34 protein-coding genes and 1 pseudogene (1 of these 35 only partly in view) are annotated in these 43,514 nt (G+C 63.3%); 20 read left to right on the top strand and 15 right to left on the bottom strand.

All coding sequences use genetic code 11. The annotated features are described in order from the left end of the window. The 6 genes from ACZY1I_RS28100 to ACZY1I_RS28125 all read left to right on the top strand — a co-directional run. Positions 1-140 carry the end of a sensor histidine kinase gene (locus tag ACZY1I_RS28100; protein ID WP_463760400.1) on the top strand. 1,510 nt of this gene lie to the left of the window's left edge, so the window shows 140 of its 1,650 coding nt (coding positions 1,511-1,650); the start codon falls outside the window, past its left edge; it ends in the stop codon at positions 138-140. A 236-nt stretch (positions 141-376) separates the two neighbouring features. Beyond that, positions 377-1,255 (top strand): universal stress protein, encoded by an 879-nt coding sequence (locus ACZY1I_RS28105; RefSeq protein WP_463760286.1) that lies wholly within the window; start codon positions 377-379, stop codon positions 1,253-1,255. A gap of 56 nt (positions 1,256-1,311) precedes the next feature. Beyond that, entirely contained in the window at positions 1,312-3,708 is a 2,397-nt protein-coding gene (locus ACZY1I_RS28110; RefSeq protein WP_463760289.1) for a heavy metal translocating P-type ATPase, read from the top strand. A gap of 154 nt (positions 3,709-3,862) precedes the next feature. After that, a complete protein-coding gene (locus tag ACZY1I_RS28115) occupies positions 3,863-4,774 on the top strand; it encodes a universal stress protein (protein ID WP_463760292.1) in 912 nt (303 codons plus the stop codon). Positions 4,775-4,784: 10 nt separating this feature from the next. Continuing rightward, complete coding sequence (locus ACZY1I_RS28120; protein WP_463760294.1) at positions 4,785-6,302, top strand: bifunctional aminoglycoside phosphotransferase/ATP-binding protein; 1,518 nt, start codon at positions 4,785-4,787, stop codon at positions 6,300-6,302. Positions 6,303-6,630: 328 nt separating this feature from the next. Beyond that, positions 6,631-8,106 (top strand): WS/DGAT/MGAT family O-acyltransferase, encoded by a 1,476-nt coding sequence (locus ACZY1I_RS28125; protein ID WP_463760296.1) that lies wholly within the window; start codon positions 6,631-6,633, stop codon positions 8,104-8,106. On the opposite strand, the gene ACZY1I_RS28130 is transcribed toward ACZY1I_RS28125, so the two are convergent. After that, entirely contained in the window at positions 8,096-9,415 is a 1,320-nt protein-coding gene (locus tag ACZY1I_RS28130) for an acyltransferase family protein (RefSeq protein WP_463760298.1), read from the bottom strand. The genes ACZY1I_RS28125 and ACZY1I_RS28130 overlap by 11 nt on opposite strands. 339 nt (positions 9,416-9,754) lie before the next feature. On the opposite strand from ACZY1I_RS28130, the gene ACZY1I_RS28135 reads away from it, so the two are divergent. Continuing rightward, complete coding sequence (locus tag ACZY1I_RS28135; protein ID WP_463760300.1) at positions 9,755-10,639, top strand: universal stress protein; 885 nt, start codon at positions 9,755-9,757, stop codon at positions 10,637-10,639. Between the two features lie 1,666 nt (positions 10,640-12,305). On the opposite strand, the pseudogene ACZY1I_RS28140 reads toward ACZY1I_RS28135, so the two are convergent. The 5 genes and pseudogenes from ACZY1I_RS28140 to ACZY1I_RS28160 form a co-directional block, all read right to left on the bottom strand. Next, positions 12,306-13,577, bottom strand: a pseudogene (locus ACZY1I_RS28140) (PE family protein); the annotation flags it as partial. A gap of 416 nt (positions 13,578-13,993) precedes the next feature. After that, a complete protein-coding gene (locus ACZY1I_RS28145) occupies positions 13,994-14,254 on the bottom strand; it encodes a hypothetical protein (protein ID WP_463760302.1) in 261 nt (86 codons plus the stop codon). Positions 14,255-14,384: 130 nt separating this feature from the next. Further along, the gene (locus tag ACZY1I_RS28150) at positions 14,385-15,152 is read right to left on the bottom strand and encodes an SDR family oxidoreductase (protein WP_463760305.1); all 768 of its coding nucleotides are present in this window, start codon (positions 15,150-15,152) and stop codon (positions 14,385-14,387) included. Positions 15,153-15,160: 8 nt separating this feature from the next. Beyond that, entirely contained in the window at positions 15,161-16,129 is a 969-nt protein-coding gene (locus ACZY1I_RS28155; RefSeq protein ID WP_463760308.1) for an aldo/keto reductase, read from the bottom strand. Positions 16,130-16,140: 11 nt separating this feature from the next. Next, positions 16,141-16,473 (bottom strand): EthD family reductase, encoded by a 333-nt coding sequence (locus tag ACZY1I_RS28160; protein WP_463760311.1) that lies wholly within the window; start codon positions 16,471-16,473, stop codon positions 16,141-16,143. A 249-nt stretch (positions 16,474-16,722) separates the two neighbouring features. On the opposite strand from ACZY1I_RS28160, the gene ACZY1I_RS28165 reads away from it, so the two are divergent. Together ACZY1I_RS28165 and ACZY1I_RS28170 are read left to right on the top strand one after the other, a co-directional pair. Beyond that, positions 16,723-17,256, top strand: a complete 534-nt coding sequence (locus tag ACZY1I_RS28165) for a TetR/AcrR family transcriptional regulator (protein WP_463760313.1) — start codon at positions 16,723-16,725, stop codon at positions 17,254-17,256. Between the two features lie 239 nt (positions 17,257-17,495). Then, positions 17,496-18,658, top strand: a protein-coding gene (locus ACZY1I_RS28170; protein WP_463760316.1) for an IS3 family transposase whose coding sequence is annotated in 2 segments (ribosomal slippage) — positions 17,496-17,780 and positions 17,783-18,658 — 1,161 coding nt in all. Because the reading frame shifts where the segments join, the coding sequence is not laid out codon by codon here. A 358-nt stretch (positions 18,659-19,016) separates the two neighbouring features. On the opposite strand, the gene ACZY1I_RS28175 is transcribed toward ACZY1I_RS28170, so the two are convergent. Then, positions 19,017-19,643, bottom strand: coding sequence for a hypothetical protein (locus ACZY1I_RS28175; protein ID WP_463760318.1), 627 nt, complete (start codon positions 19,641-19,643; stop codon positions 19,017-19,019). Between the two features lie 414 nt (positions 19,644-20,057). Between ACZY1I_RS28175 and ACZY1I_RS28180 the strand changes: the two genes are divergently transcribed. Further along, positions 20,058-20,852, top strand: coding sequence for a hypothetical protein (locus tag ACZY1I_RS28180; protein ID WP_463760320.1), 795 nt, complete (start codon positions 20,058-20,060; stop codon positions 20,850-20,852). Positions 20,853-21,109: 257 nt separating this feature from the next. Here the strand turns inward: ACZY1I_RS28180 and ACZY1I_RS28185 are convergent, their stop codons facing one another. Then, complete coding sequence (locus ACZY1I_RS28185) at positions 21,110-22,426, bottom strand: YhgE/Pip domain-containing protein (RefSeq protein ID WP_463760323.1); 1,317 nt, start codon at positions 22,424-22,426, stop codon at positions 21,110-21,112. A 343-nt stretch (positions 22,427-22,769) separates the two neighbouring features. On the opposite strand from ACZY1I_RS28185, the gene ACZY1I_RS28190 reads away from it, so the two are divergent. From ACZY1I_RS28190 to ACZY1I_RS28200, 3 genes are all read left to right on the top strand, one after another. After that, positions 22,770-23,492, top strand: a complete 723-nt coding sequence (locus tag ACZY1I_RS28190) for a SanA/YdcF family protein (RefSeq protein WP_463760327.1) — start codon at positions 22,770-22,772, stop codon at positions 23,490-23,492. A gap of 511 nt (positions 23,493-24,003) precedes the next feature. Continuing rightward, positions 24,004-24,840: a lysophospholipid acyltransferase family protein gene (locus tag ACZY1I_RS28195; RefSeq protein ID WP_463760331.1), complete on the top strand. Its 837-nt coding sequence runs from the start codon at positions 24,004-24,006 to the stop codon at positions 24,838-24,840. 622 nt (positions 24,841-25,462) lie between these two features. Then, a complete protein-coding gene (locus tag ACZY1I_RS28200) occupies positions 25,463-25,867 on the top strand; it encodes a hypothetical protein (protein ID WP_463760334.1) in 405 nt (134 codons plus the stop codon). 199 nt (positions 25,868-26,066) lie between these two features. Here the strand turns inward: ACZY1I_RS28200 and ACZY1I_RS28205 are convergent, their stop codons facing one another. Next, the gene (locus ACZY1I_RS28205; RefSeq protein WP_463760403.1) at positions 26,067-27,386 is read right to left on the bottom strand and encodes an FAD-binding oxidoreductase; all 1,320 of its coding nucleotides are present in this window, start codon (positions 27,384-27,386) and stop codon (positions 26,067-26,069) included. Positions 27,387-27,448: 62 nt separating this feature from the next. After that, positions 27,449-28,696: a multidrug efflux MFS transporter Tap gene (gene tap, locus ACZY1I_RS28210; protein ID WP_463760338.1), complete on the bottom strand. Its 1,248-nt coding sequence runs from the start codon at positions 28,694-28,696 to the stop codon at positions 27,449-27,451. A gap of 74 nt (positions 28,697-28,770) precedes the next feature. Here tap and ACZY1I_RS28215 point away from each other — a divergent pair, with 74 nt between their 5' ends. The 3 genes from ACZY1I_RS28215 (at position 28,771) to ACZY1I_RS28225 (ending at position 31,802) form a co-directional block, all read left to right on the top strand. Beyond that, entirely contained in the window at positions 28,771-29,583 is an 813-nt protein-coding gene (locus tag ACZY1I_RS28215; RefSeq protein ID WP_463760341.1) for a uracil-DNA glycosylase, read from the top strand. Then, entirely contained in the window at positions 29,583-30,704 is a 1,122-nt protein-coding gene (locus ACZY1I_RS28220; protein WP_463760343.1) for an FAD-binding protein, read from the top strand. Before ACZY1I_RS28215 ends, ACZY1I_RS28220 begins: the two co-directional genes overlap by 1 nt. Positions 30,705-30,770: 66 nt before the next feature. Continuing rightward, positions 30,771-31,802, top strand: a complete 1,032-nt coding sequence (locus tag ACZY1I_RS28225; RefSeq protein WP_463760345.1) for an LLM class flavin-dependent oxidoreductase — start codon at positions 30,771-30,773, stop codon at positions 31,800-31,802. Positions 31,803-31,822: 20 nt separating this feature from the next. On the opposite strand, the gene ACZY1I_RS28230 is transcribed toward ACZY1I_RS28225, so the two are convergent. Further along, complete coding sequence (locus tag ACZY1I_RS28230; protein WP_463760407.1) at positions 31,823-35,815, bottom strand: diguanylate cyclase domain-containing protein; 3,993 nt, start codon at positions 35,813-35,815, stop codon at positions 31,823-31,825. Positions 35,816-36,024: 209 nt separating this feature from the next. Then, positions 36,025-36,453 carry an HIT family protein gene (locus ACZY1I_RS28235; protein ID WP_463760348.1) on the bottom strand — a complete coding sequence of 143 codons (429 nt, stop codon included), beginning with the start codon at positions 36,451-36,453 and terminating at the stop codon, positions 36,025-36,027. 70 nt (positions 36,454-36,523) lie between these two features. Between ACZY1I_RS28235 and ACZY1I_RS28240 the strand changes: the two genes are divergently transcribed. Next, the gene (locus ACZY1I_RS28240) at positions 36,524-37,912 is read left to right on the top strand and encodes an amidase (RefSeq protein ID WP_463760352.1); all 1,389 of its coding nucleotides are present in this window, start codon (positions 36,524-36,526) and stop codon (positions 37,910-37,912) included. Here the strand turns inward: ACZY1I_RS28240 and ACZY1I_RS28245 are convergent. Further along, complete coding sequence (locus ACZY1I_RS28245) at positions 37,907-38,410, bottom strand: DNA-deoxyinosine glycosylase (RefSeq protein ID WP_463760354.1); 504 nt, start codon at positions 38,408-38,410, stop codon at positions 37,907-37,909. The two genes, ACZY1I_RS28240 and ACZY1I_RS28245, sit on opposite strands and share 6 nt — an antisense overlap. 39 nt (positions 38,411-38,449) lie before the next feature. On the opposite strand from ACZY1I_RS28245, the gene ACZY1I_RS28250 reads away from it, so the two are divergent. Both ACZY1I_RS28250 and ACZY1I_RS28255 read left to right on the top strand, forming a co-directional pair. Then, entirely contained in the window at positions 38,450-39,568 is a 1,119-nt protein-coding gene (locus tag ACZY1I_RS28250; RefSeq protein ID WP_463760356.1) for an adenylate cyclase regulatory domain-containing protein, read from the top strand. A gap of 248 nt (positions 39,569-39,816) precedes the next feature. Next, positions 39,817-40,389, top strand: coding sequence for a hypothetical protein (locus ACZY1I_RS28255; RefSeq protein WP_463760359.1), 573 nt, complete (start codon positions 39,817-39,819; stop codon positions 40,387-40,389). A gap of 19 nt (positions 40,390-40,408) precedes the next feature. Here ACZY1I_RS28255 and ACZY1I_RS28260 read toward each other — a convergent pair whose 3' ends face one another. Beyond that, on the bottom strand, positions 40,409-42,310 hold the full coding sequence (locus ACZY1I_RS28260; RefSeq protein WP_463760361.1) for a serine/threonine-protein kinase PknH/PknJ: 1,902 nt from the start codon (positions 42,308-42,310) through the stop codon (positions 40,409-40,411). Between the two features lie 220 nt (positions 42,311-42,530). Between ACZY1I_RS28260 and ACZY1I_RS28265 the strand changes: the two genes are divergently transcribed. Then, positions 42,531-42,755, top strand: a complete 225-nt coding sequence (locus tag ACZY1I_RS28265; RefSeq protein WP_463760363.1) for a hypothetical protein — start codon at positions 42,531-42,533, stop codon at positions 42,753-42,755. Between the two features lies 1 nt (position 42,756). Here ACZY1I_RS28265 and ACZY1I_RS28270 read toward each other — a convergent pair. Continuing rightward, positions 42,757-43,514: ABC transporter permease (locus ACZY1I_RS28270; RefSeq protein ID WP_463760366.1), on the bottom strand; the 758-nt coding region annotated here is incomplete at its 5' end.

A 43,514-nucleotide genomic window follows, 5' to 3' on the forward strand; every position in this document is an offset into this window, starting at 1 on the left:
TGCCTGTCGACAACCAAAGGTCCAGCGGTCTGGCGAACATGGCATACCGTGCCGAAAGACTCGGCGGGAGTTGCGAAATCGCAAATTCTGCTGAGGGAGGAGCTCGGGTCTGTTGGACGGTTCCGCTGCCTGACCGCTGAGGTCAAAGGTGGCGAGGAACTGACGGTGTCCACTTCCGGTCATCCGCCGACGTTAGTCACAACCAGTAGCACTGAATGTGTGCTCGAGGTAGACGACGCGCTCACCGAAGTGCATCCTCGCATGCCGCCCCGCTAGCTATGAGAGGCCTGATGGCTGTGTGGGTGAGGACTAAAGACCCACGACCCACGCCTGTTGGCGCAGTAGCGTTTTCGCTGAACAACAGGAGGAGAACGCCATGAACGCGACCTTGAAGCGCCACGGAATCGTCGTGGGAGTCGACGGATCGGCCCCATCAAATGCTGCGGTTTCCTGGGCCGCGCGCGAAGCTCTTATGCGCCATGTGCCCCTGACATTGGTACACGGTCTCAAGACGATCGTCTCGACTTACCCACAGCTGCCACTGCCCGAGGGCATCGCCATGTGGCAAGAGGACGACGGTCGACAAATTCTCGAGCAAGCGGTGAAGATCGCAAACGATGCCACGTCGGCAGCCGGCACGATCACAATCGTCAGCGAAGTAAAGGCTTCGCCGCCGGTGCCCACGATTGTCGACATGTCCGCCGACGCTGACATGGTCGTCGTCGGCAGCACTGGCCGAGGTGCGTTGCAGCGAGTGTTGCTGGGGTCGGTCAGTGCGAGTGTTGCGCGCACCGCCAAGTGCCCCGTCGCCGTCATACGCGACGAGGCCGCATGGAAGCCGCATTCCAATCGCGCTCCCGTGTTGGTGGGTATTGATTGTTCGCCGGCGTCCGAACTTGCACTGGCTTTGGGATTCGACGAAGCATCGCGCCGTGGAGTCGAACTCACGATTCTGCATGCCTGGAGCGACATGGCGGTTTACCAGATTCCGTGGGTGGAGTGGAGGTCTGAAGCAGAGATCAGTCTGGCGGAGTATGTGGCGGGCTGGCGTGAGCGGTACCCCGACGTGATAGTGAACAAGGTTGTTGTTCTTGATCATCCGGCTCGGGCCTTGGTGGAGGAATCGGAGTCCGCGCAGCTTGTCATCGTGGGTAGTCATGGCAGGGGTGGCTTGACGGGGGTCCTCCTTGGCTCCGTTGGCAACGCCGTCCTGCACTCGTCGCACGTCCCGGTAATAGTCGCTCGCCCGTCGTAGCGATACCAAAAGTGTCTGCGCGACAGATCAATTGACATTCGAGGCGGGTTGAGTGCATGTCCACGTCGGAACGGAGAACGCCGGCTGTCCACGAATCGGCGAAGTTACATTCTGGTCGAAATGCACTGCTACGCAGTCTGAGTGAAGCGACTCTCGTCGCAGTCACCGTCGGCGCTTTGGGTGCCGGCGGGATCGCCTGGCTGTTGGGCGAGTACTTAGTCGCTGATCGCTGCTGGATTGCAGGCACAGCTGTTGCCATCGCGCCCGCGGTCATTTGGGGGGCGCTAACGCTACGTCGCGGGCGCGTCGGCGTTGACCTCATCGCGGTTCTGGCCTTGGTCGGCACCCTGATGGTGGGCGAGCACCTGGCGGGCGCGTTGATCGCGGTGATGCTGGCCGGTGGACGCGCACTGGACGCCGCCGCTGAGCGCCGCGCGACACGCGATCTGCGCGTTCTGCTCCGGCACGCTCCACGGTTCGCCCGGCGACGCGAGGGAACACGGTTCAGCTCGATTCCATTGGACCAAGTTGCCGTTGATGACGCTCTCGTCGTCGGCCCCGGTGAGGTGGTTCCGGTGGACGGACGCATCGTTGACACGGTGGCCGTGCTGGATGAGTCAGCGTTGACGGGCGAATCGGTTCAGGTGGAGCGTCCAGTCGGCGGTCCTGTCCGAAGCGGTGTCGTCAACGCCGGCGGTGCGTTTGAGTTATGTGCGACTGCAACTGCCGAGGAGAGCACGTATGCCGGGATTGTGCGGATGGCTCAGCAGGTCAGTGCCGATAGTGCCCCGGTAGTGAGGGTGGCTGACCGATTTGCGGCGTGGTTTTTGCCTGTGGCGTTGCTCTTGGCCGGAGCAGCCTGGCTCGCCAGCGGGTCGGCTGTACGAGCCGTCGCAGTCCTGGTAGTGGCAACGCCGTGCCCCTTGCTGCTGGCTGCACCGGTCGCCATTGTCGCCGGCCTATCTCGTGCATCCCGCGCCGGAGTCGTCATTCGAGGAGGGGGGGCATTGGAAAACCTGGGGCATGCAACAACTTTGGTGATGGACAAAACCGGTACCTTGACCATGGGAAAACCCTCGGTCGTCGACGTGATCGCCGCCCCTGGCGCAAATGCGATGGAGATATTGCGGCAGGCGGCGTCAATCGACCAGTTCTCTCCGCACGTGCTTGCCGAGGCAATCGTGACCGAGGCGCTCAACAGGGGCATGCATCTATCACCGCCTATCGACGTCGCCGAACAACCGGGCCGTGGAGTCGTCGCGACCGTCGACGGACATCGGGCCAGCGTCGGCAAGCTGCCGGCTGACGCCGTGAACGTCCCCTGGGCGCGGGCCGCGGTCAACCGCGCTCGACTAGACAATGCGGCGGTCTCCTGGCTCTGCATCGACGGTAATCCGATGGGGGCAGTGCTATTACGGGATCCGCTGCGTCGTCAAGCGCCCCGCACCATGCGTCGGCTACGTCAGGCCGGACTCAACCGACTGATTCTGCTGACCGGCGACCGCGCCGAACCCACCAGGGAGGTCGCCACTGTCTTGGGGCTTGACGAGGTGTTCACCGACCAGACCCCTGCCGACAAATTCGCTGCCGTTCAAGCGGAAAGCGAGCGGGCGGTGACCGTGATGGTGGGTGACGGCATCAACGATGCGCCGGCACTCGCGGCCGCCACGGTTGGTGTCGCGATGGGAGCCCGAGGCGCCACCGCGTCATCAGAAGCCGCCGACATAGTTCTCACCACCGATCGACTCGATCGACTCGCCGACGCCATGGACATCGCACGCTGGTCACGTCGCATCGCAGTCCAGAGCGCCGTGGCTGGAATGAGTCTGTCGTTGTTCGCCATGGCGATCGCGGCGCTAGGTTGGTTGGCGCCCGCAGGCGGAGCCCTGCTACAGGAAGCTATCGACTTGGCGGTAATCCTCAATGCTCTGCGCGCGCTTGGCGGAAACCGATCCACAGAGTTGGCGCTGACCTCAGACACCACGCGACTGCTGCACCGATTCGATGCCGAACATGATCAGCTCCGCGAGACCATCGAGTCGTTGCGCACCTGTGCGGATCGGCTGGCCGCTGGTCCAGACGCTGGGGCCCTCGACATGTTGACCGCGGCGCACACATTACTGAGCGAACGCATCGTGCCTCACGAACAAGCCGAGGAAGCCGAACTGTACCCGGCGTTGGCACGCCCGCTGCGCAGCGGCGAAGCCACGGCGACGATGAGCCGTACACACGCCGAGATCAAGAAATTGGCCGACCGCATCGCGACCCACCTTGCAGTGGCCCGGGCAGAGGGTTCCATACAGTCCTATCAGGTCAACGACTTGCTTGCCTGTCTTTACGGTCTATACGCCTTGCTGCGCCTGCACTTTGTTCAGGAAGAGGAGAGCTACTTCAGCCTTGCCGAGGATGATGAGTCGGCCCCGCACGAAAAGTTCAGTCCAGCACATATCTGAACGGAGTCAATGCGTCGTGGGGCAGGGGCATTGAGTCAATCCGACTTTGTTTCCACGACAACCGTTCACGTCTAAGTGTTGAGGACTAAAGACTCACGACGGGCGACTGCCAACTTACTAGCGTTTTCAAGATAGTCGTCGGAGGAGACCGAAAGTGTTTACCAGGGTGCAGGGTAACGGGGTCGTTGTCGGTGTTGACGGGTCCGCCGCCTCGAATGCGGCGATCTGCTGGGCGGCGCGCTACGCTGCACCGCGCCGTGCCCACTTGACCTTGGTTCATATGGTGAATTTGACGCCGGCATTCGCAGAGCTGCCAGCCGTCACCGGCCTCTCGAGGTGGCGCGAAGAAGACGGTGCCCAGGTCCTTCGGCATGCGATGAAGATCGCCGAAGATGTCGCAAACATCACCGTTACCAGTGAGCTGATCAGCTCTTCTCCTACGCCCAAACTTATTGAGCTGTCGCGAGACGCGGATATGGTGGTTGTGGGCAGTCGGGGACAAGGAGCGGTGGCCCGCGGTTTGCTCGGCTCGGTCAGTTCGGGGCTGGTGCGACGGGCGAATTGCCCTGTTGCGGTGATTCACGACGATGATCCCACTGAACGTCATTCCGCTCATCTCGAGAACGGTGCCGTCGTCGTGGGGATTGACGGCTCGCCAGCTTCGGAGCTTGCGACGGCCATCGCGTTCGACGAAGCGTCTCGTCGTGGCGTTGATCTGAAAGCGGTTCACGCGTGGAGTGACATTGAGGCATACGAGATTCCGGGCGTGGATTGGTCAGCATTCAGAGACGAAGCCGAGCGGGCCTTAGCGGAACGCCTCGCAGGTTGGCAAGAGCGTTATCCCGATGTGGCAGTGCACCGTATCGTGCTGTGCGATCAGCCTGCGTGGCGACTGGTTAAGGAGGGGCGTACCGCCCAACTCGTCGTCGTGGGTAGTCACGGCCGTGGTGCGTTGACCCGCTTGCTGTTGGGGTCGGTCAGCAACGCGGTCGTGCATTCGGTGCGCACGCCCGTGATTGTCGCTCGCCAACCTGATCTTCCTTCAGGAGAAGTGCTCGCTAGATAGGACTTTATCGATGACTCCCTTGGTCGCCTGCGCGAAGTCCCCTGTTCCGGCGACGATTGACTCGAAACCGTACGTCGAAGTTCGCGAAACGCATACCGGTTTGGTGATGCTGGCCGGCGAGCGAGCGTATAAGGGAAAGAAGCCGGTGCTCACCGACTTCCTTGATTTCCGGAAACCGGAACAACGCGAGCAGGCGTGCCGTCGCGAAGTTGAGTTAAATAGCCGCCTGGCGCCCCAGACCTACATTGGGATTGCGCACCTTGATGATCCGGCCGGAGGGCCGGCCGAACCCTTCGTGGTGATGCGCCGGTATCACGATGACGACCGGCTCTCGGCTTTGGTCACACGGACTAACGCTGGCGACGAGGATGACCTGGCGAGAAATGTACTCGATGCCATCGCCGCGGTGCTGGCTGATTTTCACGAGCGTGCCGAGCGCAGCTCGCTCATCGCGGGTCAGGGTGCGGCTGAAGCCATCGGGCAACGTTGGAATGAGAATCTTCTTGAACTGCACCGCTTCGCCGGACCGGTCTTCTGCGACGAATCAATCGCGCGGATTGAACACCTGGCCTCTGAGTTCATCGCTGGCCGAGGGCATTTGCTCAACCGGCGGGTCACCGAAGATTGCATCGTGGACGGCCATGCCGACCTGCTTTCCGACGACATATTCTGGGTGGATAACCAACCCGCCATCCTCGACTGCCTTGAGTTCGACGACAGACTCCGCTATGTCGACTGCGTCGACGACGCCGCTTTTCTGGCAATGGATCTCGAGTTTCTCGACCGTAAGGACCTCAGTAACCACTTCCAGGCTCGATACAGTGAGTATTCCGCTGCCTCGGCACCACAATCGCTGTGGGACTTCTACATTGCGTATCGTGCAGTGGTACGAGCGAAAGTCGACTGCATCCGACTCTCGCAGGGCAGGGCAATGGCCGCCGCAGATGCTGTCAAACACCTTGCCATAGCCACCCGGCACCTCGAGAGTGGAGCCGTACGACTTGCGTTGGTCGGTGGAAACCCTGGCACCGGCAAGTCCACTCTGGCCCAGGAGATTTCAAAAACCTTTGGCGCTGAGGTTATCTCGACAGACGCCGTCCGCCAGGAGTTGCGGGAGCGGGGCGCAATCAGTGGGCAAAAGGGAGTCTTGGACCACGGACTCTACAACACGGAAAACGTCAACGCAGTCTACCGGGAAGTCTTGCGGCGAGCGCGTGAGCGCCTATCTGATGGGCAATCAGCGATTCTCGACGGCACATGGCGTGATGCCGCGAACCGCAGAGCGGCGCAAGACATTGCGGCTGAAACACATTCGACGCTCTTGGAACTCGAGTGCATCGTCGCCGATAACGCCGCAGCCGACCGGATTAGGAAAAGGCGACCCGGAAACTCCGATGTGACACCGGAGATCGCGTCGGCGCTAGCCGGTCAATACAACGGTTGGAACACTGCGCTCCAGGTGGAAACCTCTGGTCCTCAGCAGGACTCACTAGAGGTAGCCTGCCGCGCTTGGCGGCAGGCTACCTGAAGACAAGTGCACCGCGGCGACGACGTAGAGAACGCGCAGCGTCGTAGACCTGCGCCAGCGATTCGCGATGTCTGGTCAACTTGCGCACCGAAGCTGACTGCCCAGGCATTTACTGCGAACAGGTGGTGGGGTCACTTAGTACGCCGCTGCACTTTACGCTGTGCGCTGAGCGGTCTCCGCTCGCAAGCTGTTCCCTGCGCAGCGCAGACTGATACAAGTCCTTGATGGGGGCATTCAAGCGAATACGAGAACAGAACCGCACCTCGGCCCATGATGCCAAGGACTTCCGACCCTAACCGCACGGTCTCAGAACAGAGAGAGTGAAGGGATGGAACAACTATCTGCGCTCGACGCGGGCTTCTTGAACGTCGAAGACTCCGACCCCCATGTCAGCCTAGCTGTGGGCGGAATTTCAATTATCGAAGGACCTGCTCCGAGCTACGACGAGTTCGTTGCGACTATTGCTGAACGCGTGCAGTCAATTCCCCGCTGTACACAAATCCTGCGAACATATCCACTCGATCTGCGTCCACCGGAGTGGGCGCAGGACCACCACTTCGACATCGCGCACCATCTGCACCGCCTCGCACTACCGGCTGCCGGTGGCGACACCGAACTATTCCAGCTGATAGCCAACGTGATGGAACGGCGACTGGACCGCGAGCGCCCGCTGTGGGAGTGCTTTTTCATCGAAGGCCTTCGCGAAAACCGTTGGGCTGTGCTGACCAAGCTGCATCACTGCATCGCAGATGGAATCGCCACGACACAAATGCTGGGAAAACTCAGCGACAACGGCGGCGGCGATTCTTTCGCTACCGACATCCGCGCCGCGAAGGTGCCGGCAAGCAGCGGGGAAAGTGTCAAAAGCGTTGGCTTGAACCCAATGAGGTGGGTCAGCCGTCTTGGGCAAGGTGCGTTAGGCGCCGTCGCCGCAGCGGAACACGCCGTGGTGGGCGCAGCCGAGCTAACCGGCAGTCTCCTCACCCGCGCGCCGGAATCCTCGTTGAACGGATCGATAACGACAATGCGGCGATATAGTGCGGCGCGAGTGCCGCTGGCCGACATACAAGCGGTGTCGCGCAAACACGGTGTGACACTCAATGACGTTGCACTGGCCGCGATCACCGACAGTTTTCGTGGAATGCTGCTCGATCGCGGAGAAGAACCCAGCCACAACATGCTCCGTACGTTGGTTCCGGTCTCGATGCGCACAAACAGCCACTTCAGCGTGACCGACAACCAAGTCTCGGCGATGCTGCCAATGCTGCCGGTCGATGAGGGCGATCCGATACGTCGCCTGAAGTTGGTACACACACGCCTCTCCCGCGCCAAAGCCAGTGGTCAGCGCGAAGGTGCCAGCGCAGTCTTTGCGGCGACCAAGTTCATCCCTTTCTCGCTCTCTTCCTGGACCATTCGCTTGCTGGCGCGGCTGCCTCAGCGGGCAGTCGTCGCACTGGCCACCAACGTTCCTGGTCCACGGGAGCGCCTTCAACTTATGGGCCGTGACGTGCTGGAAGTCCTACCCGTCCCTCCGATCGCTCTGCAGTTACGTACCGGTATAGCGATGGTTAGCTACGCTGACCAGTTCATCTTTGGTATCACCGCCGACTACGACACCGCTCCGGACATAGAAGTGCTCGCGAAGGGAATCGAGGAGGGAGTGGCGCGGATGGTCAGGGCCAGCCGCACCGGCCGAGGCCCGCGGCGATCAAGTTCCCGCGGTACGACGGTGCCGAACAGCATTGGCGAACAGATTGAATCGAAGAAACGAAGTCGCGGACCTCGGCGGCCCGCTAAAGCATAAGCTCTTTCGATTGCCGATCGACCCTCGTCGGGCGAATCACAATGATCACCAAACCAACGGCAAAGATCAGCGCAATGATCCAAGGAAAACGACCGTCGGGAGCGAAGCCGTACGCGGCAAGAAAGGCCAGACCGTAGATCGTCATCGCCATGCCGGCCAGCAGTCCTGGCACTGTCCAGCGAACGGCGACGTTTATCCCGATGCACGGCGACGGGGCCGCGGAAACACGGCGCAGCGACCACAACACTGACAGCTCGAGTGCGGTGACCAGACTGAGTATGGCGGCCCACTCCAGACGGGCGAACCACCAACTGGCTGTGCCCTCGACCGGTTGAGGTAGGAGTCCCGCTGGGTAGGCGATGAACGCCAGGACGACGGCGGGGACCATATGCCAAAGGTAAAGCGCCATAACGCTGCTATTGGCAGCTTGCAGGACCTTCGGTGTGAAGCCGACGCGCAACACCCGGTTGAGTAGCGGCGTTAGGCCGACCGCAAGTCCGGCCTGCGTTAGAGCGAACGCCAACATGGCAACCGACGGAGGTGTGGTGTTCTGCACCGACTGGCCGGGGACACCGATCATGCTCACCGGATACAGGCCAGACCAAATCAGTAGCGCCAGCGCGACCGCCGAACAAATAGCGACGACTGCCGGTCTGCGACCCGTCAATAGCCCTTGGTACCAAGCGATTCCAAGCTGGTAGAGAAGGCCCCAGCACAACAGGTAGTTGAGCCAGCCGATGTAGGGGATGTGGGCACCGCGCGATACCGCGTCAATTACCACCACTCCCAACCCGAACGCGGCAGGCGCCAGCAGGCCCCAACGCTGTTGTGCCGCAAACGCAATTGGAGTAAGGGATACAACCAGGAGGTAGACTGCGAGAAACCAGAGGTGCATTGCCACGGCCCAGCCTGCGTACTGCAGCACTGAACCCGCCACGCCGCTGAGGTCCAGCGCTAGCACAACTGCAGACACCAGGCCCACGTACATTGCCGTGGGTCCGAGAACTCGCGCTAGTCGATGCCGAAGCCAGGTATCGCGCGACGCAACGTCGCCACCGTAACGACGCGTCCACGACAGGGCGCCGGCATAACCGGCTACTAGAAAGAAGATCGGGACAGCTTGAAAAGGCCACGTCAACCACTGCGTCCAGGGAATATCGACGAGCGGGTTCTGACGACCGAAGTGCCCGTCGTGGTAGGTCACGGATCCTGCCAGCCAATGTCCAAGCACGATGAGGACGACCCCGGATACTCGGTAGAAGTCCACGGCCAGATTGCGGGCCGGAGCTGCCGGCTGTTCTTGTGCCATCACCTCGCAGCGAACTCCAAACTCCCGAAGGTTGCAAGGGCATTTAGTCGCATCGGTCAGGTAGTCGTCGCGATCGAGTAGATGGAGCCCAGGTACTACTCGGGAATCAGGCATCGACACCCTACTTTGCGGCGATAGTGTTGTCTTACAGCGAAATTGGCGCGCTCGGTGGTTGGCTCACCGTTGACGCGCGGTTGCCGTCGCCAACGATGAGTAAGTCCTCGATGGAGCCCAGGCGGAGTAATAGGGTCTCACGACCATTTGGTCAGTGACTAAGGCCTCCTGACCGACCGGCGTCGGGTTCGTACCGTTTTCGGTGATGGATGTTAAGGAGGGCAAATGTCCGGAGCCGCAAAAGGTTTTGGCGTCATCGTCGGAGTCGACGGGTCGCCCGCGTCGAACTTCGCTGTCTGCTGGGCGGCGCGCGACGCCGCTCTACGCGATGTTCCGCTGACCCTGGTCCACATGGCGAGCACGTGCGTCACGACGTTCCCGCAGATCCCGATACGAAACGCAGTTGTGTTAGTGCAGGAGGACGACGGCCGCCGCATTCTCGACGAGGCCGTCAAGATCGCTGAGGACGCCACGCGGATGTCCCGTAAGGACATCTTTAGCGAGTTGAGGGTTTCACCCCCAGTGGCGGCTTTGGTCAAGTTGTCAGAAGAGGCGGAGATTCTCGTTGTCGGCAGCAATGGTCGCGGAGCGATCGCTCGTGCCTTGCTCGGCTCGGTCAGTTCCGATGTAGCGCAACGCGCGAGTTGCCCTGTCGCAGTCATTCATGACGAAGACCCATTGATGCCACACCCTCTGCAAGCGCCCGTGCTGGTTGGAATCGACGGCTCGCGAGCCTCAGAACCTGCGATCGCTGTCGCGTTCGACGAAGCTTCGCGTCGTGGTGTCGGGCTGCGGGCACTTCACGTGTGGAGCGACTTTGAGATCTTCGAACTTCCCGGTTTGCAATGGTCGGCGGTCGAGGCAGAGGCCCAGCGGAATCTGTCCGAAAGCTTGGCGGGCTGGCAAGAGCGGTATCCCGATGTATCCGTACAGCGGCTTGTTGTTCGCGACCGGCCGGCTCGTCAACTCATCGAGCAGTCAGAATCTGCCCAGCTGGTCGTTGTCGGTAGTCACGGCCGAGGTGGCTTGACTGGAATGATGCTGGGTTCGGTTAGTAATGCGGTCCTCAACGCAGTACGCACCCCGCTGATCGTGGCGCGATCGTCCTAGGGGCCGTGAACGCCAGATACTCACTCCAACAAACATTCTGAAGCCACGGCGCCCGCGAATAGCCGCTGGTGCGGCCCGAGTCATCCGGCTGTTCCGCCGGAGCGGTCAGAGCATGAGGGGACTCCAACGGATGTCGATATCGTCGACACCGCCCCTATTCGGGCACGGTGGAGTATCACGTCACTTCTGGGTTTGAGAGCTCCGATATCGTTGAAGACGGCTTTGTATTGGGCTTCTCCTCGGATTGGCATGTGTTCGGTGACCGCGAACGTATTGACGATCGCCGTGAGCACGACCGTCGGTGACGATTCCGCGCACTAGAGCTGCGTCGGCTCACGAGGCAGCCTCCCCGTCGGGGACTTGGCTAACAACTAGCAGGGCACCATCCGCGGGGTTGCGGTATTCGTATGTCGTTGTGGTACGCAATTCCGTTGCGACGCAGCCACTAAAGCGCCGCCGCGACCAGGCACCGACGCCGCAAGAGCCTGCCGATTGGATGATTCATCAGATGAAAACGGCGTCTTTTGACTAACATAATTTTCGTTGGCAGGAATTTGTCGGAGTCACGAAATACGCTGCAGTGCATCGTGATACAGAGACGGTCTGGTCGCTACTGATACTTATTGCGTTGGCCGGGATTGCAGATCGATGAAGTCGGCCGTGAAGTTACATGGCGACCGCGGACATCAGATCCGACTACAGCGAGGCGCGGGTGAGTGCGATGTGGCACGGGCCTTGGCGCGCAGGGTGACCCGTGCGTCGCTGAGCGGGTTCGGTTCGTCCAATTTCGGCTTGGTCGGCGGTGTGACCGGTTGCGGCCTCTGTACGCCTGACACCGACTGTCGGTTCAACTGCCTTGGCTCTAACGGCTGCCCGCACCGGAGTTTGTGGATCGCCGGGTACGGCGCGACGTGTGGCCAGGATGTGGCCCGTTAGACATCCCGACCACTCCTATGATCGCACCGGCAACTGCCATCGGGTCGAGCGGGAGCGTGACCTGTGACCGTCCAATAGAGGATCGAGCTCCACGAGCAGGAAGCTGAGGGCACAACTGCGTTTGTGCCGAAAATAATTGCGGTGCAGCCGGTTTCACACCGGGCGCGTTCGCGATCTACTAACGACTACTGATTGACACGAAAATCGTGTCGGCAAGCCGCAGCCGGCGTTTCCTTAGCGAGTGTCCAGCCGACCACCCAACAAAACCCGGCGGTTGCGCCTGCACGCAGCGAAAATCCGATCGAGGCCGCCTGGTTACAGGATTCGACATCAAGTTGGCAAAAACCTATCCGACATAATGCGTGGCAAGCCCTCAGAACCGCAGGTAGGGGAGCTGGATGATGACACGAAGATTGGCAACCGACAGATGTTGTCGGTTGCCATTTATCGTGTCGTTTTGCCAAAACCAAATGTCGGAAAATGTCGGATGCGACATGAAGTTGGCAATTTAGTGGCGTGGAGGTGCTCGCGGCCGTTGACCGATGGTCGACGTGGTTCATCTGAGATGGGTGACCGCCGTGCCTCACGAACTCGGTCGCCGCGGGCTTCAGCTTCACTTGTCGCGGTTGACGGTGCTGGGCGCTAGCAGTAGTAACTGCTGCTGCCATTCACTGTCCAACCCGGCGACTGTGCACTGCTGATTGGCGGGAGCGAACGTCTGTTGTCGCTAGCCGTGCAATCCTGACTGACCGGTCAGCTTGCCTCCGGTGCCTCCGGTGCCTCCGGTGCCGCCCTTTCCGAGCCGAAACGAATCGCTGCTGCCGCCGCCGGCACCGCCGTCTCCACCGTTGCCGATCAACTGGGCACTGCCGCCGTTGCCGCCCGCACCCCCGTTTGCGCTCCCGGATCCGCTACCAACCACGCCCCCATGGCCGCCGGCACCACCGGAGCCGATGAATCCAGCGGCTCCGCCGACGCCGCCGGCACCGCCGTGGGCGCCTTGGCGTATCCCGGCAACTGCATCTCCACCCTGCCCGCCGGACCCGCCGTGCCCGCCATCGCCGATCAGTGAGTGCCCGCTGCCGCCCGCGCCCCCGGAGCCGCCCGTACCACCGGTGGCGATGGCGGCTCCGGCGGCATTCGCTTTACCGCCAAGTCCACCCGCTCCGCCGTCGCCTCCTGTGCCGAACAGGCCGCCCGCACCTCCGGCGCCGCCAACTCCGCCCCGGCCGCCGTTTTGACTGGCTCCGTTGCTCTGCGAGGCGTCTCCGCCGCTTCCGCCAACGCCGCCGGCACCACCGTTGCCGAACAGACCGCTCGCGCCGCCGGCGCCACCACTTCCGCCCATTCCGCCGAAGGATCCACTGACGCCGGCGGTGCCTCCGGTGCCGCCAGTCCCGCCAGTACCGCCGTTGCCGAATAGCAAACCGCCAGCGCCGCCAACGCCGCCAGCACCGCCGATCCCGCCACCTGAGGCGCCGGGGCCGCCCTTACCACCGGCGCCGAACAGTCCGGCGTCCCCGCCGCGACCGCCGGCTGCTCCGAGGCTTGTGCTGGCACCACCTGAACCGCCACTGCCGAAGAGCAGTCCTCCGGCTTCGCCGGGTTGGCCGATCCCGTTGACCGTGCCTCCGTTGTTACCGTCACCGATAAGCGGCCGTCCCAGCAACAGCCGGGTCGGCGCGTTGATTAAGTCCAGCAGCGGCTGTAAAGGCCCCACGCTGGCGGCTTCGGCCCCGGCGTACGAGAGCGAACCGGCCGCCAAAGCCTGGACGAACTGGTCGTGGAACGCGCTCGCCTGCGCGCTCAGCGCCTGAAAACCCTGACCGTACGACGAGAACAGGGCGGCAACAGCGGCCGAGACCTCGTCGTGGCCGGCGGCCAGCAGGTTCGTGGTCGGGGCCGCAACCGCGCTATTGGCGACGCCCAACATCGACTGAATATCAGCCAGATCAGCTGCAGCAGAGGACATGTACTCGGGCACCGCGATGACGTACGACATTTTCGTGACGCTAGGACCGCCTGGTACGGAAGTAACGAGTAGTCGACTACCCCAAATTTGTTGAGCTGTTGAGCAAAACCAATTGTTTGCACCCGCCCGCCAACGAGAGCCGAGACGTCTGTGTCGTTGATGCGTTGATGCGCACACGCCGTCGTTGGATTGCACACTCCGGCGGTGAGAAACGGCCGGTTCACCGTCATGGCGGACCCTGAATCGGCGCTCGCACCAGTTCAACGAGAACGGCGACCCCGGCGTACTGACACCTCAAGAGCAGGACAACTTTGCTCGCGGCTTGCTTAAGCGTGGCGGCGACTGTGTCGCCGGACAGTCCGGCGGATCTGCCGCGGCGTTGTCTATAACAGTTTGAGGGGTGTGTAAGACGGTTACGGACGTGGTTTGCATCGTGGGGAACAGTGTTATCTGTAACGGTGTAACCGTTGTGTAAGTCTGGACTTGTCAACAGGTGGCGGCCCGAACCGTTTGCGCAGCAACGTCATCACGCCGCCGGCCAGCAGCAGCGCGGCCATGATGAACCCGCACCCGCCAATGACATAGATCGTCGGGTGATACCAGCCGGGCATGGTGTCGCGGTGGGACACGTTGTCGCCGCCCGCCGCGATCAGCACCACAGCAAGTACGAAATTGGCGACGCCACCGAGCAACGCCAAGACAGCCATGGTGATCGCGGTTACCCCGGACGGTGCGATGTTACATTCGAAATGCTCTCGGCGGCAACCGAACTGAGCCTTCCACCAGTGTTCCGCGCTAGCCGAACCAGTGTGCGCCGCAGCAGGCGCGGGCGGCGTATTAAGAATCGCCGTGCGGGTCCGTGGCATTGAGGGTGCGCACGACGGTCTCGTAGTCCCCGCGCACCTCCGCGTAGCGGAGGGACTTCACCCGCTCGACCTGGATCTCTTTCACGTCGGGGTCGTTCTCAAGGATTTGCATAACCTCACCGATAAATTCCCCCAACGGCATAGCGAAAGAGCTTTCACGCTGACCAGGAAGCAAATCCGTAGCCACCGACGGCGGTTCCAACTCCTTCAACGAGACGGAGGTGTCGGCCAGTTGCAGTCGCAGTGACTCGGTGAGCATGTGAATGGCGGCCTTGGACGCGTTGTAGCTGGGGGTGATTCGCAGCGGAGCAAAGGCCAACCCCGAAGAAACAGTGATGATGGTAGCGGCCGACTGCTTCTGCAGGTGTTCGATGAACGCCGCGATAACGCGGATCGGCCCGAGAAGGTTGGTGATGACTACAGCTTCGGCATCGTCAAGGAAGGTAGCCGGCCGGTGCCAGTCTTCTATGCGCATGACGCCGGCCATGATGATGACGACGTTGAGAGCGGGGTGACGTGCCTCGACGGTCCTGGCGGCGGTCAAAATGCTCACTGCGTCAGTCGTGTCGATCTGCACGGTGTCGATGCCGGGGTTCTGGGCGGCAATGTCGTCGAGCAGATCGGTGCGCCGGCCGCCGACAATGACGGTATTGCCCCGCTTGTGCAACGCAATTGCCAATGCGAGTCCGATGCCGCTGGTGGACCCAGGAATGAAAATCGTATTTCCGGTGATCTGCATGGTTGCCCTCAGCGAATGGCCTGATCGGCGTAGCGACCGCCACTCACCAGATCGCTGAGCGGCTGCAGTCTTTCCAGTGCATCGGCATCCAACTCAACGTCGAGTGAGGCGATGTTTTGATCGAGCCGATCCGCATGGCGTGTCCCAGGGATAGGCACCACCGAAATACCCAGACGCGCCGTCTGTGCGTACACCCAGGCCAATGCCACTTGTGCGGGCAGTACGCCAAGTCGCTCAGCGACGGCACGGACCGTGTCGGCGATAACCTGATTTTGTTGGCTGGCGTCACCGGTGAACCTTGGATTGCGGGCACGAAAGTCGTTGCGGTCCAATTTCTCGGTCTGCACCGATCCTGTCAAAAATCCCCGGCCCAAAGGGGCGTACGGGACCAGGCCGATGCCCAACTCCGCCATCACCGGCGTCACCTGCTCGACATCTCTTGTCCACAGGGAGTATTCGCTCTGCACCGCAGCGATCGGATGCACCGCGTGGGCCCGACGCAGTAGCTCGGCGCTGACCTCGCTGAGACCCAGGTGTCGGACTTTGCCCGCCTCCACCAGCTCAGCCATTGCTCCGATCGTCTCCTCGATCTCGGCGTTCTGTGGAGGCCGGTGCAAGTAATACAGGTCGATGTGGTCGACGCCCAGGCGCAGAAGGGAGGACTCACAGGACCGCTTCACATAGGGCGGATCGCCACGATGAACGCGCCTGTCGTCGCCGCTGCTGCGGTCGATGCCAAACTTCGTGGCGATCTGGACGAGGTCTCGCCGACCCGCAATCCCGCGGCCAACCAGAACTTCATTGTGCCCTGCGCCGTACTGATCGGCGGTGTCGAACAGGGTGACCCCCACGTCGATGGAATGACGGATAGTGGCGATACTGGTGTCCCAGTCGGAGGCACCGTAATATTCGCTCATCCCCATGCAGCCCAGACCCTGTGCTGACACTTCGAGACCGCCGAGAGTGGCTCGCTTCATGGTGAATCCTTTCAGTTCGTCGAGCGTTCGACGCCGGCACCGCCTGCGGCAACGATGGTTCTTATTGGCGAAATATCAGTGAAGGTCGCGATGTCCGCCGCGACTGTTGCAGACCCTGGATCCGCCAGCGCCTGCTCCAGGCCCTTCCGGTCGGCGAAGTGGCACAGGCAGATGGCCACGATGTCCGGAGCGCGGCCGGCGTCGATGGCGCAGAACACTTCTGTGCGCTGCAAACCGAACGGGCCCCACGCGCGTTCGACGAGCGGAATGTGGTGGGTGTCGTACCGGTTGCGGTCGAATCGGCTCGAATCATCCCCCACGTAGGTGACCAGCAGAATCGCCATCAGAATCGCCTTCCCCCTCTGATAACTTCCAGACGTAACACCACGGGCATCCGACATCGAGTGCATGCAGAACGCTCCCGGAGCGCTACTCGTTCGCGCGCTGCGACTCTCATCCGACGTGACGAAGCCCAATTATAGGAGTACCAGCTGGTTATGTAAACCATTCGGTACGCATAGTGGAGAGGTTCAACGGTGGAGCCACAGAGGGTCGATGGCAGAACGACTCGCCACCAGCATCGGCGACCCGAATTGCTCGCTGCGGCAACAGAATTCGTCCTAAATCAACGAAGCATCGACTTCTCGTTACGAGACCTGGCGCGCCAGCTGGGGGTAACCCACGCCACCTTATTACGACATTTCGCCTCAAAGGACGATCTGCTTTGGGAAATCGTTGACAACATTCGGCACGGCTACGTCACTTACTTCCAAGCCGTTGATTCATCGCGACCCCCCAGGTCAGCTGCCGAGGTGTTGCGTGCGGCCTGGGCGTACTCTCGTGATCCCCAATTACAGCGACAGTTCAGCTTGCTGTTCGAACTCGCCCGTGGCTCTCGCCACGAGCGGATCGCTGAGATCGCGCGCACAGCTCTCGACGACTGGCTTGAGGTTGTCACCAATCAATTGATCGCCACCGGATGCGATCCGGTAGCGGCGAGGTCCGAAGCGACCGTCCTTATCGCAATTGTTCGCGGACTGCACCTGGACCTGATGATCACCGGCGACGCCACACGCATTGATGGGGCTCTCGCGGACTTCGCCGCTGCACTGCATACGGCCGACTAACCTGTACCCCCAGGTGGTCGATGGTCGCGCGAATACGCCCGTGAGATCTGTTATTCCGGGGTGTGGAAGTACCTGTATCGCCAGGGTCTTCCAGGCACCAAAAGTGCTTGCCAACCTGGTTGAGTCGGCGAAGCACGAGCGTTCCCGTGCAACCTCGGCGTCATGAATTTGGGTCTGCTGCACGGATAGGTGACATCTGAGTTGGCTTGCCCTGACGGGCGGGCTGGAAGGATGTCAGTGTGCCTAGGCCCTACCCCCGTGAGTTCCGTGACGATGTTGTCCGGGTTGCCCGTAACCGCGATGACGGTGTGACGATCGAGCAGATCGCCACCGACTTCGGTGTTCACCCGATGACGTTGACCAAGTGGATTCGCCAGGCTGACGTTGACGAGGGCGCCAAGCCCGGGACCAGTACCACTGAATCCGCTGAGCTGCGTGAAGCGCGGCGCCGGATCAAGTTGCTCGAGCAAGAAAACGAAGTGCTGCGCCGCGCTGCGGCGTATCTGTCGCAGTCCAATTTGCCGGGAAAAGGCTTTACCCGCTCGTGAATGAGCTCGCCGCCGACGGAATCCCCGTCGCGGTGTCGTGCCGGGTACTCAAGCTCGCCCGCCAGCCCTACTATCGCTGGCGGGCCAATCCGGTGACCGTCGCTGAGGTCACCGAGGCTTACCGAGCCAATGCATTGTTCGACGCCCATCGCGATGACCCGGAGTTCTGGTACCGCTTCCTGGTCGAGGAGGCGCGTGAGGCCGGTGAACCGATGGCTGAGCGCACCGGGTGGCGGATCTGCTCGCAGCATCGCCTGTGGAGTGCGTTCGGTAAGAAACGTGGCAAGAACGGCAAAGTGGGTCCGCCGGTGCACGATGATCTTGTTGAGCGCGACTTCACCGCAGAAGGGCCAAACCAGTTGTGGCTCAGCGATATCACCGAGCATCGCACACGTGAAGGCAAGCTGTACCTCTGCGCGATTAAGGACGAGTTCTCCAACCGGATCGTCGGGTACTGCATGGACTCACGGATGAAGTCGCGGCTGGCGACTACCGCGCTGAGCAATGCGGTGGCACGCCGCGGTGAAGTGGCTGGGTGCATTCTGCACACCGATCGCGGATCTCAGTTCAGGTCAAGGAGTTTCGTGCACGCGCTGGGCCGCTACGAGATGGTCGGATCGATGGGCCGAGTCGGTGCGGCCGGCGACAACGCGGCCATGGAGAGTTTCTTTAGCCTGCTGCAGAAAAACGTTCTGGACCGCCGCCGCTGGAAAACCCGGGAGGAACTGCGGATCGCCATCGTCACCTGGATCGAACGGACCTACCACCGCCGACGACGCCAGACAGCACTGGGACGGTTGACCCCAATCGAATTCGAAGCAATCATGACCACACCGGCCAGTCAGGCCGCGTGACTGAACTGTCACCTGATCGTGCGGCAGACCCGATCGCGCCCAGGCGGCTAGGTCGCTCAGTGATGCTGAAACACTCTGCGATGGCGACGCTTTAGACGGTCGCCAGCTAATTTCAGGCTTAATTTCTTGGCGCTCCTCACGACCTTCTTTCGGCCTAAATGCATAGCTATGCCGCTCGCCTGAAACTGCGACGATGACTCTAGACCGTCATCGTCACCAGGAAATACCGGGGACTCGGCACCGCCCCCGGCGAGGCCGAAAGCCTGACTCAAGCATGACGGTTGTGTGAGAGAAGTGGTGGGGCAAGAGGATTCGGCGGCGCCTATTTCCGCAGCGCGTTGGTGTGATGCGGGAACGCTCACTCGTCGCTGCGCAGACGCAGTCGAGGTGGTGGTGACCCAGGTGGACTGCTCTGCCCGTGGGCCCATAGCTGCAACGTGAAAGTGAGAAATACGTCGATATCGTCGTGATGCAGATTGTTTAGTTCCCGTTTTCCGCCATAAAACGCGGGCACAGTCGCGCCAGCGCAGTGGTCGAGAGTAAGCCGGTCGACGCCAGCTTCCAGGAGCCAACTCTCAAACAAGGCGGGATGTAGCTGCTCTTGAATAAGCGGAGCGGCGAGCGCTTTCTCGAATTGGTTGGCGTCGACCCACGGTGTGATCGACATATCGAATGGGTCTAGGACCACGACGGTGCGAGATGCCCCAGCGCGATCAACCGCGCCATCTGACGTGAGCGAACTTGTGATCGCGAATTGTCTTGCGAGCCAGTCATAAGCGAAGACATGTGCCTGCAGCCCTTGACGAGGACGAAACGCCTTCTCGACAAGTTGCTGGCCGATCGGGCCCGATCGTGAGTCGTGGAATCGCAGCATCCCGCCGTTGAGGGACCGTCCGCAAAGTTGTTGGCAAGCGAATCTGTCCCCCACCAGCACCGGTATCCAGGGATCGGCAGATCGTTCCGGCGGATCAAACGAATATTCCACGACGTTCCCGGTATCTGAAACAACGCTGCAATCGCCGCCGAGAGTAGCAGTGTCCTATAACTCGCTCGACTGCGAAGGTCGGGACTTCCCCGAGTTCAGTTGACTCGCGGGTGTGGACTTGGTCTGTTGGAGGGGTCGGTGGCGACGGGGGACTTGGCGTCGCCGGCTCCCACCATCATTGGTCCTGCAACCCCAGGCCCCCTGGCTCTGGAGGACTTGGTTGATCTTGCCGTCTGCTCCGGCAACCCTGATCACGTCGCAGGAGCAGCCGCAGAAGTGCCTTCTGAATCCCCGCTCCCGTAATCTTTGTTCGTTTAGAACAAAATCGTATCGGATTTTCACGCGCGGCAGTCAAGACTTTGCACCTAAAGGTAGCGATTATGGAGTCATGATCGCGGTGGTGCGGAGATGAAAATGCCTGAGGACACTGCTCGTACGGGCAGCGATCTTCCGCAGATCGATTCCGCCAAGGACTGGGGCGCAGCAAGTTGCAGCGCAACGACGCCGGGCGCGGATCGCGCCGCGCTCACCATGCCGCCGGGTGCACTATTCGCCCCCACACTGCGGATCACGTCCACGAGGGACGGTTACTTCGATGCGCTATTGAGCTGGCGCGCTGAACTCGCGATGGCGTATGCCGATCGAGAGGACACACCGGAAGTGCTCGTCGGCTACGTGGATTTTCTCACCATTCGCACCGGTGAGGATGCGATCGCGGGTCTGCTTGATGCGCTTCCGACGGATGTCGCGCATTTCGGGGTGTTGTTTGACGGCAATCACATCAATCCCGTTGTGCAGGAACAATTTCGTAATGCGGCACCGATCAATCAAGTTCTCCTCGTCACGATGGTGGCCACCGCAGAGCCCCTTCGAGGTCACGAACTAGGCGCATGGTTGGTCGCCGAGGTGCTGACCCGGATAGCGACTGCGACCGACACGCTTGTCCTGATGGATCCCTTCGCTGCTCTGGATGACACGGGCGTCGGCGCCGAGCGTCTCGGATTGGTTCGCCTCAACGCTGACCATCAGTTTCTCGGCCAAACAGCAGGACTTATGTCGATGGCTCAAGCACGGCGGGCCCTGAGGGTCATTCTTGAAAGCGGGGGGGTCGCAGTGCCGGCACTGCGGCTCAAGGAACGGGCAGGTTGGCTTGAGCCGCGCTACACCTTGCTTCAAGAACGGGATTCGGCCATCGCGGCCGGATACTGAAGCACGTCCAAGGCGAGATACGCAGAACAACGCTATTCGGCGCCCATCCCGTGGTCAGATGTGTTCTCGGTTCGAAAGTCTTGTTGCAGAACGTTTTCGGCATCGGTGGTTTGTGGGATGGTTCGAGCGCGACCGCAATGGTCGTGCCCGTGTTTTCAGGCGGACCCAGCGAAACTCGCTGTTGTAGAACAGTTCTGCGACGGCGACGGCGACGGCGACGGCGACGGCGACGGTGACTGTGCGTTGCTCGGCGACCCTTAGACGTCGACGCCTCGGCGCAGCGGTTTGGTGGCAGTTTCCTCATGGAGATGGATCCGCTCGACGAGGACGTCGTGGCGCAGATATGCCCGCGCTCTGCGCATTCTGAGTTGCGCCCAGATGATGGTGAAACCCAGCAACGCCCCGGCGCACAAACTGAGCAGGCAGGTCGCCAGCGACTGTGTCAGTGCCGCGTCGGCACGACCGTCGATATTGAGCAGGGACCGAATGCCCATGAACGACTGGCGCATTGGCTCGAAGTTGGCGATCCAGCCCAGTAAGCGTGGCGAGGCTTCCAACGGCATGGCGGCGCCCGTCGCGGGCAGCCCGAGAAAGATGAAAACGATGCCGCTGATCACCGCACCCCACTTGCCTAACCCCGAAATCAGGGAGGTGGACAGGACGCCCACGACGCTCACAACAAGCGCGGCAAATACCCAGGTTGCGACGGGGTAGGGGAGCGATACACCCAGCAGCAATGCAATTCCCAGACACACCAATGCCGTTGGCGGAGCGAGTAGTACCGTCAATGACCATCCGACCAGAAGGCTCTGTCGCCGCGACGCCTGGATCCACGTGAGCCTCCAGAACAGAGGCTTGAATCCCGTTGACAGATAGTTCAATAGCGACGTTTGCGTCTTCGCGACCAGGATAGCGGCCGATACTCCGCCGATCACTAGTAGGAGCGACAGGTAGAACGCTTCGGTGCCGGTGTTGGAGCCGGATGTGTCGGGGCCGGTCTCGATATCGATTGGACTGCCCAGCGCCAGGGCTTCAGCGCCTGGTAGTGGCTTGCCCTGATACTGCTGCTGCGCGAGCTGTGTGGAGAGCATCTTTCCGGCCCTAAAATTGGCTACTGCCAGCGCCTTTCGCAAAGCTTTCTCGGCAATTGCGCCAGCGACTGTACCGGCGTGCGGGCTGGTCGAGAGAATGATGACAGGCTTGGCGGGTGGTTCCGTCTGCAGCATGCCGGCCGGTAACGCGAACAGGCGCTGCGAGAAGTCCGCGGGGATTGACACCTGACCGTAGACCGCGGCCGTATCCAACTGGTGGCGGGCTTGATCCGCCGTCAGCACCCGCACGTCGAACTGTTTCTTGTCCATGTTTTTGGCCAGATCATCGGTGATGAACCTGCCAGCAGACCCGTTGTCCTGGTTGACGATTGCGACGGGGAAATGCCGCAGGCTGCCGCTTGGGTTGATCGTGCTGGCGATGTAAAGCAAACCCAACGCGTACATCAATGCAAAGGAGAGCAGGATCGGGCCCAGCCGGCGCCGGAAGACCTGTCTGTGCTGCTGAGGCTGCGGCGATAACACACGAACTCCTTTGACTCACGGTGCACCGGGGCCAAGCGCTCCCCATCGATTGGCCAGGTGAAGGCCTGAGCCAGGGTAGGACCGCCCACCGCGACCTCCGGGTTACGCCGCCCCGATCGTCACCGGGTTGTTTGCGGACCTGTATCGACTAGTGACCGGGTGAATGAGGTAGTTTCCCGTGGCTTGCCGAGGCGTGTGCACCTGCGTGCCGACCGCGGCGCACATCCTTCGGGCGGTGGTGGCCCGTATTGGGCTGCCAGGTACCCGATCCGTATACCTGAGTGTCGCGCTGGGTGACGCGACGTCAACCCGAGGTCAACTTCAGTTCTGGCAGACTCTGTGCATGCGGTTGCGTGACCGTGCGGCGCGAAGTCCGGGCTGGTTCCGGTCTTGGATTCGGCCGCGCGTGATATTGCGACTGGCGGTATTCGCGGTGGTTGCCGCCTTTGTGGTGGCAGCGGGTTCGATCGCCTGGGTCCGCGTGCAGGCGGGTGACTTTGAATACTCGGTCGAAGCTGTGCCCGCGGCCGACGTTGCGCTTGTTCCCGGTGCTGAGGTCCGTCCCAGCGGCGCACCTTCGGGGTATCTGGCCGCCCGCCTTGATATTGCTGGTCGGCTGCTGGCGTCTGGCAAGGTCAAGGCACTCTTGCTCAGCGGCGACAACAGCGTCTCGACCTACGACGAACCCACGGCGATGCGTCGGTATTTGCTGCGCAACGGTGTGCCCGCCGACAAGATCGCTCTTGACTACGCCGGTTTCAGTACTTACGACACTTGCATCCGCGCCTTTCGGATCTTTGGCGTGCGTAAGGCCATCGTGGTCACCCAGGATTTCAGCCTGCCGCGCACCATCGCCTTGTGTCGAAGCGCGGGTATCGAAGCGAGCGGTATCGCTGATGCCGGCGAGGGGCACGACTTCACCTACTACAAGTGTTGGCTGCGCGATCAACTCGCTGCCACCAAGGCCGTCTTCTACATGCTCACCCGCCCCGATCCAAGGTTCCTGGGCAATCAGGAAACCAGTGTTCGGGACGCGATCAACGCGCCTTCGCAATATCGGCCGTAGCTGCCGGTGGCCCGAGTCGTGGTAGCTGCTCCTAGGCAGTGCTGAGAGGGCCTGAACATTCGTCGGGTCCTTCGAGGTGTCCCGGTTTGCGCTGATGTGGGCGCCAATCCGATTATTTAGGAACGCATTTGGGAGAGCATGTCGAGCTCTATTGGCAATCACCCCGCCAGCGGTTGCACCGTGCTGCGGAAATTGAGCCGCACATTCCAAGTCCGGGCAGCGAGGCTGCAGCGCCTGCGAGGCAACGTTGTGGCGAAGAGAGATGTGAGTGGGTAGCAGGTCAGCGCGATCTTCTGCTTTGGCCAGCTGCGTTCGTGGGTACGTCTAGGCACACTCACCAGCGGCGGTGGCTTGGCGCCAGGCAGATGCTTGACAATGAGCGCTAGCAAATGTCCACTACCGTCCGGTGGATCTGCCGGACTATTTAGGAAGGCTGATATGGCAAAAAGGACAACCGCACCGACTCGGTGCAGGGTTGATCACTGTGCGGACGATACGTACCGACGAACCCATGCCTGATACCACTGATCCGCCCGGGCAGTCGCAGCTGACCGCGCCGAGAGGGCCGAGTGAGCAGCTCATGCGCTACTCGAATCCCATCTGGAATTTCCTCTGCGACAACTACTTTCGACTTGAGATCGACGGTTGGGGCCGGATCCCCGACGAGACTTCGCTACTCATTGGCATCCACTCCGGCGGCTCGCTGACGATGGACGCATGGACACTGGTGCATTCCTGGTATCGCCACTTTGAAGGTCGCCGGATACTGCACGGCACCGCGCACGACGTGCTGATGGCTGCGCCCCTGCTCGGTGACTACTTCAGGGCGGCCGGTGTGATTCCGGCGTCCCGTAAGGGCGTCACCGCGGCGCTGGCGGCGGGTCACGACGTGGTTGTGTGGCCGGGCGGCGAGGAAGACGCGATGCGCAGTTGGCGTCTGCGTGACAGGGCGGTGCTGGCCGGCCGCAAGGGATTCGTCCGTCAGGCGATTCGCTCGGGCGTGCCGATCGTCCCGGTGGCGACCATTGGCGGTCACGATACCGTGTTCGTCCTCTCCGAGGGACGGTTCCTCGCGCGCTGGACCGGACTGGGTAAGCGGCTGCGCGGCGTGACGGCGCCAATAATCGTCGGGTTTCCGTTTCCGCTGGCGATTGAGGTCCTGCCGATGCACCTGCCGCTGCCCGCCAAGATCCGCACCGAGTTTCTAGATCCCATCGAGGTTGACTCCGATCCTGATCGCGTCAACGACGATGTCTACGTCGATGCGATCTATCTCAAGGTCGAGCGGGCCATCCAAGAGGTTATGGATCGACTGGCCAAACGCCGCCGATTCCCACTGCTTGGGTGATTGTCGACGTCGACACCGCGCTGATTCATGCGTCCGAGGTTGATGACGTCCGGCTGGCCCGGAGCTATCCGATCTGGATGGATCCGGGTCTCCGTTGACCCCCTGGCAACGATCCTCAATGCCTAGGCGGTCGTCGGGAGGCGACGATCCGATCGCCGCCATCGGGGGCAGCATGCGAAAGTGTCTTGGTTTTGCAAGGGGCGGGCCGCTGGTTGCAGGATGCGTCATCAGGATGCCAAACCCAGTCGCCAGAATGCGTGGCAATCCCATGGAACCGCAGGTAGTGGAGCTGGACGATGCCATGAAGATTGGCAACCGACGCGACAGGTAGAGGCCGCGGGTGGAGCCAATCCGGATAGTTCGCTGCTGCGCTCCGCTGAAAACTTGCTGCCCGGCAATGCCGGCCGTTGGCGGCAACACGTTGGCTTGTTAGTCACCGACGGTATCCGCATGCGTGACCAGGGATAGGCGATGGATTCAACCGTTGCTGCTCCGCACAGCCGCAACAATATTTGTGTTTCATTGTTGTTTGCCCGGTGAAGCACTTAAGCGTCACAGGAGATGCGCTCGTCGATGAGGCAGCGGCGTCGCCTAGTTCGACCCAGGGGGACGGGGGGCCGAGGTGGCGCGGGCGGCGCCTTCGGTGACGGTGGCGCCGGCGGTACGGGCGGTACGGGCGGTGCGGCGCAGGGCGGCATCGGCGGCACCGGGGGCGCTGGGGGCGCGGCTGGGTTCCTCTACGGCAACGGTGGCGCCGGTGGCGACGGTGGCCAGGCCGGGCAGGGCGGAATTTGGGGGCGTCGGCGGTCAGGCCGCGTTCATCGGTAACGGCGGTGCGGGTGGATCCGGTGGATTCGGCTTTACGGTAGACGGCAGTGGCGGCAACGGCGGCGACGCCCAACTGCTTGGCAACGGCGGCAATGCTGGCAACGGCTTCGCTGTTGGAACCTCCCATCCCCTTGGCAATGGTGGCCGTGGCGGTTTGCTCCTCGGCAACGATGGACCGATCGGTCTAACCTACGGCTAGGACACTCCAAGCAACCAAATTGCGGAGGATGCCTCCCGGCCCAGCCGGTGATTCGCGGCGTGGGGCGCCCTCGGAAATGCCGGAGCAGCCGGGGATAGCGGCCACGACGGCTGAGCAATTCGACCGACAGTGAATCCTACGACGCGACACACCGGCGATGCGTCGGACAGTTCACGCTCGGCCGCGCGAGAAGAATGAGCTAAATCCCCGACCCCGGGTTGAGAATCCCCAACGGATCCAACGCCTGCTTGATCCGCCGGTTCAGGTCCATCACATCGGGGCCGAGGTACCCCTCCAGCCACGGCCGCTTCAACCGGCCGACGCCGTGCTCACCGGTGATCGTGCCGCCCAATCCGACTGCGAGATCCATGATTTCGCCGTAGGCCAACTGGGCGCGTTCGGCCATTGCGGCATCGGCGGGGTCGAAGACCAGCAGGGGATGGGTGTTGCCGTCTCCGGCGTGCGCGATCACCGAGATCATCAGGTCTCGCTCCTCGGCGATCCGCGCGATACCGCTGACCAGCGAACCCAGCTCCGGCAATGGCACCCCGACGTCCTCGAGCAGCAGCGATCCCTTTTCTTCGACCGCCGGAATCGCGAACCGCCGCGCCGCGACGAACGCCTCGCCCTCGTCCGGGTCGTCGGTGGAAAACACTTCTGTCGCACCGTTTTCGGCGAAGACCGCAGCCATCACCTCGGCGTCTTCTGCGCCGCCGCGGCCACGTTCGTCGGAGCCGGCCACCAGCATGGCCGCCGCCCCGCGATCGAGGTCCATCCGCAAGATGTCCTCGACGGCATTGATCGCCACCGCATCCATGAATTCCAGCATCGCGGGCCGCAGCCGCGCGCTGACGCCCAACACGGCATCGACGGCCGCCTCGACGGAGGCGAAGCTGGCGACCACCACGCTCAAAGCGTTCTGAGCCGGCAGCAGTCGCAACGTCACCTCGGTGACGACACCCAAGGTGCCTTCGCTACCCACGAACAGCTTGGTCAGCGACAGCCCGGCTACGTCCTTGAGGCGAGGCCCGCCGAGCCGCACCGCGGTGCCGTCCGCCAACACCACCTGCATGCCCAGCACGTAGTCCGTCGTGACGCCGTATTTCACACAGCACAGCCCGCCGGCATTGGTGGCGATGTTGCCGCCGATGCTGCAGATCTCCCACGACGACGGGTCCGGTGGGTACCACAGGCCGTGTTCGGCGACGGCCTTCTTCACCTCGGCATTGAACAGGCCGGGCTGGCAGACCGCGGTGCGGGTGACCGGGTCGACGGTGATGTCGCGCATCTTCTCCGTCGACAGCACGATCCCGTTGTCCACAGCGGTCGCGCCGCCTGACAGGCCGCTGCCGGCGCCGCGGGTCACCACCGGAACCCGGTGGGCTGCCGCCCACCGCATGACGGTCTGCACCTCTTCGGTGCGCCGCGGCCTGACGACGGCCAATGGCTTGCCGGCCGACGGGTCCAGGGCCCGGTCTTGTCGGTAGCCCTCGGTCACGGCGGGATCGGTGACGACCATCCCATCGGGCAGTTCGGCGATCAGGCCTGCCAGCGCGTCCACCGGGCCGATCCTACGGTGCCTCAAGAAGCGGGCTCGGCAACAAATTCTGGCGCACGGTTAAGTTCCCGCAACGACGGCAGTCGGATGCAGATCAGTCCGGTGACCAGGATCGGTACTGCCAGCGCGAAGAACGTCACGTGCAACCCGGCAACGTCGGTCAACGGGCCGGCCAAGAGCAGGCCCAATGGGCCGGCCGCATAGGCCAGTGACGTCATCACCCCGACCACCCGGCCGCGCATATGATCCGGCGCCCGGGTCTGCACCACATAGGCGTAGATCGGCTGGATGGGCCCGTAGACCAGGCCGATCACCGCGCACAGCACCAGAATCACTGGCAGCGGCGGCAGCAGCGCAATGACGGCAGCGGCCACCCCGAGGGTGAGTACGGCGGTCAGCATGATGGTGCGCCGCGACACCCGTCTGGCCACCGCCACGTAGCCAAGCGCGCCGACCAGACCGCCCAGCGACAGCGCCATCAGCACCGAGCCCAGTTGACCCGGCTGATGCCGGTCGCTGAAGTATTTCGGGAACAGCACGCTTTCCATTGGTAGGTACAGGGCCGTGACGGTCAGGTCGATCAGCGCCAGCGTGCGCAACACCCGCAGGCTCCACACAAAGCGCAGCCCCTCGGAGACTCCTGACACCAGTCCCTCCGGCCGGCTCGAGTGCAGCGGCTTGCCGACGCCCTCGAGCCGTAGCCCCGAGATCGCCAGGATGGACGACGCGAATGCCCCTGCCGTGATCCACATCGTGGTGATGCCGCCGACAGTGGCGATCATCAAGCCGCCGATGCCCGGGCCCACCATGAACGCCAGGTTGAGGATCGCCTCGTACACGCTGTTGACCCGGTCCAGCGACCAACCCGCTTTCGCGGCGGCCTCGGGCAGCATCGATTGACGTGCGGTTATCCCGGCCGGGTCGAATGCGGCCGCGCACGCGCCCAACCCCGCCAGCACCGCAACGTTCACTGCCTCGGCCCCGAACGCCCACGCCACCAGCGGAACGGCGGCCACCGCGGCTCCGGAGAGCGTGTCGGCAACCATCGACACCCGGCGTCGACCGAAGTAGTCGACCGCGGTGCCCGCGACCAGTGTGGAGAACAGCAGCGGCAGCGTCGTGGCGCCGGCGACGATCGATGCCTGTCCGGCGCTGCCGCTGCCCTGCAACACCAGCCAGGGAAACGCGACGATCGAGATGCCGTCGCCCGCGCACGCCATCAACGTGGCGAAAAGGACGAGAAATGCCGGGCCGCGGCTCTGCTTGCTCATGAGATATCGCGGCTGAATTTAATGCGAAATCGGCGGTGGAACCACCGAATTTTCTGACAGGGCAGGATAGTTGTGTGCTGACCCATCCCAACACCGGCCAGGCATTCGCGTCGCCGGTCGAACCCGGCTCCGGGTGGCCGGGCGACTACGCGACGGCGCAGACCCCGGTGGCCGGCACCCCCGCGCAGGTCGGCAAGTTGGCGACGCAGGCACGCTCGGTCATCGAACTCGACGCTGCCGTCAGCGTCTGCCGGGCCTGTCCCCGGCTGGTTGCTTGGCGGGAGGACGTCGCCGTCACAAAGCGACGTTCGTTCGCCAACCAGCCGTATTGGGGACGGCCGGTACCCGGCTGGGGATCGGAGCACCCGCGCCTGCTGATCGTCGGGTTGGCCCCGGCCGCGAATGGCGCCAACCGCACCGGGCGGATGTTCACCGGCGATCGGTCGGGTGATCAGTTGTACGCGGCGCTGCATCGTGCCGGGCTGGTGAATCAACCGACGAGCGTCGACGCCGCCGACGGTCTGCGGGCAGAACAGATTCGCCTCGTCGCCCCGGTTCGGTGCGCGCCCCCGGCTAATGCGCCGACGCCAGCAGAACGGGACACGTGTGCGCCGTGGCTGGACGCCGAGTGGCGTCTGGTGTCCGCTGACGTGCGGGTATTGGTGGCGCTCGGCGGGTTCGCCTGGCAGGTGGCGCTGCGTCTGCCGGGCGTGGCACCGGCGCGCAAACCCAAGTTCGGTCACGGCGTTGTTGCCGAATTGGCGTCGGGGAGGTTGCTGGTGGGCTGCTACCACCCGAGCCAGCAGAACATGTTCACGGGTAGGTTGACTCCGGCAATGCTCGATGACGTTTTCAAGGACGCGAAGAAGCTGGCAGGAATTGAGTAATGGTTGAATCGGTTCTGGTTTCCGGCGCCAGTGTCGCGGGGCTGACCGCGGCATATTGGCTGGACCGCAATGGTTATGCGGTCACCGTGGTGGAGCGCCACCCCGGGCTACGGCCGGGTGGGCAGGCGATCGACGTACGTGGCCCCGCGCTGGACGTCTTGGATCGCATGGGCCTGCGCGCCGCCGCCGAAAGCGCCAAGACCAACATCAAGGGTTCGACCGTCGTCGACCGGGACGGCAATGTGTTGTCCGAGGACACCGAATCGACACCCACGGGTGGACCTATCGACAATCCCGACATCGAGCTGTTACGGGACGATCTGGTCGAATTGCTTTACGACGAAACCAAATTGAAGTGCGAGTTCTTGTTCGACGACACGATCGTCGCCCTGGAAAATCTCGGTCCTGCCGTCAATGTGACCTTCGAGAATTCCGATTCCCGCATCTTCGACCTGGTGATCGGAGCCGACGGCCTGCATTCCAATGTGCGCAAGCTGGTTTTCGGGCCGGAGGACCGATTCATCAAGCGCCTCGGGACATTTGCGGCGATCTTCACCGTGCCGAATTTCCTGGACTTGGACTACTGGCAGAAGTGGCACTACGGAGATGCCAGCATGGCGGGCGTCTACAGCGCCCGAAACAACTCCGAGGCCCGCGCCATGTTGGGATTCCTGGACACCGAGCTGCGAATTGACTACCGGGACACCGAAGCTCAGTTCGCCGAGCTGGAAAAGCGGATGGCGGACGACGGCTGGATTCGGCCGCAGTTACTCGAGCTGATGCGTTCGGCACCGGACTTCTACTTCGACGAGATGTCCCAGATCGTGATGGACCACTGGTCGATCGGCCGGGTGGTGCTGGTGGGCGACGCGGCGTATTGCTGCTCGCCGTTGTCGGGGCAGGGGACCAGCGTCGCTCTGCTGGGTGCCACCGTCCTCGCCGGCGAGCTCAAAATCGCCCGGACCGACCACGGTCTCGGCTTCGCGAATTACTTCAAGCGGTTCCATGCGTACACCAAACGCACCCAATTCTTGGCCACCGACAACATTCCGGGCGGTGCGCCCATTTCGCAGGAGCAGTTCGAGATGATCATCAACTCCTTCACATTGCTGAACTACTGATTTGCGATGAACGACTGAGAATCACCGCCCGGGAAGGTTCGCGCGGCCGTAGGCGTTGACTGGAACGTGCGTCTTTCTGTCCTTGATCTCGTACCGGTGCGTACCGACCAGTCGACTTCTACTGCGCTGGCTGCCACTGTGGCGTTGGCCCAGGCCGCCGACCGCCTCGGGTTCACTCGCTACTGGGTCGCCGAACACCACAACATGCCGTCGGTGGGCGCCACCAGTCCGCCGGTGCTGCTCGCTTATCTGGCCGCCCAGACCCGGCAATTGCGGCTGGGGTCGGGCGGTGTGATGCTGCCCAATCACGCGCCGCTGGCGGTGGCCGAGCAGTTCGCGCTGCTCGAGGCCGCCGCGCCGGGCCGGATCGACCTCGGGATCGGCCGGGCGCCGGGCTCCGACCCGGTGACCTCTTACGCGTTGCGGGCCGGCCGGGACGATCGCGATATCGAGAACTTTCCCGAATACCTCGACGATGTCGCCGCGCTGATGAGCGCGCGCGGCGTGCGGGTGCCGTTACGTTCGGGCGATTACACGCTGAAGGCGACCCCGGCAGCGGCCAGTGAACCGCGACTGTGGTTGTTGGGTTCGTCGATGTACTCGGCGCATCTCGCGGCCGCCAAGGGGCTGCCGTACGTCTTCGCCCACCACTTCTCCGGCCAGGGCACCGAAGAGGCGCTGCAGCACTACCGGTCGCAGTTCCGGCCCAGTGCTCTTACGCCTGAGCCGGTGACGTTCTTGACGGTCAACGCCGCTGTCGCCGAAACACGCGACGAGGCAACGGCATTGATGCTGCCGAACCTGCAGATGATGGCCCGGCTGCGGACCGGACAACCACTCGGTCAGGTGCAGCTTGTCGAGGACGCCGCGGTGGAGAAGCTGACGCCTGCGCAGCAGCACATCGTGGACAGTGGCCTCGAGCGGGCCGTCGTCGGATCACCCGACGAAGCTGCTGGACAGCTGCGCGCCCTGGCCGAACGATTCGACGTCGACGAGGTGATGGTGCACCCGGTCGCGTCGGCCTACCGGGGCACGGACCCCTCCGCCGCGCCCGCCCGGGTGGCGACGTTGGAGCTGCTGGCCAAGGAGCTCTTCTGAGCTAACTGGCGGCCGGCCCGCTAGTCGTGGACGTGTGCTTCCTGCGGTTGGCTCTTGGCAGGATCGGGGGCGTGTGTCCTTATCCAGGGCAGCAGGTCGCTGCCGGGCAACGGCGGCGTATGCACGAAGCCCTGGGTGATGGTGCACCCGTATTGTCGCAGCGCGCGCAGGGTCCCCTCTTCCTCGACGCCCTCGGCTACCAGATCCGCGCCGAGGCTCGCTGCCAACGCGACGGTGGAGCGCACGATCGCGACGGAGCGCGGGTCTTGCGAGAGTCGGGCCACAAACACCCGGTCGAGTTTCAACTCGTCCACCGAAACGTCCTGCAGGCGAGCCAGCGAAGACCATCCGGTGCCGTAGTCGTCCAGTGATATGCGAACACCGAGACGCTGCAGCGCGGCGACCGTCTTTCGCGACCGGGACGAGTCCATCAGGGTGCTTTCGGTGATCTCGATGATCAGCTGATCAGCCGGCAATCCATAGTCGTGCAGAAGCCGCTCAAGGGTGCCGACGAGGTCGAGGTCGAGCAGATTGGTCGTCGAGAGATTCACCGCCACGATCAGGGGCATGCCCTGCTCGCGCCAGATTCTGGCCTGTTCGAGGGCGACGTTGACCGTTCGGTAGGCCACCTTGCGCATCAGGCCGGCGCGTTCGGCACCGGGCAGGAATTCCTCGGGCAGCAGCAATCCGCGGTTGGGGTGATGCCAGCGCAACAGCGCTTCGACGCTGTGCACACTGCCGTCACCGGAATTGATCTTGGGCTGGTAGTGACACGTCAGCTCGGTGCCGTCGACGAGTGCAACGCGCATTTCCTCGATGAGGTTCGGGTCGTTCTCGCGGTACAACTCAAAAGCCGTTTCGTACACCGCCATTTTGCTCTTTGCTGTCCTGGCTTGCGGAATCGCCGTCTCAGCGCGGTTCAGCAATTCCTGCGGATGGTCGCAATGGTCGGGGTACAGCGCGATGGCGATGCGACCTTCCACCTGAACGGTCATGGGATCCAACGCAAATGGCGCACTCAGCGCCTCGATCAACCGACCCGCCTGAGCGCGCGCGGCGATGAGGTCCGCCCCCTCGCCAAGCAAGATCGCGAACTCTTCCTCGCCGGAGCGCGCGAGCAGATCCTCGCGACGTACGTTCTGCGACAGTCGATTTGCGACTTGGCACAGCAACTCGTCACCAAAGTGCTCTCCGACCGAGTCGTTGATCTCTTGAAACTCGCAGAGCTGCAATAAGAGTAGCGCCCGACGAGCCGGTGTCCGCCTCATAGGCATCGGCCCGACCAGCGGCCCGGTGTTGGTAACCGGCGCCGCGGTCAACGCGGTCGCCAGCGACCGCCGGTTCGGCAGCGTGGTCAACTCGTCGGTCATCGCGTGCTTGTAACTCTCGGCCAGAATGGTGACATCACGGAAGGTCACCGAGAATCGCGCCGCAACGGCGACCAGACTCAGCGCGGCAAGCGTTGCAGCGAGTCGTGAGTCGTTCCCCACGGCCGTAACGGCAAACGCCACGGCGGTGCACGTCACCGGTGCAACATAGGAGCTGAGTGTCCGTTTCGGCGCGGGTGGCACCGACGACCAAGGCGCCCAACTCGCCAAAGCCAGCAGGAGCGACGACACGGGCCAGAATGCGTCGAGCAGCGTGCCGACTCGGTAGTCGGCGGCCGAGGTCTCGAAGAGATAAGCCGTGTCCGCGACCGCGAACAGGACAAAGCCGACCACCAGCAGGCCCCAGCGAAACTCTTTGCGCCAGCCCAGTATTGGCAGCATTCCCGCGGCCAGGGCCAACAGCATCAAATCGCCCCACGGGTAAATCAGGCCCACCAGGACGGTGGCCGGTGTGTGTATTGCCGCCGCGTGGATGGGCCCGGCCGCCAGCGCCGCAGCCACCGAGGCTGCAGCCAATCCGCAGACCAGGGAATCCAGGCGAACCGGAACGGGCACCCGTTTGAGCCGCGTACGCATGAGCAGCAGCAGACCGATGTAGGCAAGCGGATAGAACGCCAGGTATGCCGGATCGGCGATCGACGGCGACTGCCCATTCGGCACCCACCGGGAGTAGATGATGTCGCCGGCCGCTGACGATGCCATGCCGATCGCGATGAGAATCCACGCGAGGCGATCTGCCCGGACCCGGATGGCTCGAATGGCGATCAACACCGCCGCGAACAAGTTCAATCCCGGATAGAGGACATTCGCGAAGAACGGGGTGTGGTCGGCGCGCAAGTCGGGCCAACATGACGATGCGAAAACGAGCACACCAATTGTCAAGGCTGTCAGGGAAATTCGGATTCCTGTTGGAGGCCATCGAACACTGGGTGCCACGTCGTGCGTCCGGTCGGCAATCGGCGTCGCCGCGCCGGAGCCCGGCTTGACCGTGCTGGCCAGAGCCGTCACGTTGGCGGAACTGCCCGCCGGGCCGAAGACGCTCGCCACGCCTCGGTGGAGTCGCCCGTTGTCGAAGCCGTTTTCCAGGCCGCTGGTGAATTCGGCCATGTCGGCCAGATCCGGCAGCTCATAGGGCAGCGGCCAGTCCGGTACGAAACTGCGAATGCACTGGCCCCCATCGCGTTTGGCGGCATACATGGCCAGGTCGGCGTGCCGGAGCAATTCGTCGACGCTGCAGCGGGACTCGGGAGCGGTCACCGTGAACCCGATGCTCGGTCGGACCGACAACGGAACGCCGTCGATCACGATCGCCTTGTCGAACGATTCCAGGACCCGTTGCGCAGTCGTATGTGAGTCTTCCGCGGGGCCTTCGAGGACGACGGCGAATTCGTCGCCACCGAGTCGTGCGACGGTGCCGGCCTCGCCGATTGCCGTGGTCAATCGTCCGGCTACCCGGACCAGAAGTTCGTCTCCGGCCGGATGGCCGAGGGCGTCGTTGACCGACTTGAAGTTGTCCAGATCCAGGCACATCACCGCGATCGGGACGGCGTCCTGCTGACGACGCACGAGAGCCTGCTCCAGTTTGTGCAGGAAGTTGGCTCGGTTGGCCAGACCGGTCAGGCTGTCCCGGAAAGCCTCCTGGGCCACCTCGGTCAACAATCCCTGATTTTCGACGAGCACTACGAGTTGCCGGATAAGCACCGCCGCCACCAGAATCCCCAACCCGACCAGCAACGGTCCGTGCTGCATCAGCCGTAGCGCATGGCCCAGACCGAGCGCGGCCGCCAAAACCAGCGGGAAGTAGGGCAACCAGAGCCGGGCGCGGGAGGTGATGTCGTTTTGTGGTGGCGCCGTCGGGGGCTCTCCGACGCTGACCATGCCGGCCAGTGTCACGAAGCCCAAACCGGCCACTCGGCTTACGTCAATGAAATCACCGCTGTGATATGTGCCGACCCCGGTTTGAAACACGACCAGGATGTCGGCCAACGCGATAGTCAGAATTCCGCCGGCGAGCAGGGTCATGCTGCGGCGCCCGCCGGGTCTGCCCCGTGACAGCACCAGGATCGAAGCCGTCATGAGCGCAACGTCGCCGACGATGTGCACCACCGTGACGGGCCCAGAACTGCTCGGCTCCCTCAGTAGTTTGTCCAGGACGAACACCCACGAGACCACGAACAACGATGTCGAAACGATGATGCCGTCCAGCCACAACCGCAACAGGTCGTGCCCGTCTGCATTGGACAGCAGTATCAGAGCTGCCAGCGCCCCGATCGGGAACAGCAGTAGCACGATCTCGCCGGCGGCCGGATGGCTGGCGTGCTCCACCTGAGAGCGCACGTCATAAGCCGCCCAGATGACCTCACCGACGGCCCAGGCGCCAAGAGCAACCGCCACAGCCAGCCAGCCGTTTCTACGGCGACCGTGCGCGCCGCGGGCCGCCCTACACGCAGCTGCCAGCGCGAATGCCAGGCACAGCAGGTTCGCGAACTGGTCGACCGGCCTCGTTGCGTACGGCCCGTGCCAGCCGAAAATCGCGGAAGCGCCGACCAGGGCCGCTGCAAGAGCGTATGCGCCGACGACGGCACAGCTGATGCCCATCTTCAGCCCAGTAAGCGGGCACGGCATTACCGTCCAGCGCTTCATTCCTGCTCCAGCTCGCACGCAGCGCAGACAAAGTGCCTAAAAACTTTGCCTTGTACTCATAGAGTAAACCGTTATTACGCAACCGTCAGTACTGGTGGTCTGTTTTGGTGGCGTATTTCGGTCCTTCGGTATGAACTGGGCACACGGAACGATGTCTCGGCATCCCCAAAACCAGCCTTACAAGACCAGTCTTACTCGTGCCCGTCGATCTGTGCCAGCCCCTCGCGCAGGATTCTTGCGGTGCCCTCCCGGTCGGGATCTCGGCGCAGCAGCATGCCCTTGGCCACTGAGAGCTTGTCGCCCTCGCGCCTGGGCAGTACGTGCAGATGAATGTGGAATACCGTCTGGAACGCGGCGCGGCCATCGTTGATGCCGATATTGGTCGCGTCGGCCAGTTCGGTCGCCCGGGCAGCCTGCGCGATGCGTTGACCGATGGCGACCATTCCGGCCAGGGTCTCGGCTGGCGTGTCGGTCAGGTCCACACTGTGTCGTTTGGGGATCACCAGCGTGTGGCCCCGGGTGAACGGCCTGATGTCGAGGATTGCCAGGTAGTGGTCGTCTTCATGGATCCGGATCGCCGGGGCGTCACCGGTCGCGATCGCACAGAACACGCAGGACATCTCGTCACCGTACTTGGGGCCCGCACACCAGGGTCCGAGGCTGCCGAACTGCGCGGGATACGCTGCGGCAGTGGACCCTAGCGATCTCGCGTTCGTCGGCGCCGCCGAGCAGGCGCGGCTGCTGGCCGGCGGCGAAATCACGGCCCCGCAACTTCTCGAGGTCTACCTGGAACGCATCGAGCGGCTGGACAGCCAACTGCGGGCCTACCGCGTGGTGCGATACGACGGCGCGCGTCAGGAAGCCGAGATCGCCCAACGGCGCCTCGACGCGGGCGAGCGGCGACCGCTACTCGGAGTGCCGGTCGCGATCAAGGACGACGTCGACGTCGCCGGTGAAGTCACGACCTACGGCAGCGGCGCGCACGGCCCGGTAGTGGCCGACGATGCCGAGGTGGTCAGCCGGTTGCGTGCGGCGGGTGCGGTCATCATCGGCAAGACCGCCGTGCCAGAACTGATGATCATGCCGTTCACCGAGTCGTTGACATTCGGGGCCACTCGCAACCCGTGGAACCCCCGTCGTACACCGGGGGGCAGCAGTGGCGGCAGCGCTGCGGCCGTCGCGGCCGGCCTGGCCCCGATGGCGTTGGGATCCGACGGGGGCGGCTCGATTCGCATTCCGGCCACCTGGTGCGGTCTGTTCGGACTGAAACCGCAGCGGGACCGGATCTCGCTGGAGCCGCACGACGACGCGTGGCAGGGGCTCAGTGTCAATGGCCCGATCACGCGATCGGTGTTGGATGCGGCGCTGCTGCTCGACGCGACGAACACTGCGCCCGGTCCCGCCGGCGAGTTCGAGGCTGCGGCGGCCCGCTCGCCCGGTCAGCTGAAGATTGCGCTGAGCACCAAAGTTCCAACGCCGTTGCCGGTGCGAGTCGGCAGGGCGCAATTGACAGCGGTCGAGCAGGCGGGCGCCTTGCTGCGGGACCTCGGTCACGAGGTGGTCGTCCGGGATCCGCACTATCCGGCCTCGCTCTACGCCAACTACCTGCCCCGCTTTCTGCGCGGAATCGCCGACGACGCGGACGCCCAAGCGCACCCCGAGCGATTGGAAGCACGCACTCGCGGCATCGCCCACCTCGGCTCGTTCTTCTCCGACCGGCGGATGGCGGCGTTGCGCAGCGCCGAGCCAGGTTTGAATGCCCGGATCCAATCGATTTTCGACGACGTCGACGTCGTCATCACGCCGGGCACCGCGGCCGGACCATCACGAATCGGCGCCTATCAACGCCGGGGCGGCGTCTCGACCCTGTTGTTGGTTGCGCAGCGGGTCCCGTACCAGCAGATCTGGAATCTGACCGGCCAGCCTGCTGCCGTAGTTCCGTGGGATTTCGACGACGACGGGCTGCCGATGTCAGTGCAACTGGTCGGCCGGCCCTACGACGAGGCGACGCTGTTGTCGCTCTCGGCTCAGATCGAAGCCGCCCGGCCGTGGGCGCAACGGCGCCCGCCGGTGTCATAAATCCGGTCGGTCTTCGCGAATTACCTTCCAAGCGGCAAGTTTTCGGGCCGGCGCGATCGCATGCGCCGGACTGGTCGACGGCAGCCGCTGACTCGGCAACGATCGAGCGGGTACCAGGCGTTCGAATAGCCCGGCCGCTTTCGCGCCGTTGCAGTAGACCTGCGTGATTGCCGGGTAGTCGACGAACAGTGCTCCAAAATCGTTGGTCACCAGACTCTTCGGGTCGATCGCCGCATCCGCGCTGCCGATCCTGCGGCAGCTGCGCAACACGTCCCACAGCGCGATTCGGCGTGCCTGCAGCTCGGCCACTCTGATGGGATACGTTGCCGTGCAGTCGAATCCGAGAATTTCGCCCATGATCGGCCAGAACGCGTTGCGCGGATTCGCGTAGTACTCACCGGCCGCCAGGGATAGCACGCTGGGAAAGGAGCCGAGGATCAGCACCGAGGCGCGCTCATCCACCACGGGTGGGAGTCCTTCGAGCAGTGGTGTGGTCATCACCTCACATCATCACCTGCCGGCGCTAACGTTGAGGCCGTGGACGGTATCGAGGATTTGCTCGAAGGGCTCGAAGGCACCCAGCGCACCGAGCGTGCCGAGTTGGTGGAGTGGCTGCTCGAGCAGGGCATCAGCGTAGAAGAAATCCGATCGACCAACCCGCCGCTGTTGCTCGCTACCCGACATCTGATCGGCGACGACGGGACCTATGTGTCCACTCGCGAGATCAGCGAGAACCAGGACATCGACCTGGTGTTCCTGCAACGGATACAGCGCGCGATTGGCCTGGCTCGGGTGGACGACCCGGATGCGGCCGTACATATGCGCGCCGACGTCGAAGCCGCCGCTACCGCTCAGCAGTTCGTCGAATTCGGGCTGCCGCCCGACCAGGTGGTCGCGGTGGTGCGGGTGCTTGCCGAGGGTCTGTCACACGCTGCCGAGGTGATGCGCTACACCGCGTTGTCGGCGATCATGCGACCGGGAGTCAGCGAAGTGCAGATTGCCCAGGCGTCCAAAGCGCTGATCAGCAAGATCGCGCCACTGCTCGGCCCGATGATCCAGGAAATGCTGTTCATGCAGTTGCGGCACATGATGGAGACCGAATCGGTCAACGCCGGCGAACGGGCTGCTGGGAAGCCGTTGCCGGGCGCGCGTCAGATCAGCGTCGCCTTCGCCGACCTCGTCGGGTTCACCAGTCTGGGTGAGGTGGTCTCGGCCGAGGAGTTGGGGCAACTCGCCGGCCGGCTGGCTGATTTGGCGCGCGACCTGACTTCTCCGCCGGTGCGCTTCATCAAGACGATCGGCGATGCGGTGATGTTCGTCTGCCCTGACCCGGCGCCGTTGCTGGACACGGTCCTCAAGCTGGTTGACATGGTCGACACGGACGACGCGTTCCCCCGGCTTCGGGCCGGAGTCGCCTCCGGCATGGCGGTCAGCCGGGCAGGTGACTGGTTCGGCAGTCCGGTCAACGCCGCGAGCCGGATTACCGGAGTGGCGCGGCCGGGGACGGTCTTGGTCGCCGAGTCGGTCCACGAGGCGCTGACCGAGGACGGCGATGACTCCGGCTTTCAGTTCTCATTCGCCGGCGGGCGTCGCCTCAAGGGCATCAAGGGGGAGACGAAGGTGTTTCGGGTTCGCCGAGGCTCTGGGACTGCTTAGTTCCGGCACATGGGCAGGCCCGGCGCGACTCTGGGGGGCGTTACTGACTCCGACTAATGCGGGTCTGACGCGTCCGGTCTTCACCCTTCTTCCGGCACTTGAGAGTTGGTCGCTTCCGGGCCTGCTTCACCTTCAAAAGTACAACTGCCATTACTCGATGGCAACGATTTTTCTCCCATCGTTGCTCGTCAAGTTCGCCGACGGAGAAACAGCCTCGAATTACTTTGCAACGGTGTAATCATGTAATCATGAAACTACACAATCATGGGCGCCGGCACGGGCGTTCCGGAGGCTGGCAGCAAGCTGAGCAACCCGACGCCGGCGGCGCGGCCGAATGGTTCGCCGGGCGTCTGCCCGAAAGCTGGTTCGACGGCGATCCCACCGTCATCGTCGATCGCGAGGAAATCACCGTCGTTGGAAAGCTGGCGGCACCGGGCTCCGAGGAAAGCGCCGCACGCGCCGAAGGTCGGGTTTCGCGGTTCCGCGAAGAGACCCGTCCGGAGCGGATGGCCATCGCCGAGGAAGCGCAGGACCGCTACGGGCGCAAGGTGTCTTGGGGCGTCGAGGTCGCGTCCGACTCCGGTAGCGAGCGGATCCTGTTCACCCACATAGCGGTGCCTGTAATGACGCGCCTCAAGCAACCGGAGCGCCAGGTGCTGGACACATTGGTGGACGCCGGTGTTGCGCGGTCGCGCGCGGACGCGCTGGCCTGGTCGGTCAAACTGGTCGGTGAGCACACCGAGGAGTGGCTCGCCAAGTTGCGCACCGCCATGTCGGCGGTCGACGACGTGCGCGCCGAAGGGCCCGACCTGTCCGGCTAACCGGGGCAGGCTGGCGGGGCTACTTCTCGTTGTTGACTTTGGTGATCATCTGGTCGGCGATCCGACTGCCCTGATCGCTGATCTGGTACCCGCACGCGTTCACGTCCACGATCACGTTGTTGGCAACTTCCATCACCCGCTGGCACTCCCAGCCGTTGGCGCCCTCCTGAGTGTCGGTCACCATGATCTTCGGCGAGGAACCCTGGATGTCAGAGAAGGTCCAGCGATAGGTCTTGCCCTTGTTGTTGATGGTCACCGTCTTGCCGGCGCAGTTCTTCCACTTGTCGAGCGACGTCTGCAGATAGGACTGGGCCTTATCCGCGGTGGGGAAAGTGACGGCAGCCTGGTTGACCCAGTGGTCGTAGTTGTCGCCGGGCTCAGATGACACCAGTCCGCTGAGCCCGGTGTACCCACTACCGGAATAGGCCGGCCCCTGGCTGGTGTACATCGCACCCTGGCAGTCCGGTATCGACACCGTCACCGGCGAGGAGTCCACCGTCGTGATCGGCTTTCCGGGTTGCATGTTGTACGCACCCATGACCGCGTTGACCTCCGCCGGGCTCAGCAGCAGCGAGCTCAGCCGGTCCTCCGCGATGGGCTTCAGCTTGGGCGCAGGCTTGGGTTTGACGGCCAGCCAGATACCCACCGCGCCGACGACGAGCACCAGCATGATGGCGACGCCGGCAACGATGGGCCACGGGTTGCGTTTGCCCGCCGAAGGTGGCGGCTGCCCCTGGTGCCAAGTGGGCAACGGGGCCGATGGTTGCTGCGGTATCGGCGTGCTCGGCGGGCCACCCGACCAGCCGCCGCTCGGCGGGTAGTGCGGGGGGTTCTGCGGCGCCGAGATCGGGCCGCTGGGTGCCCACCCGGGATGGCCGGCCGGCGCGGAGGGCCGCTGCTGCGGGCCCGACAAACCAGAACTGTCCTGGTACTGCGGCCGCGAGGACGGCGGCGGTGTGGACGGGGGCCGCGACGGTGGCGCTAAGACGGTGGCCGGCAATGTCTGCGATGCCGGCGGTGACGGCGGGCCGGGCAGCGTGGCCTCCTGGCTGCGCCGCACGATGTTGGAGGCGTGGTCCTGATCGGGGTCGCTGAGTGCGTCGTGAGCGGCCAGAGCCAGATCGCCCGCGCTGGCGTAGCGGTCCTCGGGCCGCTTGGCCATGCCGCGCGCGATCACCGCGTCAAAACTCTTCGGGATGCCCGCGCGCTGCGCGCTGACCTGCGGGACCGGGTCCATCAGATGCGCCGTCACCAACGTGCCGGCGCTGTCGTGCCGGTAGGGCGGACCGCCGGTCAGCGCCTCGTAGAGGACGCAGGCCAGGGCATAGATATCGGCGCGGTAGGTGACCTCGTCGTTGGAAAAGCGTTCTGGCGCCATGTATTTCCAGGTTCCGACGGCGGTGCCCAGCTGGGTCAGCTTCTCGTCGGTGGTGGCGCTGGCGATGCCGAAGTCGACCAGGTAGGCGAAGTCGTCGCGGGTGACCAGGACATTGGGGGGTTTGACGTCGCGGTGCATGACACCCGCGGCATGGGCGGCATCGAGTGCCGAGGCGACCTGGGTGATGATTGCGACCGCGCGCGGCGGGGTCAGCGGGCCGAAGCGTTTGAGCAGGTTGTCCAGGTCGGTGCCCTCGATGAGCCGCATCTCGAGGTACATCTGGCCGTCGATCTCGCCGTAGTCGTGGATGGGCACCACGTGCGGTTCCATCAGACGGCCGGCGATGCGGGCTTCGCGCTTCATCCGCTCCCGGAACACCGGGTCCTTGCTGAACTCGGCGGTCATCAGCTTGACGGCGACGGTCCATTCCTTGACGGTGTGCTCGGCCTCGTAGACCTCGCCCATCCCGCCCCGGCCCAGCAACCGTTTGAGCTGATAGGGCCCGAACATCGACCCCACACGCGAGTCCTGCGTGTCGCTCATCGCTGATCCTCTCAATCAACTCGCAATGCCGCCGACACTATCAACATCCGCCTGCTCGCAGAGGCAACCGCAAGTGCAGGCGATGCCGTTCCATCCCCGTTCGCAACGGTATCCAGGGCCGGGCCGACTGCGCCAAGAATCCGCCAAGCATGCGGCAAGCCCGGCGGCAGAACCTTTCCCAAGACGCCAAACCGAGTTCGGGCCACGAAAAGGGATATCAATGCTGACCACCGCCGAGACCGACCGCCAGGCCCAGCTTGTCGCGATGTTGGCCCTCGCCGCGATAGTCGTAGTGGTGGCGCTGGTTCCGGCCTCGTGGCGTCCCGCCGTGAGGCGCACATGGTCATACGGGGTGTACTACCTCGGCTACCGACTGCTGTCGGTTCAGATTTCCTGCGGTTCGCTGGCCGTCAGCAGCGTCCCGTTCGTCATGAAGCACATCTGAACTACTTCCGGGTCGAGCGATGTGGGCCGCGCCGTCGCAACCAAAGCATGGTCAGCAAAATCAGAATCACCGCTTGCAGTGCACACGCCCCCGCGGCCGTCAACCAGCCGCTGACGTCGTAGTCCCACAGCGGATCCTGGTCGCCGCCGGTGGTCCGGCGCAGGTCGTTGAGGTCCACCGTCGCCGCGGCCATCGCGTAGGCCCATCGGGAGGGGGACAGCCAGGCCAGTTGTTCCAGCGGGATGCGGTCTTTGACGGGGAACATTCCTCCGCAGAGCACGAGTTGGGCCATGACGACCACGACCAGCACTGGCATGCCGCGATCGGCGTTGCCGATGAGCGCCGAGATCAGTAAGCCCAGGACCATCGACACCATGGTGACTGCGAGGACTGCCACAGCAATCTCGAGTCGCGGCCATGGCAGCACGATCGACTGGTCCGGTGGGGGTAGGAAGGCGACGCCGAGGAATCCGAGGATCAGTCCTTGGAGGCCGGTGATTACGCCCAGGACGGCGAGTTTGGAGGCGAGGTAGGCGCCGCCGGAGAGTCCGATGTTGTGTTCACGCTGGTAGATGGCCTGCTCTTTGACAATCTCCCGGATCGCCGTGGCGCAGCCCATCAGCCCGCCGCCGATGATGAGCAGCACCAGGAGCTGTCCGGGCTGCGACGACATCGTGTCGGCGGCTGCGGCGAGGGAGAGTCCGGCGTCGCCGGGGACGGCGTAGGTGAACAGGCTCAGGAGCAGGGGTAGGGCGAGTA

This window comes from Mycobacterium sp. IDUB_37, from assembly GCF_055419245.1.

Bases quoted from the DNA above. Each gene is read 5' to 3' on its own strand.
- ACZY1I_RS28235 (WP_463760348.1), bottom strand. From the start codon at position 36,453: ATGTCCTGCGTGTTCTGTGCGATCGCGACCGGTGACGCCCCGGCGATC.
- ACZY1I_RS28130 (WP_463760298.1), bottom strand. From the start codon at position 9,415: ATGGCACAAGAACAGCCGGCAGCTCCGGCCCGCAATCTGGCCGTGGAC.
- ACZY1I_RS28120 (WP_463760294.1), top strand. From the start codon at position 4,785: ATGACTCCCTTGGTCGCCTGCGCGAAGTCCCCTGTTCCGGCGACGATT.
- ACZY1I_RS28205 (WP_463760403.1), bottom strand. From the start codon at position 27,386: ATGGTCGTCACCGATCCCGCCGTGACCGAGGGCTACCGACAAGACCGG.
- ACZY1I_RS28150 (WP_463760305.1), bottom strand. From the start codon at position 15,152: ATGCAGATCACCGGAAATACGATTTTCATTCCTGGGTCCACCAGCGGC.
- ACZY1I_RS28125 (WP_463760296.1), top strand. From the start codon at position 6,631: ATGGAACAACTATCTGCGCTCGACGCGGGCTTCTTGAACGTCGAAGAC.
- ACZY1I_RS28195 (WP_463760331.1), top strand. From the start codon at position 24,004: ATGCCTGATACCACTGATCCGCCCGGGCAGTCGCAGCTGACCGCGCCG.
- ACZY1I_RS28145 (WP_463760302.1), bottom strand. From the start codon at position 14,254: ATGGCTGTCTTGGCGTTGCTCGGTGGCGTCGCCAATTTCGTACTTGCT.
- ACZY1I_RS28105 (WP_463760286.1), top strand. From the start codon at position 377: ATGAACGCGACCTTGAAGCGCCACGGAATCGTCGTGGGAGTCGACGGA.
- ACZY1I_RS28190 (WP_463760327.1), top strand. From the start codon at position 22,770: ATGCGGTTGCGTGACCGTGCGGCGCGAAGTCCGGGCTGGTTCCGGTCT.
- ACZY1I_RS28155 (WP_463760308.1), bottom strand. From the start codon at position 16,129: ATGAAGCGAGCCACTCTCGGCGGTCTCGAAGTGTCAGCACAGGGTCTG.
- ACZY1I_RS28135 (WP_463760300.1), top strand. From the start codon at position 9,755: ATGTCCGGAGCCGCAAAAGGTTTTGGCGTCATCGTCGGAGTCGACGGG.
- ACZY1I_RS28230 (WP_463760407.1), bottom strand. From the start codon at position 35,815: ATGCCGTGCCCGCTTACTGGGCTGAAGATGGGCATCAGCTGTGCCGTC.
- ACZY1I_RS28160 (WP_463760311.1), bottom strand. From the start codon at position 16,473: ATGGCGATTCTGCTGGTCACCTACGTGGGGGATGATTCGAGCCGATTC.
- ACZY1I_RS28245 (WP_463760354.1), bottom strand. From the start codon at position 38,410: ATGACCACACCACTGCTCGAAGGACTCCCACCCGTGGTGGATGAGCGC.
- ACZY1I_RS28260 (WP_463760361.1), bottom strand. From the start codon at position 42,310: ATGAGCGACACGCAGGACTCGCGTGTGGGGTCGATGTTCGGGCCCTAT.
- ACZY1I_RS28255 (WP_463760359.1), top strand. From the start codon at position 39,817: ATGAAACTACACAATCATGGGCGCCGGCACGGGCGTTCCGGAGGCTGG.
- ACZY1I_RS28220 (WP_463760343.1), top strand. From the start codon at position 29,583: ATGGTTGAATCGGTTCTGGTTTCCGGCGCCAGTGTCGCGGGGCTGACC.
- ACZY1I_RS28110 (WP_463760289.1), top strand. From the start codon at position 1,312: ATGTCCACGTCGGAACGGAGAACGCCGGCTGTCCACGAATCGGCGAAG.
- tap (WP_463760338.1), bottom strand. From the start codon at position 28,696: ATGAGCAAGCAGAGCCGCGGCCCGGCATTTCTCGTCCTTTTCGCCACG.
- ACZY1I_RS28265 (WP_463760363.1), top strand. From the start codon at position 42,531: ATGCTGACCACCGCCGAGACCGACCGCCAGGCCCAGCTTGTCGCGATG.
- ACZY1I_RS28180 (WP_463760320.1), top strand. From the start codon at position 20,058: ATGCCTGAGGACACTGCTCGTACGGGCAGCGATCTTCCGCAGATCGAT.